General features: G+C 64.5%; 48 protein-coding genes and 1 pseudogene (2 of these 49 only partly in view). 20 read left to right on the top strand and 29 right to left on the bottom strand.

Annotated features, from left to right (window positions below):
* The 4 genes in view from VX037_RS09200 to VX037_RS09215 are tightly spaced (at most 11 nt apart) and all read right to left on the bottom strand, a layout consistent with a single transcriptional unit that may run on beyond the window.
* A protein-coding gene (locus VX037_RS09200) for an SDR family NAD(P)-dependent oxidoreductase (RefSeq protein ID WP_328714064.1) crosses the window boundary here: on the bottom strand, positions 1 to 223 show its 5' end (the start). It extends 530 nt beyond the left edge of the window; the window shows 223 of its 753 coding nt (coding positions 1–223); it begins with the start codon at positions 221 to 223; its stop codon lies off the left edge, out of view.
* Between the two features lie 11 nt (positions 224 to 234).
* The gene (locus tag VX037_RS09205; RefSeq protein WP_328713986.1) at positions 235 to 1,707 is read right to left on the bottom strand and encodes an aldehyde dehydrogenase; all 1,473 of its coding nucleotides are present in this window, start codon (positions 1,705 to 1,707) and stop codon (positions 235 to 237) included.
* Positions 1,704 to 2,753 (bottom strand): 4-hydroxy-2-oxovalerate aldolase, encoded by a 1,050-nt coding sequence (dmpG, locus tag VX037_RS09210; protein WP_328713988.1) that lies wholly within the window; start codon positions 2,751 to 2,753, stop codon positions 1,704 to 1,706. Before dmpG ends, VX037_RS09205 begins: the two co-directional genes overlap by 4 nt.
* Positions 2,750 to 3,628, bottom strand: coding sequence for an acetaldehyde dehydrogenase (acetylating) (locus tag VX037_RS09215; protein ID WP_235721556.1), 879 nt, complete (start codon positions 3,626 to 3,628; stop codon positions 2,750 to 2,752). Before VX037_RS09215 ends, dmpG begins: the two co-directional genes overlap by 4 nt.
* A gap of 229 nt (positions 3,629 to 3,857) precedes the next feature.
* Here VX037_RS09215 and VX037_RS09220 point away from each other — a divergent pair, with 229 nt between their 5' ends.
* A complete protein-coding gene (locus VX037_RS09220) occupies positions 3,858 to 4,946 on the top strand; it encodes a VOC family protein (protein ID WP_266063234.1) in 1,089 nt (362 codons plus the stop codon).
* Positions 4,947 to 5,045: 99 nt separating this feature from the next.
* On the opposite strand, the gene VX037_RS09225 is transcribed toward VX037_RS09220, so the two are convergent.
* The 3 genes from VX037_RS09225 to VX037_RS09235 form a co-directional block, all read right to left on the bottom strand.
* The gene (locus VX037_RS09225; protein WP_328713989.1) at positions 5,046 to 6,329 is read right to left on the bottom strand and encodes a lipase family protein; all 1,284 of its coding nucleotides are present in this window, start codon (positions 6,327 to 6,329) and stop codon (positions 5,046 to 5,048) included.
* Between the two features lie 226 nt (positions 6,330 to 6,555).
* Positions 6,556 to 7,326, bottom strand: a complete 771-nt coding sequence (locus tag VX037_RS09230; protein ID WP_328713991.1) for a hypothetical protein — start codon at positions 7,324 to 7,326, stop codon at positions 6,556 to 6,558.
* Positions 7,323 to 8,594 carry a hypothetical protein gene (locus tag VX037_RS09235; RefSeq protein WP_328713993.1) on the bottom strand — a complete coding sequence of 424 codons (1,272 nt, stop codon included), beginning with the start codon at positions 8,592 to 8,594 and terminating at the stop codon, positions 7,323 to 7,325. The genes VX037_RS09230 and VX037_RS09235 overlap by 4 nt, the downstream gene beginning before the upstream one ends.
* A gap of 605 nt (positions 8,595 to 9,199) precedes the next feature.
* On the opposite strand from VX037_RS09235, the gene VX037_RS09245 reads away from it, so the two are divergent.
* Both VX037_RS09245 and VX037_RS09250 read left to right on the top strand, forming a co-directional pair.
* A complete protein-coding gene (locus VX037_RS09245) occupies positions 9,200 to 10,570 on the top strand; it encodes a DUF1731 domain-containing protein (RefSeq protein ID WP_328713997.1) in 1,371 nt (456 codons plus the stop codon).
* Between the two features lie 146 nt (positions 10,571 to 10,716).
* Positions 10,717 to 11,214, top strand: a complete 498-nt coding sequence (locus tag VX037_RS09250; RefSeq protein WP_328713999.1) for a hypothetical protein — start codon at positions 10,717 to 10,719, stop codon at positions 11,212 to 11,214.
* A 5-nt stretch (positions 11,215 to 11,219) separates the two neighbouring features.
* Here VX037_RS09250 and VX037_RS09255 read toward each other — a convergent pair whose 3' ends face one another.
* From VX037_RS09255 to VX037_RS09270, 4 genes are all read right to left on the bottom strand, one after another.
* Entirely contained in the window at positions 11,220 to 11,558 is a 339-nt protein-coding gene (locus VX037_RS09255; RefSeq protein WP_235721564.1) for a helix-turn-helix domain-containing protein, read from the bottom strand.
* A 229-nt stretch (positions 11,559 to 11,787) separates the two neighbouring features.
* Entirely contained in the window at positions 11,788 to 13,410 is a 1,623-nt protein-coding gene (locus tag VX037_RS09260) for a long-chain fatty acid--CoA ligase (RefSeq protein WP_328714001.1), read from the bottom strand.
* Positions 13,411 to 13,646: 236 nt separating this feature from the next.
* Complete coding sequence (locus VX037_RS09265; RefSeq protein WP_328714002.1) at positions 13,647 to 14,672, bottom strand: AraC family transcriptional regulator; 1,026 nt, start codon at positions 14,670 to 14,672, stop codon at positions 13,647 to 13,649.
* 308 nt (positions 14,673 to 14,980) lie between these two features.
* Positions 14,981 to 15,469, bottom strand: a complete 489-nt coding sequence (locus VX037_RS09270; protein ID WP_235721567.1) for a TY-Chap domain-containing protein — start codon at positions 15,467 to 15,469, stop codon at positions 14,981 to 14,983.
* 169 nt (positions 15,470 to 15,638) lie between these two features.
* Between VX037_RS09270 and VX037_RS09275 the strand changes: the two genes are divergently transcribed.
* A complete protein-coding gene (locus VX037_RS09275; RefSeq protein WP_266063243.1) occupies positions 15,639 to 16,601 on the top strand; it encodes a DUF808 domain-containing protein in 963 nt (320 codons plus the stop codon).
* 31 nt (positions 16,602 to 16,632) lie between these two features.
* Here VX037_RS09275 and VX037_RS09280 read toward each other — a convergent pair whose 3' ends face one another.
* A complete protein-coding gene (locus tag VX037_RS09280) occupies positions 16,633 to 17,850 on the bottom strand; it encodes a Fic family protein (protein ID WP_266063228.1) in 1,218 nt (405 codons plus the stop codon).
* Positions 17,851 to 17,992: 142 nt separating this feature from the next.
* Between VX037_RS09280 and VX037_RS09285 the strand changes: the two genes are divergently transcribed.
* From VX037_RS09285 to VX037_RS09305, 5 genes are all read left to right on the top strand, one after another.
* Positions 17,993 to 18,466 (top strand): nucleotidyltransferase domain-containing protein, encoded by a 474-nt coding sequence (locus VX037_RS09285; protein ID WP_328714005.1) that lies wholly within the window; start codon positions 17,993 to 17,995, stop codon positions 18,464 to 18,466.
* Complete coding sequence (locus tag VX037_RS09290) at positions 18,466 to 18,777, top strand: HepT-like ribonuclease domain-containing protein (RefSeq protein WP_328714007.1); 312 nt, start codon at positions 18,466 to 18,468, stop codon at positions 18,775 to 18,777. The genes VX037_RS09285 and VX037_RS09290 overlap by 1 nt, the downstream gene beginning before the upstream one ends.
* 181 nt (positions 18,778 to 18,958) lie before the next feature.
* Positions 18,959 to 19,825 (top strand): hypothetical protein, encoded by an 867-nt coding sequence (locus tag VX037_RS09295; RefSeq protein ID WP_328714008.1) that lies wholly within the window; start codon positions 18,959 to 18,961, stop codon positions 19,823 to 19,825.
* A gap of 39 nt (positions 19,826 to 19,864) precedes the next feature.
* Positions 19,865 to 20,524 carry a hypothetical protein gene (locus VX037_RS09300; RefSeq protein ID WP_328714010.1) on the top strand — a complete coding sequence of 220 codons (660 nt, stop codon included), beginning with the start codon at positions 19,865 to 19,867 and terminating at the stop codon, positions 20,522 to 20,524.
* A 106-nt stretch (positions 20,525 to 20,630) separates the two neighbouring features.
* On the top strand, positions 20,631 to 21,248 hold the full coding sequence (locus tag VX037_RS09305) for a maleylpyruvate isomerase family mycothiol-dependent enzyme (RefSeq protein ID WP_328714012.1): 618 nt from the start codon (positions 20,631 to 20,633) through the stop codon (positions 21,246 to 21,248).
* A 57-nt stretch (positions 21,249 to 21,305) separates the two neighbouring features.
* On the opposite strand, the gene VX037_RS09310 is transcribed toward VX037_RS09305, so the two are convergent.
* On the bottom strand, positions 21,306 to 22,022 hold the full coding sequence (locus VX037_RS09310) for a TetR/AcrR family transcriptional regulator (protein WP_328714013.1): 717 nt from the start codon (positions 22,020 to 22,022) through the stop codon (positions 21,306 to 21,308).
* Positions 22,023 to 22,253: 231 nt separating this feature from the next.
* On the opposite strand from VX037_RS09310, the gene VX037_RS09315 reads away from it, so the two are divergent.
* From VX037_RS09315 to VX037_RS09325, 3 genes are all read left to right on the top strand, one after another.
* Positions 22,254 to 23,813 (top strand): hypothetical protein, encoded by a 1,560-nt coding sequence (locus VX037_RS09315; protein WP_328714014.1) that lies wholly within the window; start codon positions 22,254 to 22,256, stop codon positions 23,811 to 23,813.
* Between the two features lie 25 nt (positions 23,814 to 23,838).
* The gene (locus tag VX037_RS09320) at positions 23,839 to 24,843 is read left to right on the top strand and encodes a poly(ethylene terephthalate) hydrolase family protein (RefSeq protein ID WP_328714016.1); all 1,005 of its coding nucleotides are present in this window, start codon (positions 23,839 to 23,841) and stop codon (positions 24,841 to 24,843) included.
* Positions 24,844 to 24,977: 134 nt separating this feature from the next.
* The gene (locus VX037_RS09325) at positions 24,978 to 26,237 is read left to right on the top strand and encodes a TY-Chap domain-containing protein (protein ID WP_328714017.1); all 1,260 of its coding nucleotides are present in this window, start codon (positions 24,978 to 24,980) and stop codon (positions 26,235 to 26,237) included.
* 425 nt (positions 26,238 to 26,662) lie between these two features.
* Here VX037_RS09325 and VX037_RS09330 read toward each other — a convergent pair whose 3' ends face one another.
* Positions 26,663 to 26,998: a WXG100 family type VII secretion target gene (locus VX037_RS09330; RefSeq protein WP_328714019.1), complete on the bottom strand. Its 336-nt coding sequence runs from the start codon at positions 26,996 to 26,998 to the stop codon at positions 26,663 to 26,665.
* A gap of 214 nt (positions 26,999 to 27,212) precedes the next feature.
* Between VX037_RS09330 and VX037_RS09335 the strand changes: the two genes are divergently transcribed.
* From VX037_RS09335 to VX037_RS09350, 4 genes are all read left to right on the top strand, one after another.
* Positions 27,213 to 28,124, top strand: a complete 912-nt coding sequence (locus VX037_RS09335) for a hypothetical protein (protein ID WP_328714021.1) — start codon at positions 27,213 to 27,215, stop codon at positions 28,122 to 28,124.
* Complete coding sequence (locus VX037_RS09340; RefSeq protein WP_328714022.1) at positions 28,115 to 28,894, top strand: hypothetical protein; 780 nt, start codon at positions 28,115 to 28,117, stop codon at positions 28,892 to 28,894. The genes VX037_RS09335 and VX037_RS09340 overlap by 10 nt, the downstream gene beginning before the upstream one ends.
* Complete coding sequence (locus VX037_RS09345) at positions 28,881 to 29,414, top strand: hypothetical protein (RefSeq protein WP_328714024.1); 534 nt, start codon at positions 28,881 to 28,883, stop codon at positions 29,412 to 29,414. Before VX037_RS09340 ends, VX037_RS09345 begins: the two co-directional genes overlap by 14 nt.
* Before the next feature lie 229 nt (positions 29,415 to 29,643).
* Positions 29,644 to 30,375, top strand: coding sequence for a hypothetical protein (locus VX037_RS09350; RefSeq protein ID WP_328714026.1), 732 nt, complete (start codon positions 29,644 to 29,646; stop codon positions 30,373 to 30,375).
* A 112-nt stretch (positions 30,376 to 30,487) separates the two neighbouring features.
* On the opposite strand, the gene VX037_RS09355 is transcribed toward VX037_RS09350, so the two are convergent.
* The 8 genes and pseudogenes from VX037_RS09355 to VX037_RS09390 all read right to left on the bottom strand — a co-directional run bounded on the left by VX037_RS09355 (position 30,488) and on the right by VX037_RS09390 (position 39,278).
* Positions 30,488 to 31,453 carry a hypothetical protein gene (locus VX037_RS09355; protein WP_328714028.1) on the bottom strand — a complete coding sequence of 322 codons (966 nt, stop codon included), beginning with the start codon at positions 31,451 to 31,453 and terminating at the stop codon, positions 30,488 to 30,490.
* A gap of 16 nt (positions 31,454 to 31,469) precedes the next feature.
* Entirely contained in the window at positions 31,470 to 32,126 is a 657-nt protein-coding gene (locus VX037_RS09360) for a hypothetical protein (protein WP_328714029.1), read from the bottom strand.
* Positions 32,127 to 32,215: 89 nt separating this feature from the next.
* On the bottom strand, positions 32,216 to 32,611 hold the full coding sequence (locus VX037_RS09365) for a hypothetical protein (protein ID WP_328714030.1): 396 nt from the start codon (positions 32,609 to 32,611) through the stop codon (positions 32,216 to 32,218).
* A gap of 119 nt (positions 32,612 to 32,730) precedes the next feature.
* The gene (locus tag VX037_RS09370; protein ID WP_328714031.1) at positions 32,731 to 33,393 is read right to left on the bottom strand and encodes an Ltp family lipoprotein; all 663 of its coding nucleotides are present in this window, start codon (positions 33,391 to 33,393) and stop codon (positions 32,731 to 32,733) included.
* 722 nt (positions 33,394 to 34,115) lie between these two features.
* Positions 34,116 to 35,522 (bottom strand): plasmid pRiA4b ORF-3 family protein, encoded by a 1,407-nt coding sequence (locus VX037_RS09375; RefSeq protein ID WP_328714033.1) that lies wholly within the window; start codon positions 35,520 to 35,522, stop codon positions 34,116 to 34,118.
* 38 nt (positions 35,523 to 35,560) lie between these two features.
* Positions 35,561 to 36,100 carry a TY-Chap domain-containing protein gene (locus VX037_RS09380; RefSeq protein WP_328714034.1) on the bottom strand — a complete coding sequence of 180 codons (540 nt, stop codon included), beginning with the start codon at positions 36,098 to 36,100 and terminating at the stop codon, positions 35,561 to 35,563.
* 115 nt (positions 36,101 to 36,215) lie between these two features.
* Complete coding sequence (locus VX037_RS09385) at positions 36,216 to 37,919, bottom strand: ATP-binding protein (protein WP_328714035.1); 1,704 nt, start codon at positions 37,917 to 37,919, stop codon at positions 36,216 to 36,218.
* Positions 37,920 to 38,201: 282 nt separating this feature from the next.
* A pseudogene (locus VX037_RS09390) lies at positions 38,202 to 39,278 on the bottom strand (HNH endonuclease).
* A gap of 37 nt (positions 39,279 to 39,315) precedes the next feature.
* Between VX037_RS09390 and VX037_RS09395 the strand changes: the two are divergent.
* The 3 genes from VX037_RS09395 (at position 39,316) to VX037_RS09405 (ending at position 41,286) form a co-directional block, all read left to right on the top strand.
* On the top strand, positions 39,316 to 39,543 hold the full coding sequence (locus VX037_RS09395) for a hypothetical protein (RefSeq protein WP_328714037.1): 228 nt from the start codon (positions 39,316 to 39,318) through the stop codon (positions 39,541 to 39,543).
* A 245-nt stretch (positions 39,544 to 39,788) separates the two neighbouring features.
* Positions 39,789 to 40,433 carry a ComF family protein gene (locus VX037_RS09400; RefSeq protein ID WP_328714039.1) on the top strand — a complete coding sequence of 215 codons (645 nt, stop codon included), beginning with the start codon at positions 39,789 to 39,791 and terminating at the stop codon, positions 40,431 to 40,433.
* 19 nt (positions 40,434 to 40,452) lie between these two features.
* Positions 40,453 to 41,286, top strand: coding sequence for a DNA-processing protein DprA (locus VX037_RS09405; protein ID WP_328714066.1), 834 nt, complete (start codon positions 40,453 to 40,455; stop codon positions 41,284 to 41,286).
* Between the two features lie 98 nt (positions 41,287 to 41,384).
* Here VX037_RS09405 and VX037_RS09410 read toward each other — a convergent pair whose 3' ends face one another.
* The 7 genes from VX037_RS09410 to drmD form a co-directional block, all read right to left on the bottom strand.
* A complete protein-coding gene (locus tag VX037_RS09410) occupies positions 41,385 to 43,091 on the bottom strand; it encodes a DUF262 domain-containing protein (protein ID WP_328714041.1) in 1,707 nt (568 codons plus the stop codon).
* Positions 43,092 to 43,161: 70 nt separating this feature from the next.
* Entirely contained in the window at positions 43,162 to 43,644 is a 483-nt protein-coding gene (locus VX037_RS09415) for a very short patch repair endonuclease (protein WP_328714043.1), read from the bottom strand.
* Entirely contained in the window at positions 43,616 to 44,320 is a 705-nt protein-coding gene (drmC, locus tag VX037_RS09420) for a DISARM system phospholipase D-like protein DrmC (RefSeq protein ID WP_328714045.1), read from the bottom strand. The genes VX037_RS09415 and drmC overlap by 29 nt, the downstream gene beginning before the upstream one ends.
* A gap of 4 nt (positions 44,321 to 44,324) precedes the next feature.
* On the bottom strand, positions 44,325 to 46,409 hold the full coding sequence (locus VX037_RS09425) for a DUF1998 domain-containing protein (protein ID WP_328714046.1): 2,085 nt from the start codon (positions 46,407 to 46,409) through the stop codon (positions 44,325 to 44,327).
* Entirely contained in the window at positions 46,406 to 50,089 is a 3,684-nt protein-coding gene (gene drmA / locus VX037_RS09430; protein ID WP_328714048.1) for a DISARM system helicase DrmA, read from the bottom strand. Before drmA ends, VX037_RS09425 begins: the two co-directional genes overlap by 4 nt.
* On the bottom strand, positions 50,086 to 54,111 hold the full coding sequence (locus tag VX037_RS09435) for an Eco57I restriction-modification methylase domain-containing protein (protein WP_328714049.1): 4,026 nt from the start codon (positions 54,109 to 54,111) through the stop codon (positions 50,086 to 50,088). Before VX037_RS09435 ends, drmA begins: the two co-directional genes overlap by 4 nt.
* Entirely contained in the window at positions 54,108 to 57,296 is a 3,189-nt protein-coding gene (gene drmD, locus VX037_RS09440; RefSeq protein WP_328714050.1) for a DISARM system SNF2-like helicase DrmD, read from the bottom strand. Before drmD ends, VX037_RS09435 begins: the two co-directional genes overlap by 4 nt.
* Positions 57,297 to 57,496: 200 nt before the next feature.
* Here drmD and VX037_RS09445 point away from each other — a divergent pair, with 200 nt between their 5' ends.
* Positions 57,497 to 57,671, top strand: the 5' portion of a protein-coding gene (locus VX037_RS09445) for a DNA cytosine methyltransferase (protein ID WP_328714052.1). It continues 956 nt past the right edge of the window; the window shows 175 of its 1,131 coding nt (coding positions 1–175); it begins with the start codon at positions 57,497 to 57,499; its stop codon lies off the right edge, out of view.

The following is a 57,671-nucleotide window of genomic DNA, read 5'->3' on the forward strand; positions in this document are numbered from 1 at the left end:
CCGGTCCGGCGAGACTCGAGCGGATGGTGTCGACGGCGTCGTCGGAGCCGATGTCGGCCACGCACGGCACGATCCGGTCGCTCGACGTCGCCAGCTTCTCCAGTTCGTCGGCGCTGCGCGCGACCGCCACAACTCGATAACCAGTGCGTGCGAGGCGTTCGGTGATCACCGAGCCCATCGCGCCGGTCGCGCCGACGACCACGCACGTCTCCGTTGACGGCATCTTCATGCCCATCACTTCCGCAACCGGATGGTGACGGCACGCGGCTCGGTGAAGAACTCGCGCGAGTACTGCCCACCTTCGCGGCCCAGCCCGCTGATGCCTTCACCGCCGAACGGCAGGCGAAGGTCGCGCTCGAAGAAGGTGTTGATCCAGACGGTGCCGGCCTTCCACCGAGCCGCCAGCCGGTGGGCGCGATTGAGGTTCTCGGTGAACAGGATTCCGGCGAGTCCGTAGGGGGAGTCGTTGGTGATGCGCAGTGCCTCCTCCTCGGTGTCGAAACCGATCACGGTTTCCACCGGACCGAAGATCTCTTCGCGCGCTGTGCGGGAGGTGTTGTCGAGCCCGGTGATGATGGTCGGCGGATAGTAGAAGCCGTTCGCATACGCGTCACCGGTGAGCCGTTCGCCGCCGGTGATCACCTTGCCGCCTTCCTCCTGCGCGAGTTCGACGTAGCCGTGCACCTTCTCCAGGTGGCGTTGCTCGATGAGTGGGCCCATGAACGACGACGCCTCCTTCGGGTCGCCGACCACCAGCTTGCGGGCCTCCTCGGTGAACCGCTCCAGGAACTCCTCGCGGATCGAGTTCTGCACCAGTAGCCGGGTACCCGACAGGCACACCTGTCCGTTGCCGCCGAAGATGGCCCGCAGTGACATCGGCACCGCGACATCGAGGTCAGCGTCGTCGAAGACGATGTTGGCCGATTTGCCGCCCATCTCCGCCGACACCGGGGTGTGGTTGGCGGCGGCGGCCTGCAGGATCTTCACGCCGGTCGCGCTCGACCCGGTGAAGGTGATGCGATCGACCCGCGGGTCCGACGTGAGCGGTCCGGCGACGGCCTCGCCGCCGAAGCCGTGCACCACGTTCAGCACCCCGGGTGGCAGACCCGCCTCGAGGGCGATCTTGGCGAACCTATTGGCGGTCAGCGGTGTCTGCGGGGCCGGTTTGAGGACCACTGTGTTGCCGAACGCCAACGCGGGCGCGATCTTCCAGGTGGCCAGCATCAGTGGCGCATTCCATGGGCTGATCGCCGACACCACTCCGGCCGGCGGGTACAGCACATACGACAGCAGGTCACCGTCCGGGTAGGCCTCGTTGGCCGCCATCGACACATAGTCGGCGAAGAAGCGCAGGTTGTGCGCCACACGAGGGATCTCGGCATGCAGCGACTGGGTGATCGTCTTGCCGCCGTCGCGGGTTTCGAGCATCGCCAGTTCCTCGCGGTGCGCGTCGACCGCATCGGCCACCTGATGCAGGATCTTGGCCCGCTCCTTGGGTGCCATCTGCGACCATCCGCCCTCGTCGAAGGTGCGGCGGGCGGCGGTGATCGCCTCAGCGCCATCGTCGGCGGTGCCGCGGGCGACCGTGCCGAGCAGTGCGCCGTCGTGCGGGTCGCGGGTCTCGAAGGTCGCGCCGTCCGAGGCGGACTTCCAGTCGCCGCCGATCAGATGCTTGACGTCGATCGGGCTGGACGGTGATGTGGTCATACGGTTGCCACCTCCGGGGTCTCGTAGGTGCGTCCGGCCAGTTCGGAGGCGACGTCGATGATCATGTCCTCCTGGCCGCCGATGACGCCGCGCCGTCCGAGTTCGAGCAGGATGTCGCGGGTGGGAAGGCCGAACTTCTTGGCCGCGCGTTTGGTGGGGTGGAAGAACGTGGAGTACACCCCGGCATAGCCGAGGACCAGGGCGGTTTCGTCGACGATCTGCGGTTCTGTCATCAACGGCGCGACGACGTGCTCGGCGGTGTCGATGAGACCGAACAGGTCGACGTCCGTGCGCCATCCGGCTCGTTCGAACGCGGCGGCCAGCACCTCGGTCTGCGCGTTGCCCGCGCTCGCACCGAGGCCGCGCAGCGACCCGTCGATGTAGGTGGCGCCGTTCTCCGCAGCGGTCAAGGCATTCGCGATCCCGACGCCGAGGTTGTTGTGGGCGTGGAAGCCGATGTGTGCGTTGATCGCGCTTCGCAAGGCGGCGACCCGTGCACCGGCCTGCTGCGGCACCATCGCGCCGGCGGAGTCGACCACGTAGACGACGTCGGCGCCATAGGAATCCAGCTTGGCGGCCTGCTCGGCCAGCGGCTCGGGCTCGAGTTTGTGGCTCATCATCAGAAAGCACATGACGGTGAGGCCCTTGCTCTTCGCCCACTCGACTGGCTGCTGGGCGCAGTCGGCTTCGGTGCAGTGCACCGCAACCCGCACGGTGCGGATGCCGGCGTCGATGGCGCCCTGAAGTTCGGTGAGGGTGGCGATGCCGGGCACGTACAGGGCGGCGATGTCGGCGTGTTCGACGGCGCCGACCGCGGCGCGGATGTACTCGGGGTCGGTGGCTGCGGCCTGGCCATACTGGATGGACGACGCGCCCAGTCCGATGCCGTGCGCCACCTCGATGGTCGGCACACCGGCCCGGTCGAGTCCGGCGGCGATGGCGGCGACGTTGTCGGTGGTGAACTGGTGTGACACGCTGGACATGCCGTCACGCAGCGTGGTGTCGACCAGGGTCACCGCCTGGGTCGAATCGGCGTTGGTGGTCACTGTGCTGCTCCTGTCACGAGATTCTGTTGGGCCATCACATCGGCCACCCGGGTGGCCGCAGCGGTGATGATGTCGAGGTTGCCGGCGTAGGTGGGCAGGAAGTCGCCGGCGCCGACGACCTCGAGCATGACCGTCACCAGATCGCCCTCGACGTCGACGAGCTTGAGCGAGTAGCCGGGTACGTACCGTTGCACCTCTCCGACCATGTCGATCACCGCGCGCTCGATGGCGGCGGCATCGGGGTTGCGGACGCGGGCGTAGACGGTGTCACGCATGTTCATCGGCGGTTCGGCGGGATTGATCACCGAGATCGCCTTGGCGCGGTCGGCGCCGGCCACCTGCGCCAGTGCGCGGCCGGTCTTCTCGCTGAACTCACTCAGATTCTGCCGAGTGCCGGGGCCGGCGCTCTTGGACGCGATCGCCGCCACGATCTCCCCATAGGACGCGTCGGCGACCTCGTTGATCGCGTACAGGATCGGGATGGTCGCCTGGCCGGCGCAGCTCACCATATTCACATTCGGCGCCTGCAGGTGCTCGGAAAGATTCACCGCGGGAACCACATACGGACCCACCGAGGCCGGTGTCAGATCGATTGCGACGATCCCGGCTTCGGCATACCGCGGCGCCGCGGCGGAATGGATCTTCGCCGACGTCGCCTCGAACACGAGATCTGGCAGCTCGGACTGTGCGAGCAGCCACTCGATCCCATCGGCTGAGCTGTCCAGTCCGGCAGCCCGTGCCCGCGCAAGCCCTTCGCTGTCAGGGTCGATACCCACCATCGCCACCGGGTCCACGTGCTCGGACCGCAGCAGTTTGTACATCAGATCGGTGCCGATGTTTCCCGACCCGACGATCGCGGCCGTCAACCGACTCATCTTGGTTCTCCTTCACTCGCTGTCGCGTTGGCTCGACCGTACGAAGATCCGCTGTGCCGGAGGGGCGTCGACCGGACTGCCCGAATTCCGGCATCGGATGTGCCGACGGTGTTCGGCCATCCCGAATGGCCGTGACCCGGGTCACAGGAGCGCGGCATGCTCGGGTCATCCACCGATGGAGCGGCCCCAGGGAACCCCCGGTGCCGGACGATTCACCACAGGAGTACCGATGAGCGAGAACACAGACCGATTCGAGATCGCCCACCTCGCGCGGGTCGAACTGTTCAGCCCGAAGCCACAGGAGACCGAGGACTTCTTCACCCGGTTCCTCGGCATGTATGTCACGCAGCGCGAGGGGCAGTCGGTGTACCTGCGCGGCTACGAGGACCCCTACCAGTGGAGCCTGAAGATCACCGAATCCGATCAGGCCGGCATGGGACACGCCGCGCTACGCACCAGCTCCCCCGAGGCACTGGAACGTCGGGTGAAGTCCCTCAAGGACGGCAACGTCGACGGCAGGTGGTCGGAGGATCAGTTCGGCTTCGGGAAGACCTTCGAGTATCACTCCGCCGACGGCCACAACCTGTCACTGGTGTGGGAGGCCGAGAAGTATGTGGCGCCTGAGGAACTGCGGAGCAAGATCCTGTCGCGCCCGTCGAAGAAGCCGCTGTCGGGTATCCCGGTCAAGCGCATCGACCACCTGAATCTGATGGCGTCGAATGTGACCTCGGTCAAGAACGAGTTCGAACGCCACCTCGGTTTCCGCACCACCGAACGCGTCGTCGATGGCGACGAGGAGATCGGCGCCTGGATGAGCTCCAACATCCTGGGCCACGAGGTCGCCTGTATGCGTGACATGACCGGCGGGCGAGGCAAACTGCATCACGTCGCCTTCTACTACGGGACCGGTCAGCACAACATGGATGCTGCAGAGATGTTCCGCGACTACGACGTCCAGATCGAAGCCGGCCCCGACGTACACGGCATCACCCAAGGCCAGTTCCTGTACGTCTTCGAGCCCGGCGGCAACCGGATTGAACTGTTCGGCGAGGCCGGCTACCTGCACCTCGACCCCGACGCGCAGACCAAGACATGGCAGATGTCCGACATCGACACCGGCCTCGCCATCGGCGGCGCCAAGCTGCCGTGGGAAACCTACTTCACCTACGGCACCCCGAGCCCGCTGTCGCTGGATCAGCACATCGAACAGTTCGCGCACTTCGGGCCGGGCGCCGAGCCGGCCGCAGTCGCCGAAGCGGTCGAGGAGACCCCGATCGAGATCGACCACTCGCGGGCCGTCGCGGGGGCGCCGGCCTGACGGAACGTCTCTCGCGCGTCTAGCGTGCGCTCGCGCGCGAAGCTTCACGCGCGCAAGAACGACCGGCGCGCGAAGTCCTCCGCCGATGGTGGTGCATCCTTACGGCACCGCCATCGGCGCCAGACTGTTCCCCTGCGGGATCGTCGCGCAGTTACTGCGGGTCGGCACCCCGTTGAACCGTTCGGTCAGATACGGCAGGGCCTGCGCCTCGAACACCGGGAACGCTTGCCCGTGGGTGTGCCCGTCGTACTGGGCGTAGGTGACATCGACTCCGCGGGTGCAGTATTCGTGTGCCAGGCCCACCACGTCGCCGGTGACCATGATGGTGTCGCCGATGGCGTCGCTGTGTCCGACGGCCAGGAACAGCGGCGAGCGCGGGGTACCGGCAGTGCCCATGATGTTGTCGTTGACTGCGCGGACCACCTCGGGCACGTCGAGCAGCCCGGAGTAGGGCGGTTTCACCATGTCGGCGCTGGTGAGTCCGGGATAGTTGCCGGCGAATTCGACGATGCACTCATCGCTGACCTGCTGGGAGGTCTGCTTGCCGCGGGTGGAGAGGAAGGAGTCGACGTCGAGGTCGTAGGTGCGTTGGTAGGCGACCACGAGTGCAGGGATCACCCCGGCCCACTGGTCGCTGCCGTTGATGTAGGGCAGGTTGTGCGCGAGGTCGACGGGCAGGCCGCCCGCGGCGGTGCCGACGATGTTGAGCTCGGGTGCGTAGCGCGGCGCGATCTCGGCGCCCCACTGGGTCGGCACCGAACCACCGGAGTAACCGACCAGGCCCACCGGCGTGGAGTCGGGGACCCGCAGGAAAATTTGCGCGGCGCGGACGCCGTCGAGTGCGGCGTACCCCGACTGCCGGCCGATGGTCCATTCGAGGTCCTCGCCCTCGTAGTCGGGCGCCACCACGGTGTAGCCGGCGGCGAGATAGCCCGCGATCACGCCCTGTTCGGCGGTGTTCAGCGAGTTCGCGTAGCCGCCGCTGAGGGTGTACGACGGGTCGCATTTCGACCCGAGCGCGTCATAGGCCATGTGGTAGGACACCAGCTTTGTGGGCCCGGGCGTCAAGGGGCGCAACACGGTTGCGACGGTGACGGCGCCATCGCCGGCTTGATCGGTGGTCCGATACAGCACCTGGGTCCCGGTGATCGGGCTGTCGAGCGTGGGGGTGCGGAACGTCATCGGCCGCGACCGCAGTACCGTTCCGGGTTCGATGTTCTCCAGTGGGCCGGTGTAGCGGTAGAAGGGGTCGGCCGACGGCAACGGTGAGCCCGGGCCGGGTGCGGCGATCGCCGACGGTGCCGCGGCGAACACCACCGATCCGAGAGCCAGTCCGAGGATGACGAGGACACGAAGAAACACAAGGCGGGGAACGCGGGCCATGGTCTGAGTTAATCAGGTGCGAGTTCGCAACGCCGAGGTTCACGGCTCCCAACATCTCGACGCCGACGCGCTGTATGGCAAATGCTCGGCACCCGGCATGTTGCTGGATCGGCACGGCTATCGCTCGGTCACCTCGACGGCAGCGCGGCTGTCAAAGCCCGCGGGTCGTATGTCCAGAACCCCGTTCCGGCACAACAAGCCATCAGCTGCCCTCTTGCCTCGGCTCTTAGATCATCTCGAACCGGCTCTCCAGATATCGCGTGACTGCTCGACCGTCAGCCAACTCGTCGCGCGCGTCAGAGGTGAGCCAGTAGTACCGCAGCATCCAGAAGAGCGCAGTGCCTCCCGGCGTGTAGGAGTCGGGTGTGTCCAGCGTGAACTGCCGGTCGTCGGTCGCGATGACGGTGATCGGATGGCCTGTGTTGGACTTCCCCTCCGGGATGTAGTCGAGGATGGCCTGGATTTCGTCCCACTGAAACGTCGTCCACCGCCTTCCGTTGTAGAAGTCGACGCCTTGTCTGCCAAGCGCGATGCGAGGCCCATCACGGAATGCGGAACCGATCAAAGCGGGGACGCACAGAATGGCAACAAGCAATGCCCCGATCGAGAAGAAGAGTCGCTGGCCGTCGCTGAGATCGAGGTCAACCTTGTCTTGGGGGGCAAGAACAGCGAATAGAACTCCGCTGAGGATGAGCCCGCAGAAAGTCGTGCTCATGATTCGTCGCGAGACGTAGTCGGGCTCGACGATCGTGCCGTCGGAAGTTGATGTCGCCCGAGGGATTACCCGCCTCCGATAGAGGCGGTATCCGGCCGCTGCATAGCCGCACAACGAAACGCCCAGGCCCACAGCGACCAGGGACGTCAGCGCATTGCCGTTGAGCAGAGCTCGCACAGCCCAGTTGAGGCAGAAGGGCACGGCCGCAACGAAAAACACCATGCCGGCGACCATCCATTTCGAAGGACCTCGCCAGCGGCTGGGAGCGGTGAGGGCGATCATCGGCAGACCACCCCGGCAACTTTTTGGCCGACCCAACCGCCCGCCCAACTGCCGAGCGTGCCGCCTACCGCGGCGCCGCCTACGGCAGCTGGTGCCGATGCCGCGCCCATGCCTGCTGCAGCCCCGAGCGCACCCCCGGCTGTGCCGGCCACTGCGCCGCCGACCACGCCGAACGTTCCTGATATTGCGGCTTCGCATCTCTGTCCGGCGTCTGCGGTGGCGACATCGTAGATGGCCGTCGCAATACCCAGTGCCGGCCCAGCAAATCTTGCGCCAACCCCAACCTTTTTGACGTCGTCGGCGCTGAGCGTCGGAATACCTCCCCCGCGCGTCGCATACTCGTCGAGTCCACTCATCGCGCCACCCACTGTCGTCAGGCCTGGATGCGTGAAGAACGGACTGTCGGCGGGGATCTCCCCGGTCCGTCCGTCGGCGGTGCTGACGCGGGCAACCTTGTAGCCGTCCTCCCACTCTTCGGCGTGCACCGTGGTCCCGTCCGCCCATGTGGTCGTCATGAACTTCGTGCCTTCGAAGTTCTCCCACGACCTGCTCTTGGAAATCTCGTTCCCGTTCCTGTCGTAGTGCAATACCCGGACGTCGTTGAACACGGACGCTGCCACCGGCCCGCGATAGGGATTCATGAGGGTGTGTTCCTGCCGACTCCCGTCCTGCATGTGCATGGTGGTGACCCGGTTCCCCACCGCGTCCTCGTGCTTGGTGGTTTCACGCACCGTCACTCCCATGTCCTCGGAGCGCACCAGCGCCTGCTGGTACAGGCCCATGGGGTTCTGAGGGTTGGGGACTTCATCGGCGGGCCTGCTGGTCCCCGGCAGCGGGATGATCGATCTCGGAATCTCGAACCCATGGGCGCTCGCCGCGGCCACAATGCTGTTGGCTGTTTCCTCGTCTGCGTCACCGACGGCGAGCAAGAAGCGATTCACTACGACCTGCTCGGCGACTGCTCGGTCCGCGAGGGTTTCCGCTTCGTCCGCTGACAGCGGGGCTGCCTTGATCAGGACGACCCAGTCATCCGTCACCCAGAGATCCCCGGCGTCAATGTCGTTGGCCTTGGCGAGGAGCGAAGCCCGTGCGTCACCGAGCGGACCGGCGCCGGCGCTGGTCGCCGTGCCCACGGCGGCTGCATTGTCGGATAGATGAGCGGCGGCAGCGTTCGCTCGGCCGAACATCGCGGCTGCGGCGTCGTGCGCGTCCCCAGACCAAGCGTTTAGCTCGGGGAGGGTGTGGCAGGCGGCGTCCAACGTGCTCACGGCATCGTGAACGTATTGACCGGCGGTCGTGACGGCTGCGCCACCTGGTCCGAGTGACGCGGGGTCCCAACTCTCGAGCCGAGGTCGTGACGGCAGCATCGTCTCTACCTCCAGAGGCGGGTGAGGTCCGCTGCGAGATCCTCATCGGTGACACGGTAGTTTTCACCCGCGCCGCGAACGGCCTGCCCCATCGTCGTGAGACCGTCTTGCATCCTCTGGCACTGCTGATCTAGATGCGTAGCTACCAGGCGGGCGGCCCATTGGCTGGTCGATCTGTCCAGCCCGTCGGCTGCACGCGCGGCCACGCCCGGCAGGTCGGCACCGTCAATACTGTCGGCAGCGTCAACGGTCTGCGTTGCCAGAGCACGTAGGACGTCTGGATCAACCAGCACTGATACCCCCGAAAAGTCAGTTCCGCCCGTTGTCGGAGGGAGCATACCAATTCGAACAAGGCGGACTTGAACGGTGATCAGGGCGTCATTTGTTCGGCCGACGCTAGCGCGGTCGGCGGAGCACTTCTCGAAACTGGCGGGCGCTTCCCCGCGTTGCTGTCAACGTGACAATCGCGACAGCGCTGCGAATCCAAGACCGGCCTACCGTGAGACATGGCCAGTACAACGACGTACGCCCAGTTCATCGCCCTCGACGCCGGTGCGCTGTGGCAGGTGCTCGGCGATCCGTCCCGGCTGCCCGAATGGCACAGCGGGTATCGATCGGTGACCGTCGACGACGCGATCGCCGTCGGCGCCGAAGGTTCCTACGTGCAGACGCATCGCGTCGCCGGACCACTGCATCGACGCTCCGCGCCACCGTTCACCATCACCGCCTATAACCCGGGCCGTCATATGCAGCTGACGCAGAAGGAGCCGGTGGGGGCGACGATCATCGACTTCCACCTCACACCGGCCGACGGCGGGTGTGTTGTCACCGATAAGGTCACCGTGACAGGCCCGGCGAGCCGAACGCTGCGGTCTGCCGTCCCACACGTGACCGACCGAGTGGACTTCGCCCGCCTGGCTCGCCTGGCCGGCCTCGCACCAGTCGACGACGCACTGTCCGTCGTCCTGGTCGGCGGCAGCGGCGCACTCGGACAGCATCTGGCCGCCGACCTAGCGTGTCGTGGGCATCGACCGATCATCCTGACGCGCAGCGTTGACTCGGCGTCGCCCTTCGAGCTGCTGGAATGGGACGGTCGTACCGTCGGCGACTGGGCCGACATCCTCGTGTCGGGCCGTCCGGTCGCGGTGGCGAATCTGGCCGGCAAGCTGGTGGATTGTCGTCCGACGGAACGCAACATCGCGCGGCTGCGCGACAGCCGCGTCGACGCCACCCGAGCCCTGGTGGCTGCGTCGAAGCTGCGCGACAGCCCGATCGCGCACTGGCTGCAGGCCAGCACCACCGCCATCTGGAGCGACGCCGGCGAGCAGTGGTGCACCGAGACCACACCCGTCCCCGAGGGCCTGCCGCAGATGACCGGCGTCGCCCGGCCGTGGGAGGAGGCGGTTTCCGGCGCGCACACCGAGCACCTCGTAGTGCTGCGCACCTCCATCGTCCTCGACAATCAGGCCCCGGCGATGAAACGCCTCGCCGACCTCACCCGCGTCGGGCTCGGTGGTCGCGTCGGGTCGGGCCGTCAGTGGTTCAGTTGGATCCACATCGACGACTGGCTGGCGATCGCCCGTGCCGCACTGGGTCTGGACACCGCGATCACCATCCCCGACGGCGTCGTCGTCGGCGCCAGCCCGCACCCGGTGCGCAACGCCGAGCTGATGGCATCGCTGCGCCGGACGCTGCATCGTCCGCCGGCTCCGCCGACCCCCGCCCCGCTGCTGCGGCTGGGCGCCGTCGCGCTGCGCACCGACCCGGCCCTGGGCCTCACCGGACGACGCGCCCGGTCCCAGGTGCTCGACGACCTCGGCTTCGAGTTCCGCTTCCCGCACCTCGACGACGCGCTCGCCGATCTGCTCGACAACTGAGCCCCAACACAATTCGTCCCCGGGTATCGCCTCACCCGCCGACTGCGGCCAGCGGACGAAACAACACCCGGGGGACGAACCGTCGTGGACGGTGCCGCTTGCGCTGCCGTCCGCGTTCTGTCGGTCGGTGGTGATGAGCTGGACTCGTGAGCAGTAAGTCCCGGGTCGATCCCCTCCCGTCCGACACTCCGCACGAAGTGGTGTTCTTCGAACGGCACCACAGCGACGACGCCGCGCGGGCGGCTCCCGGCCTTGATTCACTTTTGGAGTTTCCTGTGAAGGTGAGGGCGAGGCTGCTCGCCACCCTTGCAGCGGTGGCCAAGGCTCCACCGAAGCGGTTCGCCGGCGGCGGACAGTGGGAAGCGATGCACGGCGACATGACCGGATACTTCGAAGTGCGGATCACCTCGAAGACCCCGAACGGAAAGTGGCACTACCGGTTGTTCTGCTTACTGGACTACGACGCTGCAGAAAAGGCAGCGCCATTGCTCGTGGTGATAGATGGTGCCGCGAAGCGCTACCAGACGACCATGTCAGATGTCCGGTACGCAGGTGTGCGGAAATTCGGCGAGGAGTACCGACGACGCAACCCACGGTCACTGGTCACCGCGGAGGACATCCGCGAAGCGCTGGACGGAATCTAGTGGTGCTAGGCGCAGGCCCGCATCGGCTCGGTGATACGGGTGCGCTCCTCCCTTGTCATCGGCGTGAGCGTCACCTTCATGCCCAGTGCCGCAGCCACCTCGGCGATGGTGCTGAGTGTCGGATTCACCGATTCGGCTGAGAGGAGACGTCGTACGGTGCTTGCCTCGGAGCCGATCGCGCGGGCCAGGGCCGCTTTACTCAGATTTGCTTCAGCCCGCGCTTCGTCGAGTGCGTTGATGATCGAGTCGATTGCCTCGATCCGCGCGGACTCCGCAGCGTAGGCGCGCACGAACTCGGGGTCACGGCCCTCGAGTTCGAGCAGTGTGTTGAAAGCCTCGTTCATGGCGTCCCCGCTCCCTATAGTGCTGATGCACCAACACGTCAACCGTAGCATATACGCCACGGTCCCGTGCTTGACGGGCTGCCCGCGGACATCGCCGCCGCCGACGACGACGCTCCGCCCCAACACAATTCGTCCCCCGGGTATCGCCTCACCCGCCGACCGCAGTCGGCGGATGAAACAACACCCGGGGGACGAACACTCCGGCCCGCGGCCGGCAGAGACCCGCGCCTCAGATCCGCGTGACGTCGAGGTCGCCGTCCTGGTACTGCGAGCGCAGGCGCTTCTTGTCGAACTTGCCGACGCTGGTCTTCGGCACCTCCTGAATCACAGTCCAGTTCTCCGGCAGTTGCCACTTGGCGACCTTGTCGGACAGGAACTCCCGGAGGATGTCGGCGGTGGCGTCAGAGCCCTCCCGCAGCACCACCGCGACCAGCGGCCGCTCGTCCCACTTGGCGTCGGGGATGCCGATGACGGCGGCCTCGATGACGTCGGGATGGCCCATCACGGCGTTCTCCAGGTCCACCGACGAGATCCATTCGCCGCCGGACTTGATGATGTCCTTGGTGCGGTCGGTCAGGGTGAGGTAGCCGTCAGGGGTGATGGTGCCGACATCGCCGGTGCGCAGCCAGCCGTCCTGGAACTTCTCCGGTGCGTCGACCCCGTAGTAGGAGCCGGTGATCCACGGGCCGCGGACCTCCAGTTCACCGACGCTCTTGCCGTCGTGCGCAACCACCTCGCCGAGGTCGTCGACGAGGCGGGCCTGCACCGACGCCGGGAACCGACCCTGGGTGTAGCGGTAGCGCCAACGCTCCTCACCCTCGGTGTCGGCGGGCGGGCGAGCCACCGAACCGAGCGGCGACGTCTCGGTCATGCCCCACGCGTGCAGCACTTGGACGCCGTGGTCCTCTTCGAAGGTGTGCATTAGCGACGGCGGCACCGCCGACCCACCGATCAGCACGTCCTTCATGAACGAGATGTCCTGCGGATGTGCCTCGAGGTACTGGTGCAGACCCTGCCAGATGGTGGGCACTGCGGCGGAGAAGTTGGGCTTCTCGGCGGCGATCAGGGCGGCCAGCGGCTCAGGCTGCAGGAAGCGGTCGGGCATGATCAGCGACGCACCGATCATGAACGCCGCGTAGGGGAGTCCCCACGACATGGCGTGGAACTGCGGCACCACCGCGAGCGCCCGATCACCCTGCTTGAGTGCGGGGCCGTCGGTCATGCACACCTGCATCGAGTGCATGTAGATCGAACGATGGGAGTAGGCAACGCCTTTCGGGTCGCCGGTGGTGCCCGACGTGTAGCACATCGCGGCGGCCGAACGTTCGTCCACCTCGGGCCAGTCGAACTCGGTCGGCTGGTCGGCGATCAACTGCTCGTAGGAGTGCACCTGCACCCCTTCGGGTGCCTCCACGCCTGCGGTCGAGTCGCCGGTCACGATGACGTGCTGGACCGTCTTCAGCTGCGGCAGCTGCGGATTGAGCAGCGGCAGCAGGGTGGGGTCGACGATGATGACGTGGTCTTCACCGTGGTTGGCCACGAACACCAGCTGCTCGGGGAACAGCCGGATGTTCAGTGTGTGCAGCACTGCGCCCATCGACGGGATTGCCAGGTAGGCCTCGAGATGCTCGGCGTTGTTCCACATGAACGTGCCCACCCGCTCGTCGCCGGTCACGCCCAGCCCGCGCAGGGCGTGCGCGAGTTGCGCGCAGCGCTTGCCCACGTCGGCGTAACTGCGACGACGCGGACCGTCGTCGGTCCAGGTGACCACTTCGGCGGTGCCGTGGACGGTGCTGCCGTGGCGCAGCAGCTGCGCGATCGACAGCGGGGCATCTTGCATGGTGCTCAGCATCGAGACTTCTCCTTCAGGTGTTCGGGGTCGGGTCGGTGGCGGGTGGCGGATCACATCCGAGCGTGGCACTCCGACGCGGCACAGGCGGTGGGTTTCGCGAAGGGCGCGGTCCGGCAGCGCATCCTGTGGACCCCCTTTCACTCGACACACAGGTGTGATCTGCATCATTGTCCGGATTGCCCGGCACTGTATTGACAGCACAGGACAGAAACTTGACTTCACAGGACACTCAGCGGTCAGACCGGTTCATCGAGCGGTCGGCTCGTGCGCCACTGCCTGCGTAGCCGGGCGGGCGACGACCCGAACCACCGCTGACAGGATCGACTGAACACACTTTGCTCGGCATACCCCAGTTCGTGCGCCAAGTGCGACAGCGTGACGTCGGTGTCACGCAGATAGTGCTGCGCCATCTCGCGGCGCACGTCGTCGACGACGGCGAGGAAGCTGGTCCCCTCGCCGGCGAGGAGTCGCTGCAGCGCCTTGGGGTGCAACCCGAACTGATCGGCCACCACCGGCAGCGTCGCCGACATCGTCGGCAACAGTTGCCGCACCAACTCCCGGACCGACGTGGTGACGCCTGGAGCGGTGCGGTCGATGACGGTGTCGAGGTAGCCGAGCATTGCGCGGTGGGTGTGTTCGTCGTCGACGAGAGGGTGGTCGAGGTCGGCGGTCAGGATGGTGAACCCGGCACGCGGCTCCCCGAAGCGCGGGGTGCACGAGAAGTAGTGCAGATAGTCGTCACGGGAGGTCAGCGCCTCGTGCGGCAGATGTACCGACAGCGGGGCGTAGCCGGCGTCGAGCAGGAACCGCAGCACCTGCAGGGTGGCGCCGAGGCTCAGCTCGGTGGTCTGCGGATGTGCCGGGGGATGCGGCATCAGCAACCGCAGCTCGATGAACGCGAGTCGGTCGTCGGGCAGCGGGTGTGTGCGGGCGGTCAACCCCGAACTGTAGGCGCCCAGATACTTCTCGAAGATCGTGAACGCCGCGGCCACCGAACCGGCGGTACGTGCCGCGACACCCACCGGCCCGAGGATCTCGATGCCGTGCCGCTGCGCCAACAACCGACCGAAGTCGGCGCGGTCGGTGGCCTCGGCGGCCGACTCCAGTACCCGGATCAACGACGCATAGGTGAGGAACGCATCGAAGCGTCCGGCGTCGTCGGGCGCGATCCCGGCGCGGCGCAGCAGCGGGTCGGGGTCGGCACCCAGCTGCGCCACGAGCTCGGCGAAGCCGAGCAGCGACGTCCCCCGGATCACGGCCATGGGCTCTACTGTCAATTTCCGGTCTTCTGGTGTCAAGAACGCGCATTGAAGGGCCGCCAATGGGCGCAGTTCGCGGCAGTGTCCAACCGTCGAGTGGGTGCCGTTTTCCGTCGATTGGGCGCTCATCTCCGTCGAGTGGGCGCCGTTTCTGGTCGAGTGGGTAGTGCGACGTGTCCACGCTGTGGGCGCCGGTACCCAGTCAACGAAAAATCGCGCTCACTCGACGGAAAACGACGCCCAGTCAACGGATCGAGTGCCTCACGTGATCGAGCGCCCAGTCGGCGGAGACGGGTGGCCCGCGTCGCGCCTCACCCGGTGAGCGAGAACGGGTGCACAGTGCTGAACGGGTCGGTGAGCGACAGGAACGACGGATGGGTGACGCCCCACTGACCTCGCAGCAGCGTAATGGTCTGGACCGAAGCTCGGAAGAGTTGCTTGCGACCGAACTCCCGGATGTACTCCTCTTTGCGCGGCAGATAGCGCCAGTCCAACGCCTCGAACGTTCGTTGCGTCTGCACCCACTCGGGCTGGCGTGGCCCGACCAGCGCGCTGCGGGGCACGGTCGCGCGGACGCGGCTCGCGCGGTTGGCCCGAAACGTGATGAGCAGTTGCTCGCGGGTACCGACGGGATGGGTCAGTTCGATGAAATCGAACGACCCGAACCGCAGATCACCCAGACGCACGGCCAGGTCGTGGGTGAACTCCCGCCACGACTCGGCGACCTGCTCGTCGTAGCCCTCGAACTCGTCATCGAACTCGTCGTCGTGATCGTGGTCGTCGTAGGCCTCGGTGGTCATGGTCCTCCTTGCTCGATGGGTGGACCGGCGGCTGCCGATGACGACGACGATACGAACGGGGTACGACAGTTTCGCGACCCTCGCGATGCGCTCGCCCCTGCGTCCGCCGCACGTCAGATCAGCGGGGCATACTGATCGATGACTCGTGCGTCTGACCCGGGAGGTTCTGGTGGCCGGTGGCCTCGTTGCGCTGTTGGACGACATCGCGACCTTGACCCGAGCGGCCGCGGCGTCGCTCGACGACATCGGTGCGGCGGCCGGCAAGGCCAGCATCAAAGCGGCGGGCGTCGTCGTCGACGACACGGCCGTGACGCCGCGCTACGTCCACGGCTTCACCCCCGACCGCGAGCTGCCGATCGTCCGCAAGATCGCCGTCGGGTCCATCCGCAACAAGCTGCTGATCATCCTGCCGGTGGCGATGATCCTCAGCCAGTTCCTGCCGCAAGCGCTGCCGTATCTGCTGATCGCCGGCGGACTGTTCTTGAGCTATGAGGGTGCCGAAAAGGTGTACGAAGCCCTCGGCGGCGGCCACGGACACCACGACGCCGACGAGGTGCCGGCCGTGGCAAAGGGCCCCGAGTTCGAGAAGTCCATGGTCAGCGGTGCCATCCGCACCGACCTCATCCTGTCGGCGGAGATCATGGTGATCTCGCTGTCGTCGGTCGAATCCGAACCGTTCCTCACCCGCTTGCTGGTGCTGATCGTGGTGGCCTTCCTCATCACCGCGCTGGTCTACGGCGTCGTCGCGGTGATCGTCAAGATGGACGACGTGGGACTGTCACTGGCGCAACGCAAGTCGACAGCAAGCCAACGCATCGGCCGCGGCCTGGTCAAGGCGATGCCGAAGATCATGTCGACCCTGACCGTGGTGGGCATCGCCGCGATGCTGTGGGTCGGTGGGCACATCCTGATCGTCAACGTCGGCGAAGCCGGATTCCATTGGCCCGCTGACCGTCTGCACGACATCGAGCACTGGTTCCACGAGTTGTCCCACTCGTTGGGCGGTGTTCTGTCGTGGACGGCGGGGACCGTGGTCTCCGCGCTCGTGGGGTTGGTGATCGGCGCGATCATCGTGGCGATCATGCACGTCATCCCGAAGCGGGGCGGCAAGCACGCCGACGCATCCCACTGAGGTGAACGTTCCGGTTTCCGGCACGTTCACCTCACTGCCGGCTCCGCCTCGCCGCCCTCCCCGCGAACTCATCGAGCGCGTCGGTGACTTCCGCTGCCTGCCACATCCTGTTGCGAGTGAATCCGGTGAACTCGCGCAGGATTCCCGCCTCGACTAGGGGGTCGATGGCCCTGCCGGCGTTGTCGGGGGAGATGCCCAACGCGGCCGCGGTGGCTCGTCGATCCACCACCGGCTGCTGGAGTAGGAGATCCATCAGCTTCTGGGCGCCCGATCCCCGACGAGCACGAAGGCGTTCGCCCCACAACTCGCGAATGCGACGCAGATCAGAGACCAGTCGGCTGCCGTTGTCTACGGCGGAAAGCGCTGCATACGAGAACGTTTCGACGATCGCCGACAGATCGCCAGACCGATAGGCATCCAACGCGGCAAAGTAGCTGCGCGTGTCGGCGAGCAGCCCCGCCGACACCGGCACGGTGACGTTCTGCGTCAGCGGGCTTGCGCGCAGCATTGCCTGCACGAGCGCGCGGCCGGTCCGCCCGTTGCCGTCGGGAAATGGATGGATGGTCTCGAACTGGGCGTGCGCAACCGCGACGTGGACCAGCGGCGAAACATCGGCGCGGTGCGAGAATGCAATGAGGTCGTCCATGAGACCAGGCACATGCGCGGGGGTGGGCGCGACAAAGTCGGCGCTATGGGGGCCGATGCTGGTCCCGCCGATCCATACCTGATCCTCGCGCCACCGCCCAGCCATCTGGGGACTCGTGTCCTCCATCAAAGCGCGGTGCATAGCCAGAATCGCGTTGGTGTCCAGTCGGTCGGCCAGCTCGATGGCCGCAGTCATTGCCGCAACATTGCCGGCGATCTCGGTGGCGTTGCGTTTCTCTCGGCTGCCCAACTCGGCGAGCGCGATCTGCTTGGCGCCCGACGACAGATTCTCGATCTGCGACGACGACGCAGCTTCGGAGCGGAGAAGGATGGCGGAAAAGGGTGCGAGCTCGTTGCCGAGTTCGGCATCGAAACGGGTGATCACCGAACTGGCCTCGGCGACCAGGGCGGACGTCTCGGGAGAAACATGCGGGGTCAGGTCGGCGACGTGCGGGACCAGAGCTGCACGGTACGGACCGCGGTACCGCTCGCGCTGCGCCCGGGTCAGCAAGTCAGCAGGAATGGTCGGGGACCACTCGACAACCTCACTGGACACCGCGGGCCAGGGGTTCTGGCTGCGGTTGTCGGCAGAAAGTGAGGGCATGAGGCGACCATACCTTCAGTTAGACGATAAGTGAGGGTATGTCTGCGTCATGCCGTCACTTGTTGCCGGCCGCCTGAGGTACGCGATATCGGCATCGCTGACGTGGCCCAATGTCCGCGCCCACCGCTGATAAGATTGGCTTATGGATCTCGCTGGCGAATATCGCAGCGCCCGGCGTGACGAGGAAGTTGCGCGACTGCGGCGCATCCTTGCGTTACGGGCGCTGGCGGCGACCGGGAAGTCTCAGCGAGAGATCGCCGAGGCTCTCGACATCACTCAGCCGGCAGTCAGCCAGCAACTCAAGTTCGCGCCCGACCTCAACGGGGTGCACCCTGAGATGCTGCTCGAAGCCGCCGCGCCCGTCCTCAAAGTGCTTGCCGCGCAACGCGGGTACACGCGCGTGGCCGCATTCGGTTCGGTCGCTCGCCAGGAGGCAGATCCCGACTCGGATATCGACCTGATCGTGGAGGCCCCCGACTCTGCGTCGTCGTTCGACTTCGTCGGCTTTAAACGACTCCTCGAGGAGGTCCTCGGTCGCGAGATCGATCTCGTCGAGTACGGCGGCCTGAAAGCCGGCCTCGACGACGATATTCGCGATGAGGCAATTCTGCTCTGATGAATCGGAAGGCGGCCAAGGAACTACTGCATATCCGCGCTTGGTTGGAGCGCGTTCAGGAGATCAAAGAGCGCGGCAAGGGCGACTACATGGGCGACGAACTGCTGCAGGAAGCGGGCGATTCGTTGATGATGAAACTCGGCGAGGCCGCGAACCGACTCTCCAGACTTGGCGTCCTCGCACCTGAAGGTGTGGAGTGGACCTTGGCAGTCGCCAATCGGAACTTTCTGATTCACCAATATGACGAGATCAATCGGGAACTCACATGGCTGACCATCTCCCGCGATCTGCCGCCTGGCAAGAGTCGTTGAGCGCGCTCATCATGGACGCGCTGGGCGTGGTCGACGGCGATACGACCAGCACAGACGCGTCCTCTTCAGACGGCGAAGTCAAGTGAGGATTGTCCGCCTCCTTCGGTCCGGCCGACCTCATCCACCGAGGTCAGCGCCCCGAACTCACCGGCGACCCCGCTGATCGTGCTGTACTGGAGAGGTGATCAGGCTCCTCGTGATTGTCGTCGTGGTGGCGGCGATCGCGGTTGCCCTGGTGGTCGTCGGGTCCTGGCTGGTCGACGGTGTCCGGTCGTTGGGCACAGGAATCGCTGACCGGGTCCGACGGATCGGATCGTCCACCCAGAAGTCGCTGCCCGCCGACTCCGACCCGCAGCTCGACACCCCAAACGAGCCGCTGGCGGAACTTGCCGAGGACCTCCGCGCCGCCAGCGCCCGCCGCTGGGCGCGGTGCCGCGCCATCCAAGAGCAGGCCGAACCGGCCGAGTCCGAGCAGTACCGGCAACTCGCGGCGCACCGGTGGGACCCCGACCTCGTCAACGTCGACCGTCTCCGCAACGAATCGATCGGACAGATAGCCGCGACCGCCGGCCTGGTCGCCGACCGCGTGAGCGACTATCCCGCCTGGAAGCTCGACTTCTTCGACCGGCACGGCGTCCGCGTCGACCTCGCCGCCGAGGTCACCGCGTTGGCGACGTCGGCCGCCAACGTCCGCGACCAGATCTCACTCCTGGGCGATCCGCCCACCAACCTGGCCGCCGACCACGACGTCGTCACCACCTACGCCGCCAAGGCGCAACTGTTGTCGCGGCGTCTCGACGGACTCGTCGAACGGCTCGGCGCGCTGGGCGAGTACCAGCAGATCGTGGCCGCCATCCAGCAGCGCCAGGACAAGCGGGACTGGCTGGATCGGGTCAGCGCCATCGACGACTTCGAGAACGAGGTCGACGCCCAATGGGACGCCACCGAGGCCGGCCGGATGCGCAACACCGCCGACGAATCGGAGATGTTGGCGTCGATCTATCTGGATGCGCTTGCGCCGCTGGCGAAGACGCTCGGACAAGAGTGACGGCCCGATCCATCTCGCGCCACCGCATAGGATGGCCGAATGGATGGTCGGCCGGTCGATGAGGAACGCGAGGAGTGGGTTGGTGCTGAGCCGATGTTCCGTTTGTTCGTGTTCTCCTACGAAGCCGGCAGCTACCACGTGGAGGCGTTCGATCATTGGTGCCGTGACGTCACCCGATTGATCTCAGACGCTGGCTACTACTACACCGACAGTGGCAAGCTGTGGTCGCTGGCATTGATCCACGAGGGATCACGAGGTGCCGACCTGACGTGGCTCTCCGGCTACGACTACCGGATCGCGCCAAGAACTTTCGCCGAGAGGCAATCTCGCCGCGATATGCAGACGCGGTATTTGGCGGCCAGGTCGCAAGACTCGAAACCGGTCGTCTTGCCAGACGGGCTGCGGGTCATCCGCATGTTTCCTGAATGGGGAGGAGCGGGTCCACTCTGGGAGTCGTTCACCGACAACTATCCAGCCGATCCTCGTCGCCTCGGCCTGAGTCGCGGCTTGGCTGCCGAACTGGAGGCTTGGAACGAGCATTGGGGTTCTCGGCACCACGACGAACCGCTTGCCGATCCTGACAGGTGGCTCGCCGAGGGCGTGAAACTGCACGCCGACGTTCAACGTGCGATGGCTGACCGTGCGGAGGTGGCGGCGGAGTTCCTACCGCACGAACGGCAATCTCCCGAGACGCTATGACGCACACGCCACGGAGCACAGGCGAGGTGTCGTGACCACGCGTCAGGATTTGCTCACCGTGTGACCATTGGAGTCACCGACATCGACACGAAAGCGACGGTGCCCCGTGAACGACGACGAGATCTTCACCGCCATCGCTGATGAGCGCCGCCGCCTGGCCGATCTGGCCAGCACCTTCACCGACGACCAGTGGGCCACGCCGTCGTTGTGTGGCGGCTGGACCTGTCGCGACGTGGTGGCCCATCTGGTGGTTCCGCTGGTGGTGTCGATCCCCGCGTTCGGGCTGGCGATGCTGCGCGCCCGTGGCAACTTCGATCGCGCCAACATCGCCATGACCGCAAAGGTTGCGGGGAGATACCCCGATCTGCCGAAGACGCTGCGCGACAAGGCCGACAAACGCTTCACCCCGCCCGGGCAGGGGCCGCGCGCACCATTGACCGACACCCTCGTGCATGGCCTCGACATCCGCCGACCGCTCGGCATCGCCGCTGACTTCGAGCCCGACCGTGTCCGGGAGGTACTCGACTTCCTGGTCGACAACGCGGGCAAGAACATCTTCGGCACCACGCCGACCACGGTGCGCTGGGTGGCCACCGACCTCGACTGGACCGGCGGCGACGGCCCCGTCGTCGAAGGGCCGGCCGAGTCGCTGATGCTGGTGCTCAGCGGTCGGTCGGCGGGGATCGCAGATCTGAGCGGGGATGGAGTGGCCCACCTCGAGTAACAGCCAACCGACAAGAACCCGACCGGGGATGCCGACGCGGCCCCAGCCCAGCAAACGTCACGTCGCCGCCGGGTCGAGCAGCCGGAGCAGCCATCGGGAAAGCTCGGGGATCGAGGCGAGCAAATCGACCGGGTCGGAGGTCTCGAGCGCATCCGACGTGATCTGGCGAACCGCGTAGACGACACCGAGATACGCCGATGGGGGAAGTACGTCGCCCTCGTGCCGAGTGTCGGCGATGTGGCGGTGATGGTCGGCCACGGTGTCGGCGAACAGCTGCAACGAGTGCCGCCGACGCCGCCGGGCGGGCGCACCCATCGCGTCGATCTCGACCTGAAAAGCGCGGCCCACCACCGGATCGCGCTGCATCGGTTCCAGATAGCCGCGTAGACATGCGTCCACGAAGTCGGCGAGACTCTGCTCGGGATTCAGCCGTGCCGCGATGCCGGTGAGCAACACTTCGATGAATCTGTCGTAGGCGGCCAGCGCGCACGCCTGCTTGTCGGCGAACACCCGGTAGAACGCGGCCCGCGACACCTGCGCCCGCTCGACGATGTCGGCGACGCTGACCGCGGCATAGCCCCGCGCCGCGACGAGTTCGGTGAGCGCGATGAGGAGCCGCTCCTGCTGTGCGGCGTCGATCTGAACGCGAGGGATGCTATGCCGACCCCGGGGGAGCGGCGCCGGGGGAGTGAAGAACACCCCCGGCACGATGGCGACGACGATGCCGCGGGAATCGGCAGGCGCACCTCCCGGCTCGCCGCCACTGGTCGCCATGATCGGGGTCTTCCTCCAGCGGTACGGGACGTCGATGACCACGTGAAGCTATCACGACGACGATCTGGCCGCCTGACCTGCGCAGACAGTCACCGAAGCGGCGTCGGGACAGGTCTGTCCGCCGCCACCGATAAAAGTACGCCCTTGTTTTTCTTTCCTGAACGGGACTACATTCATGCCACCGCCGTGAGCCACATCACGTTCACGGGCCGTCGTCGTCAGGGAGATGGAATGGTTGGGGAACCCGATTCGTCTGGGCTGCGAGGTCACGCGCTGAGTCGTCGCCGGTTGTTGCAGGCGGCTGGAGTCGGCGTCGCCGGCGCGATGCTCGCCGCACGGCCGGGCGCCGCAGACGCCGCACCGGGTGGATTTCCCCGCGGTCTGAGCACCGACGAGATCTGGGATCGAAATCTGGAACTCGCCGATCATGGACCTCGGCTCACCGGCAATCCCGCCCATCGCCGATTCATCGACTCGCTGGAAGCAGACCTCGACCGCATCGGTCTCGACGTGCACCGCGACCGGCTGACCTTCGACCGATGGGACCCGCTGCGCTGGGAACTCGCGATCGACGGCACACCGGTGCCGGTCGCCTTCTACTTCCCGTACTCGGGGGTCACCGGGCCGGACGGCGTCACTGCGCCGCTGCAGTACCTGGGTGTGCTCGGCCAGATCGGTGCGTGGGAGCCGGCCCGAGGCAAGATCGCCGTGGTCGAGGTGCCGGTGTTACCGCTGCCGATCACCGTGGGCTACCGGCCTTCCGGGCAGTACCCGGTCGACGCGGCGCCGCCGGATCCGATCGCGTACCTGCCGAGCGTGTCGGATGCGGTCGGCGCCCCGACGCTGGAAGATGCTGTGCGAGCGGGTGTGCGCGGCGTGATCTGCATTCGCACCGGCGTCAGCGAGGCGTTGGCCGACGACCAGTATGCGCCGTTCACCACCGGCTACCAGGGATGCCCGGCCCTGTGGGTGGGTCCCCAAGAAGCGGAACGGGTCAGAGCGTCGGCACGCCGCGGCGCATCGGCCCGACTGGTGATGCACGCGCGTCGCGCGCTCGGCGCGGCCACCGAGACCCTGTTCGCCGTCCTGCCCGGCACCGACCCGAGCGAGACCGTCATCGTCAACACCCACACCGACGGACCCAACGTCGCCGAGGAGAACGGCGGCATCGGACTGATCTCCCTGGCCCGACAGTTCGCTCAGATACCGGCCCACCGACGCCGACGAACCTTGGTGTTCGTCTTCGTCACCGGGCACTTCCAGTTGCCGCAATTCGAAACCGAGGTCGGTAACGGGATCGGCACGATGCAGGCGTCGAGTCGATGGATGCGCATGCACCCCGAATGGTGGGACGGCAAGGGTGCACATCGGAAAGCTGTTGCGGCACTGACCCTGGAACATCTGGGGTGTCGCGAATGGCTCGACGACCCGCAGCACCGTCACTACGGGCCGACCGGGCGGCCCGAGGTCGGCTGGTGCTACACCACCACACCCGCGATGCGGTCGATCTACCTGGCCAGCGTCCGCGGGACCGCGAACGAGCGGACCGTCACGTGTGATCCGCTGCCCGCCTTGTACTTCGGTGAAGGCGCACCCTTCTACAAGAGCGGTATCGCCACGATGTCGCTGATCCCGTCGCAGACGTATCTGACTGCCGCGCCCGCCAACGGGGCGATCGACAAGCTCGACAAGCATCTGATGGCCGGGCAGATCGAGACGTTCTCGACAGCGATTCGCACAGTGGAACGAAGGTCGAGCGGTCAGATCGGCGCACCCGTCCTGCCTCTGTGATCCTCACGCGAAGGAAATCATTGCCATGTCTGCTCTCGCCATCCGGCTCTGCGTTGCCGTGGTCTCACTCGTGGTCGCTGTCACGGCTTTCGCCCACCCCGTCGCGTCGGCCGCACCCTCCACGGCGGACACCGCGACGCAGCGCTCGCTGACCGGCCCCTACGGCACCGCGCAGACTCTCGACGCAGGTGCCTGCACGTCGTTGTATGGAGCGATCTCGAACGGCTTGGTGCACGCGTTCGGGAACAATCATTCGGATCTGAAGTGCTCACAGACATTCCCGAACGGATTGGCCAGCCCGATCGGTGTCGCGTTGTACTACCCGACCAACACCCCACCCGATCGTCGGCTGCCGGTGGTGCTGTGGACCGGGGGCATCCTGTCGGAACCCGGCAACTACGACCTCACCGCGAAGATGTTGGCCAGCAACGGATATGTGGTCGCGATCCCCTACGACTTCGTGAACTCCTTCGCCTACCTGCCTGCGATTGCGGCATCCGCGGTGGCCAGGGCCGACGACGATCGTCGGTCGGCGCTGCACGACCGGGTCGACCTGGGGCGGATCGCCGTTGCCGGTCACTCGGCCGGCGGTGCCGCCACCCAGCAGGCCGCCAGCCTGCCGGCGGACGTCTGGCGCTTGGTCGACCCGCGCATTTCCGTGCGCAGTGCCGCGGCCGTCGAGCCGGGACCGGTGGCGATTGGTGCGACGCTGACTGTCCCGACCCTGTATCTGACCGGCTACAACGACGTGGTGGTGCCGCACTACCTGTGGGCGCGCTGGACGCAATACGAACTCGCCGGTCGCGTCCCGGCATACCTGCTGTGCGCCAACGGCGTCGGACACTTCACGCCCGTCGACGACCCCGCGCACAACCCGTTCGCGCCGATCCTGCTCAACTGGTTCGACCACACCCTCAAGCAGGACCCGGATGCCGGAGCCGAATTCGTCGGGCCGGGCTGGGGGCTGCGTGATGATCCGGCGTTGGCGTATGCGCTGCGGAACCGGGTGGCGGCAGGGTTGCCGGGCTGACCGGAGGCGTTTGTCGCGCAGACTCTCACCGCCGAGCGCGACGCTTGAGGTGTTGCGTGGTCTGAACCTCCCCCTGTGGACAACCGATCCGCAGCCTCCGTCACTTGTCAGAGCTGCTTCCTACCGTGCAGGGCATGCGGTCATCGCCGATGGCCGACGGCATAGGGGGATGCATGTCCGACGATCAGGCTGCGGCTTTCGACGACGACGCAGGTGTGGCATGGCGACAGTTCTGCGCACGGCTCACCGCGAGCGTGGGGAGGCTGCAACGCGACGAGTTCGTCGAACTCAGCCGGGCAGAAAGCACCGGACGACCCCTGCTCATCTTCTCCATGACCGGAGCGGGGAGGATGCGATGCACGGTCGGCGACATGGCGCTCACCAACTTCTGGCCATCGCATCAAGCGCCGGAGGCCCGAGCGCAGCGAACGGCTCTCGCCAGGCTCGAATGGCGAAAGCTGCGATCGGGCAGGACTATTCGTGAGTCGGGCAAACGGACGGTCGACAGGCTGGTGCGCGATGCGGAGACGGCGTTGCGTGAGGTCTGGCAGATCGAGCATCCGTCGGTGCTGAACGTGCACGACCCGTTCAGTCCGGCGGCCAAGAGATTCCGCGCGGAGAACCGCCCCAAGGAACGAGTGCTGACCCTCAGCGGCAAGGCATCGCCGGGGGTGATCCCCGACGATGCGCAGCATCTGCTGACCATGGCCGCGCAGACGTTGACCGCCACCTGGGGGCACCACTGTCCGGTCGACGATGGCGCTATCCGCTTCACCGACGTCGACGGCATCTACACCAAACTACTGGTGTCTCCGCACGCCATGCGGTTGGAGTTCTGCACGGTCGTCGGCCACTGCATGCCCGACATGGAGCTCCTCGGCGCCGTCGTCGCCGAGCACTCATCGCGGTGGCCCGATATCGCCATCGTGGTGGCCAAAGATCACGTGTTCGCGGTCCGGGCGCTGGAATGCACCACCTTCTATCCCGCCAACCTGCTGGCCGCGATGGACGGCTGGCGCGAGTTCTGTACGTCCGGCGCCATCGACATCGTCGAACAACTCCACCCCGAGATGGCCGGTGAGTACGGCCCGCCGGACGACCAGATGCCCGCGGGGTTGGTCGCCCTGATCACACGCTGGGTCGCCGACCCGTGCGGCGTCACCCCATCCCGAATCGCCTGTGACACCAAGGCAAACACGCCGATGCTGCGCCGGTATGCGCGTATCTGCGGCGAATGGCTCGAGGAGTTGCCCGACGGAGAGCCGGCCGCCGGCTGCGATGAACCGCTGCCGCCGGAACCCCGTGATGTGCGGAGATTCGTGCCGGTGCTGCTCGAGGCGATCGGGGTGGCGGCGGAGCTTAACGTGGCGTCGGAGATGAGGCGGGGGAGGTGAGGTGGCCGGTGCGACCGTCAGTGTCTCCGCCGCCGGAAGGTCGCGATCGTGAAGGACGATGCGATCCAGGTCAGTGGAATCCACACGTAGCAGGACAATGCATACCAGACACTGACGACAGCGAAACTGGAAACGATGCTCGGGTCCCCGGGAGGCCTGTGGGTCAGCACCCCGATCCCCCAGACCACGAATATGAAGGCGCCATAGCTGATCGGAACGGAGATGAGAAGAAGTCGCAGAGAGTACGGCCGCAGGCGCTGCAGACTCGCCGTGCGGCTCTCGCGGTCGGACACGCTATGGAACATGCCTGACCGTATCCCGGTGGCCAGTGAGCGGGCAGATCGGTCTTCGATCACCCGACCCGTCAGGCGGCACCCACGCACTCGGAGCGCCGGTGCGGCCGACGGCCGCGTGGTGAGGGTCGCTCAGAGGTCAAGCAACGGTGTGTCGCCGTCGGGCCGCGTGACGTGCTGCAGTGTCCTGGCCGACGTCTGCTCACTCTGGGAGTACCGAATGGCGGCCGACGACATGTGCGCGGAATGTCCGTTGAGCCCGGCTGCGATCGCGGTGCCGGCCGCACGCATCGACTGCAACCGTTGGTTCATCGCATCGGCGGAACTGCCGACCCAGCCGGAGGCCACCGACTCCTCGATGGCCTGGTGGTCGTCGGTGAACGCGCGTTCGGTGTCGAGATGCCAGTTGGCGATCTGATGTCCGGTGTGATGCAGCTCAGTTACGTCAACTTCGACGTGATCCCCCATGCGAAACCCCCTGTTGACCCCGTGGTGCGCAGCAACGCTACTTCCTCTGGCGCGGCACGTGTCGCTCAGCGTATGCCACATGAACGACCTGAGGCGTACTCCAGCAGGCAGCCATGGCAGCATATCTGCGAGGAAAAAGGCCTGTTCGGGGGGTTAAATGGGCAAACTGTGCATAGCGGACATCGACCGGTGGGACACCGGAGCGATCGCGACCGTGTTCGGCATCTCGACGAACATCGCCGACCACTCGTTGACCACATCCGGACACCTGGGCAACCTGAGCGTCTTCGAAACCTGGAACAGCGATGCCTCTGACGCCGCGCGCGAATCGGTAGGAAAGACGCGCAAAGACCTGGACCGGCACAGTGACATCGCCAAGAAGGTTGGGGACGCAGCGCGGAAGGCCGAGCAAGAAGTGCAAGAGGTCAAAAATGCACTCAGGAAGCTTCGCGCCGACATCGCTGCAGCCGGGTTTGTCCTCGATCCGCACACCGACGTCATCTCTGACCCGCACCCGGAACGCACCGAGTGCATGACCGATGAAGCGGCACAGGAGTATGTGGCGACCCTCGAGAGACTGAACTTCGAGCTTGCCTCGGTGTTGACCGCCGCCGCCTGCGCCGATCATGACCTCGCCACCGCGATCAAAAACGCCGACGGCGAGTGGAACATCGTGCAGTGGAAACCAAGTGCGGCGGACGTCCTCATGGGCAGCGCCGGCTCCATCTCGGGCACCAAGAGCGACATCATTCAGGAGATTTGGCGCGCATCGATGGGTGAGCATCCAACCGGTGTCAACGCAAAGATCGCGCCGTGGTTGGAAGAAGTCGGCCAGCTCAAGGTATCTCGGGTGGGTGGAGCCGTCGGAGTGCTTACAGCGATTCCGGCGGTGTTCGCGGATCGCGCGGAAGGCAACTCGTGGGGTGAGGCGATCACACGCGAGGGTGCGGCGACGGCCACCGGGCTGGTCGCAGGGGCTTACGCGGGTGCGCAGGCTGGTGCCGTTATGGGGACCTTCGTCCCGATACCAGGCGTAGGCACAGTCGCTGGGCTGGTCGTGGGTGCCGGCGCCGGTCTCCTCGTCTCGTACGCCACTTCCAAGGGGGTTGACTGTTTGTGGCGCTAGATACCGGAAGGCGCAAGTTGATCTTCCAGTGGACCAGGGCGACGTCCTACAGCTATCAACCATCGTGGCGATCGGCACTCGGATTGTTCATTCTCGCGGCAGTGGGCTGCGCCGTATCTGCCGCGCTGAGCCTGCCGATGGTCGCGTTTGCGTTCACCGCGTTGGTTCTTCTACCAATCGCGTTGGTGGTTCCGCTCCGGACAAAACTCGTCGTCCGGGAAAGCGGGGTCGAAGTGCACCGTCAGCCCTTCTATTCGAACCCAGTGCTCATCATCGCGTTGATGTCGGGAATCATGTCGGCCACGATGATCTTTGCGATCGCATTGGGATACTGGCAGGCGTGGCGGTTGGTGATTCCCGCATTCGGCGGTTTAGTGCTGGTGCCGCTGCTGGGTGTGGTCAGCTTCAAGGATCGTGGCCCACTGCTCCTTAGCGCCGGCGAGGTCGTTTTTGGGAATGGCGCTCGCTTTGCGTTGGACTCGGATGCAATTCATTTCGTTGTTTTGAGTAATGGTGTGCCGGCAATCGAGTTCACCCACACCGGAGGCGGGTCGACGCGGCCTCGGCGGTTGCTTCATCGTCCGTACAACATCGATTTCAACACCCTGCTGTCGACCCTCGAGCAATTGCAGACATGGCATCGCGGGGGACGGCCAACGAGTCCGGCCGAGATCAAAGCCATGCTCATGGTCCCTCCTCCGGCGGGTATCGAGGTCGGTGAATCGGTCCAGGTCGAAGCGGTGGTCGAGGATGACCGTGAGTCCCGTTGACGGGATGGACAACACCACCGGCGCGAGTCTCGTGCCTCTTCCAGACCCGTTGGAGTTCGGCTATCACCCGGTGGGCCTGCCACATGCCTGGCGGCGTATCAAAGCCGACATGGCCGGTGGCCAGCCAGCTGCGATGTGGATGGACTCCACTGCGGTAGGGCAGTCCGCGACGACTGGGGAGATCAGCGACGAGAACTTCGTGTCGTCGGCGATCGTGATGGGCTGGATCGTCGACGACATGTCCACGTCCATTGCTCGTCTGGCCGCCGGTGCTGCCGATGTAACCCGAGCGACTCCGGGGTGGACGCCTCGCGGTCAGCACAGCGGCAGCCTGCCATACGACGGCTTTGGTGTGCATCTACTCGGTACCGTCGCGTCACCTTTCGGGCCACTCGTGTCGAACGCGCACACCATCGCGTGTCCGGTTAGCGGGGGAAAGGCCGTGGTGGTCCAACTGGCGGTCACCGCGGTTCAGGACTGGGCCGAGAGCGCCGATCAGGTCATTCTCGATGGGCGGTGACCCTCTGGGCGTCGGGCTACAGGGCAGGGCCAAACACACTTTAGAAGCTACTGACCGCAGCTCCCACGATCCGAACCGGTCGTCTCGGGAGTGGCGCCGGGGCTCCGGGAAGCTCCTCAAGCTTCGCGCGTTCGTTTTCCAACGCGCCGAACTGGGCACCTGTCGACCACGACGAGGCTGCATGGCTTGCTCAACGCGGTGTGCCGGTTCCGGACCCAGGGAGCAGGCAATGACATCGAAGGAGCAAGCTCGCCACAAACACGTGACTCTGGCCATGTGTATTGCTGCGGTCCTGGTTCTTGTGGCCGCGTGTAGTTCCGGGGATACGACGGTCGATCCCTCCGGCACGGGTGCGTCCACTGCGGCTACCGACCAGCGGTTGCTCCAGAGTTCCGATCTGCCCGATGGATATGACATCTACCCAGGAAATTCGTCTCAGGAACTGAGTGACACCCAGATGCAGATGGTCAACAGCCGTGAATATGATCCGGCCGAGTGCGCAGACCTCTACCGACAACAGGCCGATGCAACTGCCGCTTCACAGCGCGTCAGGATCTATGCGGAGAAGCGTGCACCATCGGCACCCTCATTCGGCGACTTCATCATTCGTGGTGGTCAGTCGTTAATGGATGTCGATGAATTGTTTTCGCGCTGTGGAGACCACACCGCAACGGTGCCCGGCGAGGGGCGCATCACGATGGTTTCGGAGACCGTGGAACCGCCCACGGATTTCCCGGCTTCTGCAACATTCGCGGTCAACAGCACAGTGGAGACGGTGCCTACCGATCCTGAGCAGGTGGCGACCAAGCAGCAGAGCCTGATCGGTTACGCGGAGTTGCCAGGTTCGGACTCCGTCGTGCAGTTCTACTCGGAGGTCTACGGCTACGGCAATGCGATCGATGCTGAGCAGTTTTGGATCCTCTTTCGAGAGGCGTATCTGCGGGCGGCCGTGCAGGACTGACGGTGTACATGTCGCCCTCGGTGTCCCGGGCACGACGGACACTTCGGCATCTGGGGTGGCGCATCGTCGTCGCTCTGGCGGGATCGAAGGTGAATGAGCACACCGCGACCGCTCACCCCAGATCCACCGCACTCACCCGAACCGCCGTGTCGTTGAGGAAGCCCACCTGCGCCGACAGGTTCGCCTGCACCTCCTGCAAGTACTGCCATTGCGGGTCGGGCGCCGACGGGATCGGCATGCCGTAGCCGTCGGCCATCAACCGGTGGTGCCGGGCGTGATCGCGCAACACCTTCGCGTACTGATCGAAGTCGACGGCCAGCTCGGCGAGCTGGGCGACGTTGCCCAGCAATTCACGCCAGTTCTGCTCCACCCGGCGCACGCGCTGATCGATCGCCGCCTGCAGCGCGCGCCCAACATCAGAGGTCGATTCGGGTTTCTCCAGCGAGGACCGAATCCACCAGATGCGGTGACACTGATGGCTGATCGTGTAGAGCGACGAATTGATCTGCTCGAGCAGGGTGCCGGTGTAGATGAGGTCGCTGCGCACCACGGGTGAGGCCTGGATGGTCTCCACGAGAAGCACCGCGACGCCAAGCAGTTCGGCTTCGGGGCGTAGGAGTGTCGACTCGCCGGCGAGTGAACCGTAGGCGGGTATGCGCTCGGCGCCGTAGGGCCACGGATTCATAGGTGCTGCAGCGGGTCGCTTTTCATTGTTCGCGCGGCGTTGCAGCCAGTAGATGACACCGCCGAGCAAAACCAGCAGCGCCAGGCCCGCCAACGGTTGGCCACCGGCGATGCCAGTCATGAACGCCCAGGCGAGGAACGCGACCACCACCGTGACGATCGGGTGGCGGCGGCACCACTGCCACGGACCAGGAGACTGCGCTACCCGGTTCGGTTGCGGCGTGCGGTTGGACCACGTGAAACGTAGGAACGCGTCACGCGCATTCTCCGGCGCGCAATGACTCAGCAGTGAGCGCAGCGCCGCCGGATCGGGTGCGGGCCGCAACGCGTTGCGGGCACCGGCCGACGACATCGCGACCAGATGGTCGGCCATGCCGACAGGGTTGGTGGGCATCGTGCTGGGTCCTCGGTCAGCCGCCGACGACGTGCGGTGTGGGCGGCGGGAAACTCGGGTTGTCGGGCAGCGGCTGCTCGCCATGCTTGTCGCCGACCTGCTTGACCGTGTCGAGATCGGCGAACTTCGACGATCCGTGCCGCGCGAGCGAGTCGTCATACCACTCGTACCACTCGAACCACGGGTACCCGTGCCGCCGGTAGTCGGTGATCGTCGGTGGCGCATGGTGTGGGGGAGACCCGGTGAGCGTTTGCCACTGCATGCTGTTGATGATGCGCAGGGTGGCGTGAGCGTGCGCGCCGATCGCCCAATTTTCCTTCGGCTCGATGGGTACGGCGACCGACTGGGTGATCGACCCGCCGGCGCCCATCCCCATCGCCGAGCCAGGTGCTGCGATCGCGCCATCGGGTGCTGCCATCGGGGCCATGGTCTCGCCGCAGTCGGCCACCGTCCGCTGTCGAGCTTGCCGGGCGGCTCGACGGCGATCCCACGTTTCGCCTTTCAGAGGTGTCACCTGGATCCGCAGTGCCGCGTCGTCGACGCCGGTCAGTTGCTCGGTGGTGTCGTCGTCGGGAACCCGCAGCGTGCGGTGCACGGTGATGAACAGGCGTGCATCCGGATGGACTTCGGGGAACGCGAATTCCAGACGGCTCTCGGTGATGGTGACGGGCATCGCGGGCCTCCTCGGTGGTGGCGGTGTGCGGACAGGCTAGGACGGGGGTGCGACAGAACCGCGGTCGCGTGGGGCCGGCGCGAGGCGCCTCAGCCCGACCGCACCCGCCGATCACTCAAGATGGTCGCCACACGCTTACCGAGCAGCTTCTCCACGGGGTAGCGGTCGATCTGCTCGAGCGTGAGTTCCGCTGTCGGGCTCATCAGGCGTTTCAGATCGTCGGCCGACACATTCGGCACCTCCACGGCGACCTGCCGTGCCTCGACGATGTCGATGTTCTCGTGTGTCCACACGAAATCGGATGCGCGATGGTGATCTTCGGTCACGAACCAGTTCGCCAGAAAGGTCGAACGATTCGGGATGAGCGTCCACACCTTGCGTCGATCGACCAACGCCCGAGCCTCCGGTCTGGTCGCCGCGAGCCAGTCCACGGTGGTGCCCCCAACTCGGGTGAGGCGCCAGAACTCCCAGCCGTCCTTGGCCATGCGGGTCCTCCTTTGTTGTGGTCCGCACCGAATATCCGGGCGAGTCGTGGGTGTCCGGGTAGCCGGGAAGTCGTTGCTAAGGGGGGTATTCGGTAGCAACGACGACCCGACGTCGCCGGTCACACACCCAGCTGGTCGGCGGCGTACGTCGCCTGCTCGAGCGTGAACTGGTCGCCGGCATCAGAGGTCAACTGCTGGATCAGGCCGGAACGCGACATCCCCATCATGTCCAGGTATGTCTGACCCGCCTGCACGGCTTCCTCATTCCAGTCCACATCACCCTGCTGCTCGATGTGGTTGACCGCGACGGTGGCGTCCTGCACCGAGAACCCATCTCCGGCATCGGAACTGAGTTGGCGGATCAGACCCTGCTTGGACATGCCCATCATGTCCAGATACGTCTCGCCGGCGCGCACGGCGTTGCGCTGACTGCTGGTCAGACTCGGAGTCGCCGGAGCCGGCTCGGGGGCCGGGGCGGGTGCTTCGGTGGTCGTGGTGTCGACCACCTGCGTGGCCGTGGCCGGTGCCTGCGCGACATTGGCCTGCTCGGCGGCCGCCTGCTCGACCGTCGCGGGCGCGGACACACTGCCCGGCGAGGCGTTCACCTCCTTGGTCTCGGTGTCCGAGGCGCCGCCCATCGCCGCGCCGATGCCGCCGAGGATGACGAAGGCGGCGACACCGCCGACGGCGATCTTCCTGCGCCGACTCCACCCCTTCTTGCCCTCAGGAGGCGTCGGCTGGCCCCACTGCGCGGTGGGCATGTCGTTGTTGTGCTGAGTCATCGTGAACCTTTCGTATCTTGTGGTGCGCTGATCGGCTATCGGGGGATGCGTCAGCGGGTGGTCGTGGCGACCGGTCGTCGGCAATCTGAATCCCGCTGTGCACGAAAGCAAAATCGCTCACGCTCCGCCGACTCACCCGCCGATGCGAGCGTCGTAAGACTGTGGTCCGGGGCGTGTATTCCGATCTCTGACGAACTGACTCAGAGAGTAGAACCGAGGTCTGACAACTTTTCGCCGTCAGTTTATTCGCACTCTCCGCGAGGGGCCACGATGAGCACCGAGATGGCCGCGGTCTGCTACGGATCTATTCCGGGCACACGATTCGCGTCTTCGATAAGTCAGGAGTTCGACGCGTAGGAGTGCACGCCGACACTGAGCGCCGACCTCTCGGATCGCGGCACATGTCCGTCGTGCGGATCTGAAATCCATCGTGCCAAGTCGGGGCTCGCGAAGCCATCCTTGGCAGGCTGCGGATCCATAAGTTGGGTGGTCCCGCGACTGGCATCGCGGGTGGTCCCATGGGCGTGGCAAAGGATCAGGAAAGGTGGTCCCTTCCCTGTGGCAATCGGCAGCGTGCAGTCCCCACGCCTCAGCGGCCAGGTTGTGTCGACCTCGTCGAGAACGGCGGCCTGAAGTCCGGGCTCGACGATGACATCCGCCGTGAGGGTGTGCTGCTCTGATGGACCCGGAGCTCAATGATCGAAACCCAGGCCGTCATGAGATCAGGCGCGTCGCTCGATCGGATATCCGGTCAACCCCGCCCGCGCCACCGCAACCGCGGTCGGACTGAGGCGCAATGGATCCGGCCAGTGGTACGGCGGCGACATCGCTTCGAGTGCGTCGTAGGCGTTGCCGCTCATGCGTTGCACGTCGTACTTATCGACGGGTTCACCAGTGCTGAGGCGGTAGTCGAGCGCGTTCAGTAGTGTCGCGAGGAGTTGCGTCGGGAGCACACTGTCCTCGGTGGTGGCCGCGAAGAACAGGATCAGCAGTGCCGCATCGGCGCGGAACGGATCGTCGTGGCTCTTGGGGAGAAGCTTGCCGGCGATGTGGTTGGCCAGGCCGACGGGGTCGTCGATCACCTTGGCTCCGGCTTTGGTGAGCAGCAAGCGGCCCTTGAACTTGCGAAGTAAGCCCAACCGCTGCAAAGACTCTCGAAACTGCAACACCGGCCACGCGTCGATCTCGCGACCCTTCGGATGAATCCAGTCCCGCATCTCCGGGAGGACCTCGCTGGCGGCCGCGACGTCAACCGGCTTCAGATAGCCCGCCGCCGTCAACGGGAAGCCCTCGCCCTGCGCGCGAAGCAGAAACCAGATGTGGGGTGCGAGGTCGACCGAGAGGTGTTCTGGTGCAATTGATGTAGCAGGTTCAAAGAGGCGAGCCGCCCGCGTCGAGATGTCGCCAGACGTGTCACTGTGCTGGAGCCGGAGAAGCATATCGCCGACTCGTTTGGGCACGCCGACCAACGGTAGCTGGGTGACCGGATCGGTCATCGTCGTGTTGGCGGCCTCGATGTCGAAATGAGCCGGTTCGGGTAGCACCGTCGCCAATTCCTCGGCGCTGAGGAGGTGACCGCAGTCCTCGGGCGGTGCCGCACGGTCCCCATCGACGCAGATCGCCAGCGGCGCGTCGGGCCGCGGCGGCAAGACGGCTTCCAGGCGCAGAGTCAGGGCCCAATGATCGCCATAGTCATAGACGTAGGTCAGGATGTCGCCGGGCTCGTGCATCGTCTCGTCGAGATACACCGACACCGCCGGTTCGCCGTCGTCCCCCTCGACGTAGTCGTGGTCGCACAGAAACAGCTCGCTCGCCGCAGCGAATGGGTCGCCACCCAACGCGAAGCGGTAGAGGTGATAGTCCCACCAGCCGAACGCGCCCTGGATCGCTCGGTGCACGAGGTCCAGCGTCATCTCCGATCGCAACTCGACGGTGCGCCAGATCGGCGGTACCGAGTCGTCGAGGTCAATGCGGACCCGGAACACCGCACGGTCAGGCAGCTGTGGCTTCCGGAAATGTCCTCGCCGCGGCGGTTCCGGAACCGCATCCACGCCGGCCTGGGACGGGTGGAGGCCGCCGAGGATCACGTCGAACCGGGGGCGTGCACCGTCGGACGGGGTGTCGGTCATGGGTCGAGGATAGGTGGTGGAACCCGACCCGGTGGCCGTCAGTCCGCGTCGGGCAGACCGGGCACGATGGTCAGGTGTCGTCGCGGTCGGGCCGGCAGGGGACCGTGGTTCGCTGGGGGAATGGTCGGCGCAGTTCTGGCTGGAGGTTCCAGCGGATGGACCGATCCGTTCGGGTCCCGCAACGTCAGCGACCACGGATACGGCACACTCCACCACTCACGCAGGAAAGCGACGCTTTGCCGTGCGACCTCGCGGTGAGCGCGTCGTCCGACGTCTCGGATGTGCTGGTGTTTTCGGGGCTGATAGCGCCACCCGGCGGCGACGAACTGCTGGTGGTATGGATTCCACTCCTCCCGGCTGCGGTGTGACAGTGCGCTATTGGGGACGACGCACCGCACCCGCCCGGAGCTGGTGGCGGTGTAGGTGAGCAGGTGTCCGTGCCAGCCCCGCTCGGGAACCTCCAACTCGATGAACTCGAACACGCCGGTCTTGAGGTCGCCGAGTCGGGCGGCGAGGTCCTCGGTGAAGTCGAGCCAGGGCTCCGGCTCGTCGTCATCGTCGAAATAGTCGAATGGCATGGTGTCCCCCCTGATGCTCCTTGCCCGGACTGAAGGCGGTCCGGGCAACACTGATGGAGGGCACGCTACGCCGGGGCAGTGACATCGCTGGGAGTCGAGCGGGGAACGTGAATCCTCAGATTCGGTACGCGCGATTCTTGCTCGTCGGTGGCGCGGTGGCGTGGACTTTGCCAGCGCTGACCAGTGTTCGAAGTGCGGGTCGAAGAGTGCTCACGGGTGTGTGGAGGGACTCGGCCAACTCATGCACGGTCATGGTGCCGCCGTGCGACAGTGCATCGACGATCCTGCGCTGGGTCGGGGTGAGTTCGGTTCCCGATTCCGCTTCGGGAGTCAATTCGAACGTGCCGCGCTCGTTGCGGACGATTCCTTCGCTGACGAGATCGGTCAATGCCGCCTGCGCCACCGTCGTGTCCATTGCAAGCTGGCGTCTGAGGTCGTCGACCGTCACCGATCCCAGGTGGTGGATCAGTGCAAGCGCGTTGTCGCCGATAGTGGTGCGTTGGCGGCCGCCGATCGAATCGAGCCACTCACGGGTTTCCGGGTTGAGGAGTCCGAACCTGTCGAGCACTGTCACAAACGATGCCGGTGTGCTCTGGAAACGCGGTGCAAGCAAACCATTTTGCGTCATCTCTCCCAGCATTCTCGGAATGCCGGAGCCCGCGTTCTCACCGACGGTCTCGTCACGGTCGGCGAACGGGACCTCGGTCAGCAGCCTCGCCAGCAATTGATTCCGCGAGCGCGATTGGCCATCGAAGATCGACTCGACGTCACGACCGCCCCACAGTCCGCCAGGACTGTGAACCTCCAGACGATCCGGATACAACTCCACGCGGACTTGATCGCCGCGCGCCAGCTCACTGTAGTCGCGATGCGTGACTGCGTTGGCAATCGCCTCTCGAATCGCATCGATGGGAATCTCTGGGACATCTTGGGCGCCAGCGCCTTTAGACACACGTCGAACACGCAGATTGCGCACGACCGCGGAAATCGCGTCGTCGATCATGTCCGGTATCGATCCCTCGAGGACCGCGCGGTCGTCCATTCGTTCGTCACCGACGATCACGTCCTTACTGCCGCCCGGGTAGGAGGCGAAGCTGATCATCAGTTGGGGAAAGAACTGTTGGGGGAAGCGCCCGAGTGCAAGGAGCCCTCCCAGGGTCGGTCCCCCCGTGTCCCGGTCGACAACTCCCACCCGCTCCAATACATCTCGTTCCGAGGAGGTTCCGTCCAGTGCCCTGGGTCGGCTGGCCCGCAACCGTGCGACGGTTCTGGCGATGAGGCTCGAGTCCAGATCGTCGATCCGTGCCTGCATCACGGGCTCACGGTCGGCGTTGCTGGGGACAGTCAGCACCGACAATTGGAAGACCGAGTAAGTGTCGAGCCTGTGGTCGCCATCCCCGACGCGCATGTAGGTGCCGCGTTCTTTGCCCTGCGCGGTGACAAAGCAAGGCTTCTCGGCCGCGGGAAGCTCTTCGACCTCGGCTACCACAACCGACGCTCCGTCGACCTCCATCTGATCGACACTCATCGCAGGGGTGGGTGTCAGCGGGCCCGCCGGCTCGCTTCCACTTCGGGGTCGCGCCACATCGGCCATCTGGTTCAGAACTCTTCGCGCATCGAAACCGGGGGCGGGTGTGAACCCGGTCGCCTCGTCGAGCCCCAGAATCACAACCCCACCGTGCGTGTTACTGAATGCGCTGATCGTCGGCCAGAGACTCTTTCCGACGCCACCACCGCCGGACTTGACCTCGACCGTCGCGGTGTCGGTCCCCGCGGTCCGTACGGCGTCGACAATGTCCTGTAGATCCGCTGGTCGCATACGCCGACTCCTTCTGACGCCTGTCACTGATCGATCAGCGTATATCACTGACGGCATCACTCATATGAGTGACGGGATCAGTGATAGAAGTGATGGCATCACTGATGTCAGTGATCGGGGCAGTCGATGTCGGATACGGGTGGCACGCCGCTGCCCTGGTGCTGCCCGACGACGCGCTCGACGAAACCAGACGACTCGGCCGGCTCGCCCGTGACGGACATCCGGCGCTGTTCCTCGGCGCCGGCGCTGGCGTCGCGGCCCACGGTCCCAGCGGGAACACTGTCAGCCGGTATGCCAATCGAAGTCGACGCGTCCCAGCACGCCGATGTCTCTGCGACCCAGCCAGACTGGCGTGTTCTCCGGTTGAGTCGCAAAGAGTCCGTGCGCCGCGGAGACCACCCGGTCGAACTGGCTGGGCCAGTTGATATCGGCGGCAAGCGCGTCGAGGACAGGCCGGCCACGATCGAGCGCCCGGTCGACATGCGTGGGGGAGGGCAGCAGGTCGGACTTGTTGGAGTTGCAGGACTGGCAGGCCAGCACGAGGTTGGCCAGTCCGTCGATGCCGACCCGCGACCACGGCAGCACGTGATCGACGTGTCGGGTGGTGGTCAATCGTGCGGCGCAGTAGAAGCAGTGCGGTCCGAACTCGATCGCCAAGACGTCGCCGGCCTTGAGCAGCGAGACGCGGTCGGCACCGAAGAGATGCTCGGCGATGTCGGGACCGTCGGCCAGCAGCGTTTTGTTCATGCGGCGCACGTCGTCGACCCAGGCCAGCTGGAAAGCGGGCTTCAACTATGGCGCGAGCCGGGCCAGGGTCGTGCAGACACCGGGGAACAGTTGCAGCTTGTTGCCGTGATCGGCGATGGCTCGCTCCGACGCGGTGCCCATCCAGGAGTCGTCATAGAGGAAGCGCTCGTGGTCGGTGGCAGTGGTGACGTTCTGCAGGAGCTTGAGCGGATACCGGACGAGCGTGCGCTTCACAGTCGTGTGCGCAGCGACGTATGCGACGGACCCCTCGGCGACCACCAGGTCGATCGTCGGGGTGCGATGAGTGCGGGTGAGTTCGTCACGCAGGTCGGCGACGGTGGTGAAGATGACGCCTGGACCGTCGGTGGATTGCCGCAGCCGATGGCCGTCGAGGGGTCGCAGCTGACGCCAGTACAGCTCGATGACCCGGGTGGTCAGCTGATCGAGGTCGATGTCGACGGCAGCGTAGGGATCGTCGGGGACGGACTCGACGCTGAGATCGAGCAACGCCATAAGGACCGCGAGCTTGTAGGTGGCGGTGCGGCGTCCGCCGTCGAGGAGGTCGACGAGCTTCTGGCCCAGTTCGAGGAGGTCAGAAGCTGGGTGCGCCATACTGGCCTACGACGCCGTAGATCATTTATGACGCGTGATGAAGACATCCGTGGTCGGCATGGCGCTGACCGGACAGGTGAGGAACACCGGCACGGCTGCCGAACCGAATTGCTGGAGCAACGCGTCGCTGGAGCTTCAGAAGGAACAGGTCGTCGGCGCAGAACAGATGGTCGGCGGCCACCGTCCCGGAGGGCTTGTCCGTGAGGCACAATTCTTGGACACCTTGCGAGCTTGGACCTACCATGAATCTCTACGGCCGTTTTGATGAGGAAGGTTGGACCCCTGCGCGGGAATGGGACGAATAAAGACCAACCACTAATCGCCGGTTCAAAGGTGCCCTGATACATGTTTCTAACCGAATTCACCCCGCCTGCCCGTCCGTGCCGAATCGAACGGTCACTCCGGACGAGGCCGTCCAATCAGGAAGCTCGCTGGCGGCGCGAGTACCTGAGGGCTGAAGGCCTTCCGTTGTCTCATATCGACTCATTCTTCGCCTCGAATTACAGTCTGGTGGACGTTGCGGCGGACAGGGGGGATTTCAATTGGTGTTTGGAGTTCCCAGGGCCGTTTCCAGAAGGTTTCGAGCAACTGGTTTCATTGCTGGAAACGGCGCTGTGCTTGCCCGCGCCGTCGCCCTTTGATTTGGTACTAGCGTTGGACCGGTACAAGATCGTTGACGAGGAACTTCCACCGGAGCAGTGGGAGAACACCGAGGCTGGCGAGCTTGTGCACAAGGCGAAGTACTACTTGTCCTCACCGCAGATCCAGAGATCGGCGCGAGAGTCGCTTACTCGACGAATGGCGAACGCCATCTGGAGCCACCCTGTCTACCGGGACGCGCCGTACCTGATCTCTGTTCCGGGCTCATCAGGACGAGGCAACAGCACCGGCGAGCAGATAGCTAGACTCGTGGCTGCGGAGACTGGAAAGCAATTCATTCAGACGGTTGGCCCGGCCCGTCCTCAGCGGAAAGCGGACCCTACCTTTGACGTGTCCGGCCTTTTCAGCTTGCCGTCGATGCTCAGCGGGTCGTGTGTGATTATCGACGACGTCTGGCACACCGGTGCGACCTGTGTCGAAGTGGCCCGAACTGCCAAGCTCGCGGGGGCTGACGCAGTCTATGGACTCGTCGCTGCGAGAACGATGAGGAACTGACAGGATGTCATCCGAGAGAATGCTCCGGGCGCTTGTCGCATTTGAGGTATTCCGTACGCCCGGAAGAGTTACACGGGCACTTGTAAATTCGAACCCAGAGCCACTTCGCGAGGCGTGGCGACATTTGTCGATCGAGTCACGATCTGCTTTAGCGCGTCAGGTCGACGATCTGGAGGCCCGTGGTATCGAGGCTATCAACGCAGGCGATAGCGACTTTCCGAAGTCTTTGGTGGTTGGTGGAAAACCAATCGTTCCAACCCTTTTTTGCCAGGGCGATCTGAGTCTTCTCACTGCCGCCGGTGCAGGAATGTGTGGGTCTCGAAAGGTTACTCCGCTGGGGCTAAAAGCTGCGAAGGCGTGCGGCGAGGAGGTGAGCGATCGGGGTTTGACGGTGGTGTCTGGCTACGCAAAAGGCGTCGATACCGCGACACACCTCGCCGCGTTGGGCCGTGGTGGCCGGACTGTCATAGTCCTGGCCGAAGGGATTAACGCGTTTCGAATCAAGCGCGAGTTCAGGGAGAGATTCGATCCGAGCCGGGTTCTGGTGGTCTCCCAGTTCCGTCCTGACCAGCCGTGGGCGGCCTACGCTGCGATGGCTCGAAACCACGTGATCTTCGGTCTAGGAAAGGCACTCGTTGTCATCGAGGCAGGAGAGAAGGGCGGAACATTATCAGCTGGTCGGGACGCGCTCAAGCGCGGCCGGCCGGTTTTCGCTTTGAACTTCGGAGAAGAGACTCCGGTGGGCAACCGCCTTCTGATAGAGGCCGGTGCGCACCCGGTGACTTCTCGAACGGAGCTGGGTGTCGCTCTCGACCATGTAAAGAGTGAGCCTCAACAGGGAACGCTCATTTAGCACAGCGATAGCCGGCAGCTCGCTTAGCTTAGGTCCAACAGCCTGGGCTCAAAGTGTAGCTTGGCTAAGTTCAGCTGTGGGCCTGTCGCTTTGATTGGCTATACAGCGCCAAGTCCCCACTCTTCAAATATCGCACTGAGTAAGCTCTTCTGTCGGCCCTCTAAAGTCCTTGGATTCCACTTGTCAGCGGACAGTACCTGGCTGGTGAGTGCAAAGGTCGACACACCTTTCTTGCCGACAAAGTACTTCGCTTTTTTGACATCGAAGTCGTAGTTCTGGGCTTCCGAGTTCTTGGTTCGGTTGAGCAGCACCAGATTCGCAAGTCGATGAGTCCATTCGCTCCGCTCGTCATCGCTGAAAGATTTGTGCCACTTTGACTTCGATGCCGGATTCTGTGGCAGTACGTGTTCGACAGTGATGACTTTGTTGTCGTAAGTTACGCCGGGTGAGTTGGCGAGCACTTCGTCTACACGCAGGAGGATGAACCGCCTGCCCTGGGTATGGAGGTAGACATCGCCGTCGAGTGCGGCGCGCGTAGCCTTGATTTCGCTCGCGGACAATTGGAGAGAGGGTGCGCTCAGGCCCAGTCCTTTCTCATCGACGTCACGAAGTATCTCCGCGTACTTCAGTGCTCGCGGAGTTGCGTAGACCCGTCGGAGCAACATGCTTGCTGCTATTCGTTCCAGCTGCTGCAAGAAACTTGCCAGCCACGACGGGTCGTCCCACTTTGCACGCAAGGCCCACAATGCGACGGGGCGCCAGTCGGTGTTCCCTACTCGATTGAGGCGACGAAGCCAGTCGTTCACCGTATCGGCGCCGCTGGCTGCCGTAAATGATGCGCCTCGGAGCTGCTGATATGCATCGGCGTACGGAACGAGAACGTCGTCTACGAACTCAGCTGCGCGACCGCTGTTGGTGTATGTGTTGAGTACCTGTTTCGGGAACTCCTTCAAGATATCGGCCTGGGCACGCTGTTTTGCATAGATCATCCGCACATGAGCGAAGAGGTCGCCGAAATCTTGGCGACCTAGTGCGGCCTCGATGTCCTCCCACTTGTCGGCGTACGTCTTCCTATCGGCGTCCGACAAAGCTCCGACGACCTGAGATTTGAAGATGTCGGACGGAGACAGGTCGAGGCCTCGAGCGTTCATCACACTGAAGATTCGATACGCGCTGTCGAGGTCTGAGGTTGTGACCACAACTAGCAGAGTTCGCTTGCTGAGAAGCTGGATCAACCGAAACCGTCGATCCTCAGGCCACTTGTCGGATTTCAGCATGGTCGTCAACGACCGCGTGTTGTCGACGATCGAGCGCAGCGAATCGTGAGTCAGGTGATTCTCGTTGATCCCGAGTAGCTTGGTGGTCCCGCCCGGTTCCTGCACGAACTCCTTGAAGAAGTCGGCGTCGCGCTCACGAAGAGCTAGTCGCGGCTTCGCTTCGAGTCCTTGGACCTTGCTGCCAGGCTCTCTGACCATGATGGCGAGCTCAGCGCGGACTTCGTCTTCTGTGGATAGGTCGCGGAGTACCGACAGGAGAATCGTCAGGGTCGTCAGGCGCTGTTGGCCGTCGATGACATCAGAGTCGGCTGACTCAGGTCGCTTGACCAGCACTACGGACCCGAGGAAGTAAGGTTCATCCTCCGACTGTTCGAGCGCCTCACCAAGGTCGTCGAGCAGTTGCAGTGCGTGCTCCGGACGCCATGAATACGGTCGCTGGTACTCCGGGATGCGAAAGTCGAAATCGCTACTGAACACCTTCAACAGTTCGAGCTCATGTGCCGTCAGTTGTGCGGTATTGGTCAGCAATTCTCTGTCTCCTTGTCACCCTGAAGGTCCTGCGGGAAGCGGTCGCCGCTTACTTACCCCGCTCGACGAGTCAATTCTCAACCGTGGCAATGATCCGATCAACGATATCTCCGGGTTCCTCGTGCTCCCAGAACCGCAGAACATGCCAGCCGCGACCCTCCAGCGCTGCAGCGCTACGGATGTCGCGTGCCATGTTGGCGTCGAGCTTCTCGCGCCACCACTGCGCGTTGTTCTTCGGCTGGGTCGCGTGTTGAGGACACCCGTGCCAGAAACACCCGTCGATGAACACGACCACTCTCGCGCGGGTGAAGACGATGTCACCGCGACACCGCAATGTCGAGCTGGGACGGTAGTCAACTCGGTAGCGGAACCCGCCAGCGTGGAGTAGGCGGCGCACCGACAGCTCGACCGAAGTGTCACGCCGCTGTTGCTTCTGCATTCGGCGTCGGACAGCGTCATCGAGCGGCTCGGGCGAGTTCATACGTCTATATCGAAGTCGGTAGGCCGTGACCAGTATTGCGCTATCAATAGTCGACCAACGCGCCGTGTTCATACAAGGTCTCGAGCTGCCGAACGATGCCGTCGGCCACCGGAGAGTCCCGACAGAGAAGTCCGCACTCCAGATTCGACATGGCCGCGGCGGTCGAGAAGTTGGCGCTGGTCACTAACGCCGAACTCCGGTCGACAACGACGAACTTGGCGTGTTGGCGTGGGGTCCACTCGGCGACCGGGTCCGGTGCGTAGACCCATACCCGTGCACCCCGTAGGACCTTGGGTATCGCGCCTCCGTTCTTTGCCTGCATTCCGCGATCGAGGATCACCGTCACAGTCACGCCTCGCTCGACTGCGTTGGCAAGGGCCTGGACGTATCCAGCCCCCGACCCCGCGGAGTAAGTAGCCGCGTACACGGTCGCCGTTGCATCGTTCACGAGATCGGCGACAGCCAGCGTTGTCCGACCCTCCAAACCCGGAACGTTCGGGGCCGTCCACACTGGCTCGGGATCTGCGCTGCGCGGGACGGCGGCGATGCCGTCGAGAACAGCAGCGGCGAGGTCCGCTCTGCCGGCTGTGGCCACTAGGTCTGTCAGCAGCTCCTTGACCTCTGCCCGGTTGGCAGGAAACGCACGTTGCGCAGCCAAATGAGGAAGTCCGCACTGACGCAGCCTCGCGGCGACCGCATCAGCCTCTCCCGGCGCCAGCAACGCACCCAACCGGGCAACGGCGCTCACGCTCTCACTTCCCGAGGATAGGCGACAGCAGACCCGGCATTGCGATGTCCTTGTCCACCGGTAGACCTAGGAGGAGTCGGCGATCAAGAAAACGGTTGGTCCGTTCGCAGCTGGTTTCGCTGACGAACAGGCAGAAGTGACACGCCGCGCCGTGGAGGAAATCTTCCTTGCCACGAGGTCGTCGGTGTGAGCACACGGGGTCGCTCGAACAGCGGTCGCCACGGCGAACTGCCTCCTGAACCAACTGACCCAACCGTTCTGGCCGGGAGAGGTCAACCAGCCCGCCGAGGGTTCCCTCGCTGTCGGAGGCGGTTGTGGTTATGAGGAGGCCCGCTGCAGCCGGGCGGCGGGTCTCAGCTCGCCAGGCGTAGATTCGCTCCGTCAAGCTCGCGGACCCATATCCGCTCGACATCGCTGCTTCGCGGATGAGAAGGTGCGACAGCGTGTGGATGGCCCAGTATCGTGGCGGAGGGAAGCGGGAGTCCGGATCGATAGTGCTGTCCGACGTCTTGCTCGTGCGGCGCCTGAAGTTCGTCTCGTGCGCCTTGCGGAACATCTCCCAGGTCGAGAGCTGGAGTACCTCCTCTTCCCAGTCCAGGACGGCGGGCTCGTCAAATTGTAGGAAGAACCCTTCACCTCGGTCTTCCGTGGCGGGCACCCACGAGGGCCTGCCCTTGCTGACCAACGGAGCGACGCGACTCTTGCTGTCATCGATCCGATCCAGTGCGTCGATGCGAGTGAAGCCGACGAAGGCGTTGACCTTCTTCAGTTTCTCGACCGCCACGACTCTTGTGACGGCCGGTCGCAGAGCGACAGGGACATCTCGACGAAGAGCGCGGAAGTCCGCGGCACCGCTGTGCTTGGTGTACTTCACCTCGTCGGTCAATACAAGCCACTCCGGCAGCAAGATGTCGGTTGGATCTGTGCTGGTCACCGCGCTTGAGCGAGGCGCATGCCCACTCTTCAGCATTTGCAAAGCGTCCCAGAGAGCCTCGTCGGTCGCGTTAGCGAACACATCAGTTTGTGCCCGGAGACCGACGAGCATGCGGAAGGCGGGCAGGGAGTCTTTGCTTGTCGCGGTGGCGACTATCTCCGGAGGCAGTTCTTTGAGATGCGAGACCAGATCCTCGGCTGACGTCGACTCTTCGCGAGGCAACGCCAACAGACCGACAGTGGAAGCGAACCACTGGTTTGCGGCACCGAGCATCATCAGCTTGCCCGGCTGGTCGCACTTGTAGAAGGCGTCCAGGTGCGGATGTCGTCCACGACAGTTCGGCAGCTTCTCCGAAGCTTTGGGCCCTGTTGCCTCGAGCATGCCGCGCTGCGCGTCACACGACAGGCAGATGATCTGAACGTCCGGACCGATATTGCTCTTCCATTCCCGCATACGAAGCTGCGGGATCTTCGCGTGCGGGCACGCGTGTCCTCGATGCACCCATGCGACGTAAGGAAACTCATCAAGGTGCCCGTTGATGCAGGAGATCAGGTAGCGCGCAGGCACGGCTGCTTGGTCTCGTCCCTTGCTCCTCTTGTTGCTCCTGCGGCCGGAATCCCATCCTTTGCAGTTCCTGTGGATGAATTGTGCCTGATCCGGTCGGTACTTCAGCACGTTCTTGAACTCGAAGATCTGATCGGTAACTGGAGCGAGCTGATTGCACCCGGTGCAACGAAGCCACTGCGGAAACACCCGCGCAGGAATGCCGAGATCGATTGCCTCGTCGCCAAAGCCGCCGGGGGTCTCCGGTGCCCACGGTGCTTTACGCAGTTGCTCGACCTGGTCGCCGAGATAGGCCCGGACGAGATCCAACAGCCGCGGCTCGATGACGACATCTGCTCCGCCAGCCCGCCGGTCGTAGTACCGCTGCCACGCGTCGAGGCCGTGCGGCATGACTGACAAGTGAGGCAGGTCGACCGTAGCTCCGATCCCGGATGTGTAGAGCAGCGCCGACGGGCGCAGCGAGCCGACCTTGCTACGGTTCTTGGTGATCTTGGCCTCGACGTCGGCGATGGGGTCGAGGTCTTTGGTTCCGACGCTGATGGGTTCGGCAGTGCTTTCCTGTGACTCGGCAGGACCGGGGTTCGCCGTCATTCCGCAGCTCCCTCGGGGAAGCTCCAGGAGGGTGCTCCCACTGGATTCTTGAAGGCGAGGTTTGGTGGAGCCGGGCTCACCAACAGGTTGAACTCAGGCTGGACCTCGCGCATGGAATTCGCCACGACAAAGATCCGTTCGGCTGGGGACACGACGGTGGTTTCAGGGCTGATCAGCAGCGGCCATTCGACATGGTCCTTTCGCCTGCGGTCGTAGACGAGCGCACCATCGTATTCCTGCGCTTTCGCGTGCCAGCGGTCGACGCGTTGGCGGAGTTTCTCTCGCATGCGTTCGGCTGTTCGTGTGTCGGGCGCAGCGGGTATCGCTCGGGCGACGATCCTGTCGACCAGGTCATGGGCTGCTGGCAGCTTGTTCGAGATCTCTCCGGCCCCGGGCTCGGGTGACAGTGAGTCGGAGTTTCGTTCGTCTGTCACCCGGATCGCACTGACGAGCATTCCTGTCAATCCACGTTCCATCGCGGTGTCTGAGTACGGTGTGACGCTGAGGGCCTCTACCTGCGCGTAGAAAGTCTCGTGGTAGTGGCGGAAGGACTCGAAGTGGGACATGTCGCGGGGCCGGGACCAGTTCGCCAGGGATACAACCAGACCGGGTTTGCGAGCGTCGCGACCGACTCGAGAGGATGCCTGGATGTACTCCGCGGTGTTCTTCGGTTGGCCGACGACCAGCATGAGTCCGAGGCGGGGGACGTCGACTCCAACCTGCAGCATGGACGTTGCGAGCACGACGTCGTAGGGCCTTGCGGGCGACTTCGGTGATGACCTTCCCGCCTTCTCAGCCTCAGCCCAGGCCTTGCCGTACTCCGACTTCCCGCGGGTGGTCCAGCGCGGTCGATCTGTCCCACCCACGGCCGGGGTCCAGGTCGATGTGAAGGGCAAGGCGAGCCTATCGAGCGTCCGGGAGATTTCTTCGGACGAGATGCGTGCCGTCAGTTCGCCGATCTCGAGTCGGGCCCAGTCGGTGGTCCGACGCGGGAACGGTTCGGTGTTGCCGGCAACACGGGTGGTCACATCGTCGTCGAGGTAGCGCCTCATGCCGGCGAGCTCGCGGGTGGCGGAGAAGTACCCGACGGTCGTCATGTACGGATCCGCCGCGTCGCCGTGTTCCTCGAGGAGCTTCTGTCCGGCGAGCAGCAGGACCTCGGACATCCGAATTTCCGCAAGGGTCAGTCGGATTCCGTGGGCGCACACGCCGATGTACTTGCGGCCGGGGTCTCCGTCGGACAGCTGCTTCTCGCGTGAGAAGAAGGTGTCGCGAACGTCGAGGACCTGCGGCGGGAACACCGCCACACCGCGCCCGTAGAGGGCGGTCACCTGGTTCAGGGCGTTGCGGACGGTTGCGGTGGAGGCGACGACCAGCGGGCGGACCGTCGTCCCGTCCTGGTCGTACGACGAGAGCACGTCGACGGCGTTCTCGAACACACCGACCGCGGTCCCTAGTGCACCGGTGATCAGGTGCAACTCGTCCTGGATGATCAGATCTGGTGGCCGCAGCCTCGGTACCGTCGCGATCTGAACGGCTGGGTAGGTGACGCCACCCTCATTCTTGCTGTTGTGGGACTTGCCATTGCAGCTGCCCCGGGAGTCGGGGTGCCGGTAGCCGTGGCGCGGGCAGCGGGCGGAAACGTAGCCGAAGAGGCTGGCGGCCTCGCCTTCGCGTGCAAGCCGTGCGAACTTGTCGACGGTCGCGAGCAGGAAGGTGGGCGGATTGCGGTACAGCTCGTCATCGACGGTGGTGATCGGCAAGGCGCCGGAGCCGCCGTCGATCGAGAACGGGCAGATGCCCTTGCGGTCGCCGCAGTGAACCTCGATCCGCTCGGTGGCGCCCACGGTCTGGAGATCACGCTTCGGGTCGATCACCGACCCGCACCACGGGCAGCGCTGGAGCTGGAGCACCGTCAAACCGTGAGTCTTGCCGGTGTCCTGTCGTGCCGTCTCGACCTGCTGCTTAGCTTCGGTGTAACGCTTGGGGCTGACCGCTGACCCGACCCAGAGCCCGATGCTGAACGGACGCCCTCCCCACTTCGCCACGTCGGACTGGCGGATGAGCTCGGCGGCGCAGACTAGGGCCGCGGCGCGCTGGAACTGCTGCGAGGTAAGCAGTCGAAGCGTGTAGCGCATCAGCACGGCGACGCCGTCACCGCCGTCGAGCGGTCCGTCGTCGGTCTCGATGACGCCCTGCAGGCGGCGAATCGCGAACGTGAACGCGGCGAGGCCGAGGTACGCCTCGGTCTTGCCACCACCGGTGGGGAAGAAGAGGAGCTCGACGTTTGCGGCTGCGCCGCTCCGGGATTCGTTGGTCGGGTCGGTCAGTGCGGGGAGTTGGAGGAGGATGAAGGCCAGCTGGAACGGCCTCCAGGACGCGGCGCCATCACCCTTCGCCGCCACCTCGGCGGCGGCGTCCTTGATGGAGAGGTCGCTGCGTTCGGAGCGAGCAGCAGCCACCTGCGACCGCATTCGCTGATCCCGCATCGCTCGGTTCATGAATCTGAACGCGTCGAGTGCGTCGGAGCTGGTCTTCAGCAGTCGTAGTCCGTCTTCCAGCCGGGTGACGACAAGTCCGGCCTCGGCTATGGCTTCGTCGGCGGTGGCCTGGAGGTGCGCGGGCAGTGTGGCGGCCAGCGTCCTCTGCTCGTCGAGCCACGTCCGGTAGCCGTCGACCAGCGGAAGGAACGCCTCGTCTACCCCCTTGGTGGTGAGGTCCATCAGCAGGCGCATCGAGGTGATGGCAGCGCCGGCCTCACCTGCAACGGTTTGCGGCACCTCGGCTGTGGGAAGCCAGGTGGTCTCCACCGAGGTCGCGCGGCGGGATTCGTCGTCGGATTCGGTCCAGGTGACGGATGCCGTCCGTCCGATCGCGAACTCGAGACGATGCCGGTAGTGCAGGTCGAGCCGACGCCGCTCATCGTCGGTCTCGGAGTAGCCGTCGCCGAGTACGTCGCGCGAGGGCAGAAAGACCGGCTCGCCACTGTTCGCCTCGACATGAATCTTGGTCTGGAACAGCCAGTCACCGGGCGGTGCGTCCATGCCGGTCACTCGGTCGTTGGACAGTGCGAGCTCGACGATCGTGCGATCACCTTTGGGAAACAGCTCAACTCGCAGTGTCACGTCGGCGTCGAGCGTGATCGGTGCGAGCGTCGTGTGCGCATGCTGACCGCGGACGTCGATCTCCGCTGTCTTCGTGACAGGGGAGCGCCGCGCCCACTGCACCTTGCGACCGTCTTCATTCTCACGACGGAAGGTCTCGTACCGACCCCACGACGCGGTCATGGTCAGGACGCCGCAGTCGCTCGGAACCTGGAACCGCAAACCCATCGATGAAGGGTGAGTGAGTGCGCCTTTCGCGCCCTCGTCTCGGTCCTCATCGTCGCCTGAGGAAGCCATGTCCTCGTCGGTGGGGACCGGGACGCCGGACTGACCATTCGTGGTCGGGTCGAGGTCGCTGATCGCCTGGCCGGTCTCCGCGGGGTCGGCGCCCGCGTCGGTGCCGGTGCCGCTACCGAGTGAGGGATCGATCGTCACCGGCGCGAGTGCACCGACCATGTAGGCCGCGCGCGGTGTGCCCTTGATCTCTTCCTCGGGGCCGTTTCGTGGCCCGAGCAGTTCCTGCTCGATCAGGCCCAAGAGATCAGCCCGTACGACTGTGGATGCGCTGACGGTCATGAGAAGAGTGTGTCCTCTCGGACTGACGGCATCTGCTCCGGCACATCTTGGCCCTCGGCTCGAGCGCGGGAGTGGTTCAGCTCCAGGAGACGGTCGAGGATTTCCACTCGTGCCGCTGGTGGGACCGTCCAGCGTGTCATGTCCCTGTAACTGTGGAAGCCTGCTTCAGTCGGGAGGTCATCCCACCCATATGCGCTTATGACGGTAAAGTCAAGCTCGCTATGGATTTCGCGAAGGCGGGCGATGTCAGCGTCGCCGACAACTTGCGGGTCATGAATTAGATTGCAGATGGCCGTAAGTCCGATCTGGCGTTGTATCATCACACTTCTGCGCTCCATATTTAAGTATCGACCGAGCTCCCCAATTTTGGGTAGGCTATCTGGGCGCGGAAAGGTTTCGAAAACGTCCGACGGAGTATATCGAATGCTCTGCCCCAGGAGGGATCCCCAGCGCACCACCCAAAGGTAGTGCACCGATGAGCTCAGCACTCCAAAATCGGATTGGGAAATTCCGGCGAAAACCGCTACCGCGGATCCGGGGAGGGTTCCGTCGGGGAGGTCGACGATGGCTGCATGGCTGCTAACCGCGGAAAGAGCGAATGCCTGCGGCCAAGCTGACAGGGCGCGTGTAAGCGCTGGCCGCGAGCGTTCGAACTTCCACCATTTGTCGGTGTGCCCTTTTCGTAAGCGGCTGGGCTGAACGGTATCTGATATGTGCAGGAATGGCGCAGTGAAGTGCTGAGCCTCAGAGGCATTCATTTCTGCGAAAAAGATTGCGAACCGGTCGGTGCTTTGATCGTAGTTTGAATTGAGATCTCGACCGTTTAGGAAGGGTTTAACTACGGTCGCGTTACGCGGATCGGCTGCAAACATGTCGTCAGCCTCTCGATTTGAGATGAGAAATCCTGGATCCCCGAAGTCGTAGCCCTTGAAGCATAGGTCTCGGTTCTCGCGGAGGCGGGCAGGTATCCCGTTAATTCTACCGCCGGCTTCCAGGGATGTGGAAATATGTGGAACAATTAGTCCGTCGAGTGTTGCGTTTGTCGGCACGGCAGTAGTTGCCGACAACCAGATTCGTGCGATTCGTGTCGACGCATTTCGAGCGGGCCACTTGTCGTTGCGCCAGGCGCGATACAATGTCCATGCGGGAATCAGTGGGTCCAGCGCTACCGTTCTGGTGTCGCCTTCGCCTACTGACTTAGCGGCAATTAGGCCGACAGTTCCTTCGGGACGCGTCAAAGATGCTGCTCGTCGTACAAAATAGGCAACGAGATCAGCGTTGCCGCGTACCCCAGAAGCGACGACGTTTGCAATCCACTCTCTAAGGTCGGCCCCAAGGGCGCCTGAGACGTCCTTCCCAACGAGGAACGGCGGATTACCGATGATTGCATCGAACCCGCCGCGCTCATTCATTACGTCGGGTGCCGCGATTACCCAATGGAGGGGAGTCCACCTGTCGTAGTCTGTTGCGACGCTTGGGGTCAAGCCCATATCGATTCGAGCGAAGAGGTTGTTGCTGTTCCCTTTCAAGCCGTCAGCTGGAAATTCCTGCTGGACCTGCCAGGAAAGGGTCTTGAACGCGTCGTCGAGGTGACGACCCGGCTTGCCGCCCAACGGTAGCCCTGCTGCCACTACGCCGTCGGCGATCGTCCGCAGATCGTCGGTGGCCTGTCGCACCTGTTCGAGTAGTCGCTGTTTTGCCCGCGTGGATCGCATCTGGCCGAGTTCCTCGACAGGGCTGGCGAGCTCATGTCGCAGTCCCGTTGCGGCCGCGATCTTGGAATCGATATCGACGAACAACTGCTGGTGCATTGTCGTGGGCTCGGGGTAAATGTGCAGGTAGCGCAACTGGTCCAGACTAGTGAGGCCGAGTAGTGAGTTCCCGCAGAAGATCTTGTCGTCGACGAACGAGAATGGCTTATTCTTATCCATCGACACGAGCCACAGCGAGAGTTTGCACATCTCGATGGCCATCGGGTTGATGTCGGCGCCATACAGACAGCGAGCGATCACCTCGCGCAAGGCATCACGCTTGACCTCACCGGGGTCCGCAAGGGCGGCGTCGCTCAGCATGCCCTCACGTGTCCACGCCTCGACAACACATCCGGCGAGGTAGCGCGCTGCGGCCACGAGGAAGGCGCCGGACCCGGCGGCGATGTCAGCGACTTTAAGGTCCAGGATCTCGGCTGCCGGCTTGAGTTTCCAGTCTTTGTCGTCGTTTGTTTTCAGCGGTCCGGGCTCATACGCCAACGGTTGGAGTGCATGCAGCACAACCTCTTCCGCGAGTGATCGCGGTGTGTAATGGGCACCTGCATTCTTGCGCGATGGCGTTTCGACGACGACGAATCCACCGACAGGGAAGACTAGGGGGATGTTCCGGAGGTCCCGACGGATCAGGTTGCCCCACCCGACGAGTGTCTCCAGGAGGTCGGCATCGCCGCGTGCGACCGGCGTCAGGAGTCGGACCAACTCCGCCCGCTCGTCGGCGGTGGGCTCCTTCGCGATCAGCTTGGTGAGTGCAGCTGTTGTCTTGCTCGTCGCTGCTGGCTGATTCTCCTTCGTCCATGAGACCAGGGCCGCGGCGACCTTCTTCGGATCGCCGTCATTGTCGTTCCACAGTTCGTTGAGAGTGCCGAGCGGGATCTCCGGTTCTTCGCCGTCTTTGCCCACCAGGCCGAGGACGATGTCGTCTGTGACATTGCCGCAGGAGTAGCCGAGCAGACCTTCGTAGATGTAGCCGATCTGCTCGACGTCGATCTCCTGGAACGAAATTCGGCGGCGCTCCCCTCCCGTGACAACGGTCTGCACCGACTTGAGTGCATGCATCATGACTCGGTCGGACACCTTCAGGCGCAGTCCGTGGTCGTCCGTAGCGTGCAGCCACGAGAATCGTTCGGGGTCGAGAAGAGATCCACCGTAGGCGGGAATCCGCATCTCGTCGTAGTTGACGCCGCCGTGCAGGGCCTTGCTGACTGCGAGAAGTCGATGCCACGCGTCATAGGTCTCGTCGAGGTGCTCCTCGCCGCCAGCGGCCTGCGCCTGGAGGCCGGTGAGGAGATCCTTGATCGCGTACGACTCCCAGTAGAGCTGCTCGGTGGGCAGCATGTCGCGTTCCTCTGCGAAGAGAAGGAACACAATTCGCATCATGACGGTGACGGCCGCCTGGTAGACGTCGTCGGGCTTGTCGGTGAGCGGATCTGGCTCGTCGTTCTTCGCGGCTTTCAGCCGCTCCTCGGAGAACGCCTGAACGAGGAGCTCGACGGATCTGCGGACCTGGGTGCCGAGGGCTTCGGTGATCGCCTCGGCTTCGAGCTCGCTCCGCTCGAACAGTTTGGTGAGGCGCTGCTCGATGTCGGGTGAGCGGAACCGACGCTGATTGACGAGGGTGAAGAACGCGTCTCGGAGCAACGGTTCCTCTGCCCACGTAAGCGCGTTGAACATGCCGGAGCCTGTGGGCTTTTCGTCCCTGGTGGACACCAGTGCCCACCATTGGCCGTCGGTGACGATCCCGACCTCGACCTTGGCTTTGCGGAGCAGCATCGCGAGCCGGTCGACTTCGGTGGCCGGCCAGCCGTCCAGACCCGTTTCACGCAAACCGCCCGTCGTCGGATCGCAGATCAGCAGCAGCGCTGCGGTATTGCCGTCACGGCCCTCAAGACCTGCGGTCGCGGCGACGGTGACCTGTTCGCCCGGTGACTGGATGCTGACGTCGACATCCGTTCGGAGTTCGTCCCATTCGGCGATCTCGTCGAGGACGGTGTAGATCCACGCGTGGTTCACCTCGGCGTAGGCGGCCTTGGACTCCGGGGTACGCGGCACGGCGGCGAACTTGTCGAGAGCACGCTGCCATCGAGTGAACGCCTGCTTGAAGGTGAGGAGACGGTCGTCAGCGTCGCCGAGACGGTCGACGCCGTCCTTCCAAATGTCCTTCAGGACGGGCAGCGCGAGGAACGGTCCCTCGATATCGACCTGGTTGAGCCAGTCGGAGTGGAAGTCCTGCTTGCGTGAGCTCGTCTTCTTCATCGCAGTGCCAGTCCGTTCTCGATGTCCTTGGGAGCGATCGCGAATATCACCGCTGCCGGGAACTCCCAGGCGCGGATCTCGTCGTAGCGGGTGTCAACAGCCTCGAGCTCACGGTCACGTTCGTCCGCCAGCGCGTCGATCCTGCGCCCGATCTCACGTAGGTCGCGTTCGGATTGACGACGCTCGTCGTCGAACAACGCTAACTGGGAATCGTCCATCGCCTCCGCCTCGGCAAGAGCATCACGAAGCGTCTGGCCGAATCGACCGAAGATCTCATCGACCCGAGCTCGATCGGCCTGCTTACGTTCGGTGAGCTGACCATCGACTGCTAGTCGGCGTCGCTCGGCACGGTCGGCGATTGCCTGTTCGACCCGCGCACGCACACCGCTCTCGTCGGAGGAGTTCCATGCGGCGGCAAGCTGGTTCGCGATATCCGACGGAACCAGGTTGAGGTCGGTGCGGTCGAGCGTCGATTCGAGTATTTCCTCCGCGCGCTGCTCGCCGACGGCCTGGCGACGGCCGAGGCGGGTGCCGGCGAGGAAGACTTCCTCGTGGAGCCGAAGTCCGGCGCGGCCGACCAGAACCAGGCGCGTCACCGCGACGGCGTACGACTCGTCGAGCCCCGGGACGACTGTCGCGGTCACTCGCTGCAGGGACCGATCGCCGCCCCACAGCGCTGCCCGCAGCCGTCGTGTCGAGCGCTGTAGTAGCGGTGACCCAAGGTGCATGTACACGACGTCGGGGTCGCCGCCCTGCTCCTTGGGCTTGAGAACTGTGGGATCGAATGCGATCGGCCGGGCATTGTCCGGGTCCAAGCGGGTGTAGAGCCCGCGGGTGACCTGTTCCCACGACGAATCGAGATTCGGCAGTGCGAACACCGGGGCATCGGTGTCCTGGGAACTGACGGGCTTCAGCGGCGGGAGCTGGTTGAGTTCGAACGCCGTCTCGACAACGCGCTGCAGGTTCTCCGGACGGAGGTGCAGCCGCTCGCGGCTGTTGGCGAGGTCATTCTCTAGCTGCGCCAGTTCGGCGTTGAGGACCTTTTCGCCGCGCATCATGCCAGCGATCGGGTCCTTCTCAGCCTTGGCCTCGCGACGCTCGATGACCTGTCCACCGAACTGTCGTTGGATGTCGGGGGCGATGATCTCGTTGGCGGAGCCGAGATCCTGCATGATCTGGTTGATCTTGCTCGCGACTCGGGCGAGGAGATCGACGTCCTTGCTCAAAGCCGTTCCGCCGCCCTCTACTGGCACGAAGTGTCGGATGTCCGGTGAGTGCTGCTGGCCGTACCGATCGACGCGCCCGATGCGCTGCTCCAGCCGGTTCGGGTTGAACGGTATGTCGAAATTGACCAGGCGATGACAATGGTTCTGGAGATCGATGCCCTCGCCTGCGGCGTCGGTAGCGAGCAGAATCCGAATCGGTGCCTTGGTGGGGCTTTCATTGAACCGGGCGCGGATGAGTTCGCGCTCATGTGCATCGGTAGATCCTTCGATGACGTCGATACGGTCGTCCCCGTAGCCTTGCTGCCGCAGGATCTCTCGAATCCACCGCAGGGTGTCGACATACTCGGTGAAGATCACGAGGCGTTCATTGTTCCAGTCGCCGTGAGAGCGTAGGACGCCCTCGATGTAGTTCAGGAGGACGCTGAGTCGGGAGTCGGATCTACCCGCGTAACCGTGCCCCCAACTGCTCAGCCACCCGAGATCGTCGATGTCCTCGGCTGCGAGCGCGGGAAGTGAGCTCTTGGCGTCGCGCAGTGCCTCGAGCTCGGGCTGATCGACCTTGCCCTCCTCGAGTTCGTCGGCGTCCGGTCCGAAGATCTCGTCGTAGTCGAGGTCGAAGTCGACGTCGAGTCCTCTGGTTCGGGTGTCGAGGTAGACGTCAACGGTCTGCGCGAAGGCGACGGGGGAGGAAAAGAAGCGCTTCTTCAGCAGCAGCGTTGCCATGTCTTTCGCCGAACGACCCGAACCCGACGCAGCCACCGCCGCGTCGCGTCGTTTGGTGAAGGCAAGTAGCCGATCGTAAGCGTCGGACTCCCCGTGGCTCGGCGTGTACGCCATCGGAGTGACTTGGCGGTCGAGAAAGCCTTTCGAGTCCTTCAGATCGCGCTTCAGGCGTCGAACTGCCACCTCATCGAGCGCAACCGGATCGATCTTGTTCCCACGGACGAACCGCTGGGGGTCGATCATCTCCAATAACGCGGTGAAAGACTCTGAGTACCCGTTGTGCGGCGTCGCACTCAGGAAGAGGCGATGCTCGGAGCGTTCCGCGAGTTCGCGGACTGCTCGAGTTCTATGTGAGTCGACGGCGTAGCCGCGACGCTCGAGTCCGACCTTGTTGGTCCGGACCGGGCTGCTCGGCGCCACATGGTGGGCTTCGTCGACAACAAGAATGTCGAAGGCAAAGCGAGTGCTGGAGCCGAATGCGTCCCGCAGTTGGCGCTGTGCCCGCTGCCCGGGCAGCCATGCCATTGACACGATGATCCGGGGGAACAGTGTGAACGGGTTCGCGTGCACGCCGTGGGAACGCCGAACGTCCTTCATCGTGTCGGAATTGACGACCGTGAAGTCGAGGCCGAACTTCTCCTGCATCTCGTCCTGCCACTTGAAGACGAGACCCGCCGGGCAGACCACGACCACAGTGCGCGCGCGATGACGCAGGAGTAGTTCCTGGATGACCAGGCCGGCCTCGATCGTCTTGCCGAGTCCTACGTCGTCAGCGAGGAGAAGGTTTGCGCGAGGGCTCGCGAGTGCCCGCTTGAGGGGAGTGAGCTGATATGGCTCGACGTTCGCGCCACTACGGAACGGAGCCTGGACCGTGCCGTCGTCGGCACTGGTGATCGCGCCCCACCGGAGTGCATCGACACAAGCGGCCAGTTTGTTGGGGTCGTCGAATCGCTCTGGGTCGACCTGCTCGGGGAGGCCACGGTGAGCGTGCGCGCTGTGTCCGAGCTCGATCTCCCAAACGACGCGTAGTTCATGTCCGAGGCGGTCCTCGTCTACACACTGCAGCGTGACTGCGTGCTGAAGCTGAGCATTCGCGTCATCTGCTGAGCTTCGACCGAGGCCCTGTTGCTGCACATCGGCTACCGCCCAGTTGGCGCCCCGTACGGATACGAGTTGACCCACCTCCGGAACACTCGCGGGGTTGTTCGTCTCGATCGTCGTCTGCGCATGACCCACGGAGCAAACTGTAGTCATCTGGCCCGACATGGTCGGCCGAAACGTGGCCGCCTTGATTGTCCCGAATCCGGAGTGTCGTAGCGGGAAGGAACTATGGGGCCGACTCGCGATAGAGCGTGCAAACGTTTGGCCTTGTCGATGACGGGGCTCCTCGAAGCGTCGAGCTGGCCAAACCAATCGAAATCCTCGAGGATGGACACATGCGGGCGGTGGGGTTGTTTTCTGGGATCGGTGGGTTCGAACTCGGGTTGAGTAGAGCTGGAATCAAGACAGAGCTATTGTGCGAGAACTGGGACCCCGCTATTGGCGTTCTGTCGGCTCGGCTCGACGCAGAGCAAGTCGGCGACATCACGCAGCTCGGTGGCTTGCCATCCG

The organism is Gordonia sp. Z-3, from assembly GCF_036233855.1.
GTDB lineage: Bacteria > Actinomycetota > Actinomycetes > Mycobacteriales > Mycobacteriaceae > Gordonia > Gordonia tangerina.

What these genes read in the sequence shown, in the direction of transcription:
- VX037_RS09220 (WP_266063234.1), top strand. Translation starts at nt 3,858, where the DNA reads ATGAGCGAGAACACAGACCGATTCGAGATCGCCCACCTCGCGCGGGTC.
- VX037_RS09380 (WP_328714034.1), bottom strand. Translation starts at nt 36,100, where the DNA reads ATGCCATTCGACTATTTCGACGATGACGACGAGCCGGAGCCCTGGCTC.
- VX037_RS09405 (WP_328714066.1), top strand. Translation starts at nt 40,453, where the DNA reads ATGCTCCGGGCGCTTGTCGCATTTGAGGTATTCCGTACGCCCGGAAGA.
- VX037_RS09255 (WP_235721564.1), bottom strand. Translation starts at nt 11,558, where the DNA reads ATGAACGAGGCTTTCAACACACTGCTCGAACTCGAGGGCCGTGACCCC.
- VX037_RS09425 (WP_328714046.1), bottom strand. Translation starts at nt 46,409, where the DNA reads ATGACGGCGAACCCCGGTCCTGCCGAGTCACAGGAAAGCACTGCCGAA.
- VX037_RS09285 (WP_328714005.1), top strand. Translation starts at nt 17,993, where the DNA reads ATGGATCTCGCTGGCGAATATCGCAGCGCCCGGCGTGACGAGGAAGTT.
- VX037_RS09205 (WP_328713986.1), bottom strand. Translation starts at nt 1,707, where the DNA reads ATGACCACATCACCGTCCAGCCCGATCGACGTCAAGCATCTGATCGGC.
- VX037_RS09300 (WP_328714010.1), top strand. Translation starts at nt 19,865, where the DNA reads ATGGATGGTCGGCCGGTCGATGAGGAACGCGAGGAGTGGGTTGGTGCT.
- VX037_RS09375 (WP_328714033.1), bottom strand. Translation starts at nt 35,522, where the DNA reads ATGACCGACACCCCGTCCGACGGTGCACGCCCCCGGTTCGACGTGATC.
- VX037_RS09330 (WP_328714019.1), bottom strand. Translation starts at nt 26,998, where the DNA reads ATGGGGGATCACGTCGAAGTTGACGTAACTGAGCTGCATCACACCGGA.
- VX037_RS09310 (WP_328714013.1), bottom strand. Translation starts at nt 22,022, where the DNA reads ATGGCGACCAGTGGCGGCGAGCCGGGAGGTGCGCCTGCCGATTCCCGC.
- VX037_RS09270 (WP_235721567.1), bottom strand. Translation starts at nt 15,469, where the DNA reads ATGACCACCGAGGCCTACGACGACCACGATCACGACGACGAGTTCGAT.
- VX037_RS09395 (WP_328714037.1), top strand. Translation starts at nt 39,316, where the DNA reads ATGAAGACATCCGTGGTCGGCATGGCGCTGACCGGACAGGTGAGGAAC.
- VX037_RS09215 (WP_235721556.1), bottom strand. Translation starts at nt 3,628, where the DNA reads ATGAGTCGGTTGACGGCCGCGATCGTCGGGTCGGGAAACATCGGCACC.
- VX037_RS09415 (WP_328714043.1), bottom strand. Translation starts at nt 43,644, where the DNA reads ATGAACACGGCGCGTTGGTCGACTATTGATAGCGCAATACTGGTCACG.
- VX037_RS09435 (WP_328714049.1), bottom strand. Translation starts at nt 54,111, where the DNA reads ATGAAGAAGACGAGCTCACGCAAGCAGGACTTCCACTCCGACTGGCTC.
- VX037_RS09260 (WP_328714001.1), bottom strand. Translation starts at nt 13,410, where the DNA reads ATGCTGAGCACCATGCAAGATGCCCCGCTGTCGATCGCGCAGCTGCTG.
- VX037_RS09370 (WP_328714031.1), bottom strand. Translation starts at nt 33,393, where the DNA reads ATGACTCAGCACAACAACGACATGCCCACCGCGCAGTGGGGCCAGCCG.
- VX037_RS09385 (WP_328714035.1), bottom strand. Translation starts at nt 37,919, where the DNA reads ATGCGACCAGCGGATCTACAGGACATTGTCGACGCCGTACGGACCGCG.
- VX037_RS09325 (WP_328714017.1), top strand. Translation starts at nt 24,978, where the DNA reads ATGCGGTCATCGCCGATGGCCGACGGCATAGGGGGATGCATGTCCGAC.
- VX037_RS09365 (WP_328714030.1), bottom strand. Translation starts at nt 32,611, where the DNA reads ATGGCCAAGGACGGCTGGGAGTTCTGGCGCCTCACCCGAGTTGGGGGC.
- VX037_RS09230 (WP_328713991.1), bottom strand. Translation starts at nt 7,326, where the DNA reads ATGATCGCCCTCACCGCTCCCAGCCGCTGGCGAGGTCCTTCGAAATGG.
- VX037_RS09350 (WP_328714026.1), top strand. Translation starts at nt 29,644, where the DNA reads ATGACATCGAAGGAGCAAGCTCGCCACAAACACGTGACTCTGGCCATG.
- VX037_RS09355 (WP_328714028.1), bottom strand. Translation starts at nt 31,453, where the DNA reads ATGCCCACCAACCCTGTCGGCATGGCCGACCATCTGGTCGCGATGTCG.
- VX037_RS09280 (WP_266063228.1), bottom strand. Translation starts at nt 17,850, where the DNA reads ATGCCCTCACTTTCTGCCGACAACCGCAGCCAGAACCCCTGGCCCGCG.
- VX037_RS09225 (WP_328713989.1), bottom strand. Translation starts at nt 6,329, where the DNA reads ATGGCCCGCGTTCCCCGCCTTGTGTTTCTTCGTGTCCTCGTCATCCTC.
- VX037_RS09320 (WP_328714016.1), top strand. Translation starts at nt 23,839, where the DNA reads ATGTCTGCTCTCGCCATCCGGCTCTGCGTTGCCGTGGTCTCACTCGTG.
- VX037_RS09245 (WP_328713997.1), top strand. Translation starts at nt 9,200, where the DNA reads ATGGCCAGTACAACGACGTACGCCCAGTTCATCGCCCTCGACGCCGGT.
- drmA (WP_328714048.1), bottom strand. Translation starts at nt 50,089, where the DNA reads ATGACCGTCAGCGCATCCACAGTCGTACGGGCTGATCTCTTGGGCCTG.
- VX037_RS09315 (WP_328714014.1), top strand. Translation starts at nt 22,254, where the DNA reads ATGGTTGGGGAACCCGATTCGTCTGGGCTGCGAGGTCACGCGCTGAGT.
- VX037_RS09290 (WP_328714007.1), top strand. Translation starts at nt 18,466, where the DNA reads ATGAATCGGAAGGCGGCCAAGGAACTACTGCATATCCGCGCTTGGTTG.
- VX037_RS09360 (WP_328714029.1), bottom strand. Translation starts at nt 32,126, where the DNA reads ATGCCCGTCACCATCACCGAGAGCCGTCTGGAATTCGCGTTCCCCGAA.
- VX037_RS09265 (WP_328714002.1), bottom strand. Translation starts at nt 14,672, where the DNA reads ATGGCCGTGATCCGGGGGACGTCGCTGCTCGGCTTCGCCGAGCTCGTG.